Here is a 57,671-nt window from a genome sequence, read left to right on the forward strand (position 1 = left end):
GCGAAGGACCCGACGGTGTGCACCAGGGCGGGGATCAGCGCGGCGGAGGAGGAGGTGGATCATGGTGAGGTTCTTGCTGATTCTGGTGCTGCTCATCGCGGTGGCGGTGCTGGTCGGATTCGTGGCCGGCTACAACAGGCTGCGCGGCGCCGAGGTGCGGGTGTCGGAGGCGCTGTCCGGGATCGACGTCGAGCTGACCCGGCGCGCCGCGCTGATCCCCGCCCTGGTGCACACCGTCGGGTCCTTCGCCGCCCATGAGAAGGCCGTCCTGGATCGGGTCACCGATGCGCGGGCCGAGTTGACCGCCGCGACCGGCGGGGCATCGGTGACCCAGCGCAGCGCCGCCGAACGCAACCTCGACGATGCCGTCGGCCAGGTACTGGCCCTCGGGCAGAGTTATCCGCAGCTGAACTCGTCGGACAATTTCCTGGACCTGCAGCGCAACCTCGCCGATACCGAGAACAAGCTGGCCTTTGCCCGGCAGTACTACAACGACGCGGTGGCCACCCTGAACCGGCTGGTGGCGACCATGCCCTGGATGTTCGTCGCACCGCTGGCCGGGGTGACCGAACGGGAGTTCTACCAGGCGCCGCACTAGCGGGCCCTAGACTGTCTCGGTGCGTCTCGTCTTTGCCGGTACCCCCGAACCCGCGCTGCCCTCGCTGCGCAAGCTCATCGATTCACCCCGTCATGAGGTGGTCGCGGTGCTGACCCGCCCCGACGCGGCGGTCGGCCGGCGCGGCACCCCGGTGCCCTCGCCGGTGGCCCGGCTGGCCGCCGACCACGGTATCCCGGTGCTCCGGTCGGCAAAGCCCAACAGTGCCGAATTCGTCTCGGAGCTGACCGAATTCGCGCCGGAGGCGTGCGCCGTGGTGGCCTACGGTGCCCTGCTGCGCGACGAGTTGCTCGCGGTACCCACACACGGCTGGATCAACCTGCACTTCTCCCTGCTGCCGGCCTGGCGCGGTGCTGCACCGGTGCAGGCGGCGATCGCGGCGGGGGACACCGTGACCGGCGCCACCACGTTCCGCATCGAACCGGCCTTGGATTCGGGACCCGTCTACGGGGTGGTGACCGAGACCATCCGCCCCACCGACACGGCAGGGGATCTGCTTGACCGCCTTGCGGTCTCGGGTGCGGGCCTGCTGGAAGCCACCATGGACGGCATCGCCGACGCGACCCTGGTTCCGGTGCCGCAGCCCGCCGAGGGGGTCACCATCGCACCCAAGATCACCGTCGAGGACGCCCGGGTGCGCTGGAGCTCGCCCGCCCACGCGGTCGAGCGCCGGATCCGGGCCGTCACCCCCAACCCCGGGGCCTGGACCACCATCGGCGACACCCGGCTCAAGGTCGGCCCGGTGACCGTGGACGAGGACAAACGGCTGGAGCCCGGCTGCGTCGAGGTGGGGCGACGTGACGTGTGGGTCGGCAGCGCATCACATGCCTTGCGGCTCGGGTGGATTCAGCCGCCGGGTAAGAAGCCGATGGCCGCTTCCGACTGGGCACGCGGCGCGCGGCTGGATCAGGGGGTGCGGGCACAGTGAGTCGCCACCACAATCCACGCCAGCAGAAAGTACCCCGGCGCAAGCCGTTGGACCCGGCCCGGCGGGCCGCCTTCGACGTGTTGCGCGCGGTCAGTGAGCGCGACGCGTACGCCAACCTGGCGTTGCCCGCCCTGTTGCGCGAGCGTGGCATCACCGGACGGGATGCGGCCTTCGCCACCGAGCTCACCTATGGCACCTGCCGGACCCGCGGGCTGCTGGATGCCGTGATCGTCGCCGCGGCCGGCCGGCCGCTGGACCGGATCGACCCGGTGCTGCTGGACCTGCTGCGGCTGGGTACGTATCAACTGCTGCGCACCAGGGTCGACCCGCATGCTGCCCTGGACACCACCGTCGACCAGGCCGGTATCGAATTCGACACGGCGCGAGCGGGTTTCGTCAATGGGGTGCTGCGCACCATCTCCGAACGCGACGAAGCCTCCTGGGTGGCCGAGCTGGCGCCCGGCGACGCCGTCGGCAAGGCCGCGTTCGTGCACGCCCATCCACGGTGGGTGGCCCAGGCATTCGTCGATGCGCTGGGCGCCGATGCCGGCGAGCTGGACGAGCTGCTGGCCAGCGACGACGCCCGCCCTGTCGTGCACCTGGCGGCCCGGCCCGGCGTGCTGACCGCCGCGGAACTGGCCGAGCAGGTGGACGGCACCGTGGGCCGGTATTCGCCCTACGCGGTGTACCTGACCGGTGGCGACCCCGGCGAGCTGGCGGCGCTGCGCAAGGGGGCGGCCCAGGTCCAGGACGAGGGCTCGCAGCTGGTGGCTCGGGCACTGACGCTGGCCCCGGTCGCCGGCGCCGACGGCGGCAACTGGCTGGACCTGTGTTCGGGCCCGGGCGGGAAGACGGCGCTGATCGCCGCGCTGGCGGGCGACACGGGCGCCCGGGTCACCGCGGTCGAGCCGGCCCCGCACCGCGCCGAGCTGGTGGAGCAGAACACGGCCGGGCTGGGCGTACCGGTGTTGCGGGTGGACGGCCGCGAACCCGGCCTGGACCCGGGCAGTTTCGACCGGGTGCTGGTCGACGCGCCGTGCACCGGCCTGGGTGCCCTGCGGCGCCGCCCCGAAGCCCGGTGGCGGCGCCAGCCCGGCGACGTGCCGGCGCTGGGCAAGCTGCAGCGCGAGCTGTTGGCGTCGGCGATCCGGCTGACCCGGCCGGGGGGAGTGGTGCTGTACGCGACGTGCTCGCCGCATCTGGCCGAGACGGTGGGTGTGGTGGCCGATGCGCTGCGCCGTCAGCCCGTGCAGGCGCTGGACACGCGGCCGCTGTTCGAGGGCGTCGACCGCCTGGGCGATGGGCCGTACGTGCAGTTGTGGCCGCACCGGCACGGTACCGATGCGATGTTCGCCGCGGCACTGCAAGTACGCTGACCACCCATGGCAGGTCAGTCTCCCGTCGATTCGCTCGTCCCGGCCCCACTCATCGCCCCGTCCATTCTTTCCGCCGATTTCGCCAGGCTCGCCGACGAGGTCGCCGCGGTGCAGGGCGCGGACTGGCTGCACGTCGACGTGATGGACAACCATTTCGTGCCGAACCTGACACTGGGCCTGCCGGTGGTGGAAAGTCTGCTCAAGGTCACCGATATCCCGATGGACTGCCATCTGATGATCGAGGACCCGGCGCGCTGGGCCCCGCCGTATGCCGAGGCGGGGGCCTACAACGTCACCATCCACGCCGAGGCCACCGACGACCCGGTCGCGGTGGCCCGTGATATCCGGGCCGCGGGCGCCAAGGCCGGGCTGAGTGTGAAGCCGGGCACCCCGATCGACCCGTACCTGGAGATCCTGCGGGATTTCGACACCCTGCTGGTGATGTCGGTGGAGCCGGGGTTCGGTGGGCAGAGCTTCATCCCCGAGGTGCTGGCCAAGGTCGGCATCGTCCGCCGGCTGGTGGACGCCGGAGAGCTGCGGGTCGTGGTGGAGATCGACGGCGGCATCAACGCCGACACCATCGAGGCCGCGGCGGAAGCCGGTGTGGACTGTTTCGTGGCCGGCTCGGCCGTCTACAACGCCGACGATCCCGCCGAGGCGGTGCGGCGGTTGCGTGCCCAGGCGGCGGCGGCATCGGCGCACCTGGCGCGATGACGTTCACGGCCGCCATGCGCCAGGCCATCGACGCCTCCGAGCGGGTGAAGGGCACCACGTACCCGAATCCGCCTGTGGGTGCGGTCATCCTGGACGCCGGCGGCCAGGTCGTCGGGGTGGGCGGCACCGAGCCGCCGGGCGGCGCGCACGCCGAAGTGGTGGCGCTGCGGCAAGCGGGGCAGCGGGCCCGCGGCGGCACCGCGGTGGTCACCCTGGAACCGTGCAACCACTACGGGCGCACCCCGCCCTGCGTGGACGGGCTGCTGGCCGCCGGTGTGACGCGGGTGGTGTACGCGGTCGGCGATCCCAATCCCGCCGCCGCCGGCGGCGCACGGCGGCTCGCCGATGCTGGCGTCGAGGTGGTGGCCGGCATCGCTGCGACAGAGGTCACAACCGGTCCGCTGCGTGAGTGGTTGTACAAGCAGCGCACCGGCTTGCCTTATGTCACATGGAAGTTCGCCACCAGCGTGGACGGCCGCAGTGCCGCGGCCGACGGCAGCAGCCAGTGGATCACCAGCGAAGCGGCCCGCCGTGACGTGCACCGGTTCCGGGCGGCCGTCGATGCCATCGTGGTGGGGACCGGCACCGTGTACATCGACGATCCGACGCTCACCGCGCGGCTGCCAGACGGCACGCTGGCCGCGAACCAGCCGCTGCGCGTGGTGGTCGGTGAACGGGAGATCCCGTCGGAAGCCAATGTGCTCAACGATGATTCGAACACCATGGTGATCCGCACCCATGATCCGCGCGAGGTGATGCGGGCGCTCTCGGACCGGACGGCGGTGCTGGTGGAGGGCGGTCCGACGCTGGCCGGGGCGTTCCTGCGGGCCGGGGTGATCAACCGGATCCTGGCCTATGTGGCGCCGATTCTGCTGGGTGGTCCGATCACGGCCGTCGACGATGTCGGCGTGCTCAGCATCGCCGGCGCGCAGCGCTGGCGGTTCGACGGCATCGACACCATCGGGCCGGATGTGCGGCTGAGCCTGGTGCCCAACGGTTCCTGACGCGGGGCCCCGGCAGGCCGCTGCTCCCCACGTTTTTCCGGCACGCCGGTACAATTCAAGCAAAGCGCTTTCGCAGACGAGTTGCGCAGTCAACGACGGTACCGACGAATGGATAAGCGCATGACTCTGTTACACGACTGGCTCGGGATCTCCCCGCTGACCTCGCAGACCGTGAAGTCCTTGGTGTGGGGTGTGCTGCGCGGTGGCGAACCCGCAGAGCCGCCGCGCCGCAAGCCCAAGGCCATGCGGCGCGGCGTCGAACGCTGTTAGCTACTTCGCGTGCCGCGGCACGTTCGCCACGGGTTCGGCTGCGGCCGCGTCGGTTTCATCGGCGTGCTCACCGCGCCCGCTGACGAACAACGCGCAGACGGCGCCCACCACGCACACGATCGCGGTGATCAGGAAGATGCTCGCGTACTGCATGGTGTAGGCCTGCCTGGTGGCCTCGGCCAGCCGGGCGCCCTGGGCGATGAGGATCCCGCCCGGTGTGTCTGATGTCGGTGCCGGCAGGGCGGCCAACCGTTCCTGGAGATACTGGTTGAATTTGTACAGGCCCCACGCGCTCAGTGCGGCGATCCCGATCAGCATGCCGATCATCCGGGCGACGACCACCGCGGCCGACGCGATGCCATGCTCGGCTGCGGGCACCACCCGCAGGGTGGCCGAGGTGAGGGGGCCGATCACCAGGCCCAGTCCGATACCGGCCAGTGCCAGGTCGGTGCCGAAGGTCGGCAGCGCGACCACACCCAGATCGTGGTGCGCCGTAAGCACATTGGTGTCCCAGTGCGATACCAGCCAGTACGCGAAGGCCGCGATCAGCAGACCCACCAGACCCACGATCCGGTCCCCGATGCGGGTGGCCACCCAGCCACCGACGAGCGCACCGATGGGCAGCGCGCCCAGGAACCACAGCAGCAGGAACACCGCTTCGTTCTGGCTCTTGCCCAGCACACCCTGGCCGAACAGTTCGACGTTGACCAGCGTGACCATCAGGGCGGCGCCGGCGCACAACGAGGCGGCCAGCGCGGCCAGGAACGGGCGGAAGTGCACCCCGGCGGGCTCGATCAACCGCGTCTTGGCGAACTTCTCCCACACGAAGAACCCGATGGCCACCACCAGTGCCGCGATCAGCACGGGCGGGCCGTAGCTGGGCAACACCTGCTTGCCGTCGGGTGACTGGTTGTACATGCCCACCACGGCGAGTCCGAGCGCGACGGCCAGCAGCACCCCGCCGACCACGTCGACCTTCTGCGGCTCCTTGTTGCGATCCCGCGCCGGCAGGCTGACCTGGATCAGCACCATCGCCACGAGCACCAGCGGCACGTTGATCCAGAACACGTCGCGCCAGGTGCTCAGCGCCCACACCACGGCCAGGCCATAGAGCGGTCCGAGCACGCTGCCCAGCTCCTGGGCGGCGCCGATCCCGCCCAGCACCGTGGCGCGGTTGCGGGCCGACCAGAGATCGGCGGCCAGCGCGAGGGTCACGGGCAGCAGGGCGCCGCTGGCGGTGCCCTGGATGACGCGGCCGATGACCAGCATGGTCAGGTCGGTGGACAGGGCGGTGACCACCGAACCGACGGCGAAGCCCAGCAGGCTGGCCTGCAGCAGCAGTTTGCGGCCGAATCGGTCCGAGGCCCGGCCCAGCAGCGGCATGGCCGCGATATAGCCGAGCAGATACCCGGTGATGATCGGGGTGACCTGCTGGATCTGGTTGAGCGGGATGCCGATACCGGCCGGCGGGGCCGCCATGATGTCGCGGATCACCGCGATGACGACGTAGGTGTCCAGCGCGCCGAGCAGCACGGCAAGCCCACCCGCGCCGATGGCGAGACCGCGATTGGTGCGGGCCGGCATCAGGCGGCGGGTTTGTCGACGGTGACGGTCTTACCCCAGTCCGACAGCGTCATCTGAATGTTCTTGCCCTGCTCGACGTCGAATTTCACCTGCTGCAGCTGGTGGTCGCCGCCCTCGCTGATCCAGGCGGTGCCGGGGATCGGGCCGGTGACCTTGAGCGCCGGGGCGATCTTGTTCATGGCCTCGGCGGGCACGGTCCCGGTGATCTTGACGGCGTCGACGCCGTTGACCGACTCGCGGCCCTCGGCCTTGGGATCGGTGAAGCTGGTGAGGATGTTGGCCAGCCCGTTCTCCGGGCTCAGGATGGTGGAGATGTCGTAGATGTCGGCGGCGGGCCCGAAGTTCTCCATCGCACCACCGGCGGTGATGGCTCCGTAGAGGTTGCCGTCGGAGACCACGAACTTCACGTCGGAGAGCTTCTGGCCGAGGAACATGATGTCGGCCTTACCCTGCGCGGCGACCGCGGGCGTCAACGTCATGTCGCCGGTCAGGACGGTGATCGGGAGAGCCTTGATATCGCCGGTCGTCGTGAGCACCACATGCGCGCTGGTCTGCTTGCGGGTGGTGTCCGCGGACTGCTTGAGCAGCGTGGCGGCGTCGGGGAGGGGCGCGTCATCGGTCTTCGACGACGACGAGCACCCGACAAGTCCCAGCGCGGCCAGGAACACGGCCAGGAAGGGAATCAGGAAACGGAAAGAGCTTCGGACTGCACGGCGTTGGCGCGTCTGCATATCCAGCATCGTAATGGGTGAGGCTGGGCGGCCCGGTTCTACGCCGGTCGGGGTGCTCACTAGCCTGATATCCATGTTCACCGGAATCGTTGAGGAACTGGGCGAGATCGTCGGAATTGACAAGCTCGATGATTCGGCCCGTCTGGTCATCAAAGGCCCGGTCGTGACGTCCGATGCGGGCCACGGTGACTCCATCGCGGTCAACGGTGTGTGCCTGACGGTGGTCGACGTGCTGGCCGATGGTGCCTTCACCGCGGATGTGATGGCCGAGACACTGAACCGGTCGAGCCTGAGCGTCGTCGAGGTGGGCAGCCCGGTCAATCTGGAGCGTGCGGCCGCGGTGAACAGCAGGCTCGGCGGCCATATCGTGCAGGGCCACGTCGACGGCACCGGTCGGGTGATCTCGCGGACGCCGTCGGAGCACTGGGAGGTGGTGCGCATCGCGCTGCCCGCCGAGCTGTCCCGGTACGTGGTGGAGAAGGGCTCGATCACCGTGGACGGCATCTCGCTGACGGTGTCGGGACTGGGGGGTGTTACCGGGGCGAGCGAAGCGACGGGGAGTGACACCGGGGACTGGTTCGAGGTGTCACTCATCCCGACCACGCTGGCGCTGACCACGCTCGGCCGCGCCGCCGTCGGCACCCCGGTCAACCTCGAGGTCGATGTCATCGCCAAATATGTGGAACGGCTGATGTCGGCTCGGTAGCGGCGTTCCATTGCTACTTGTCGGGTTGGTGTCACTTCAGCAACAGGAACCTGTTCTAGACCCAGCCGTCCAGCCTCCGGAAAGACTCGACCCAGCTTTTTCCTAGGAAAAGCTGGCTCAGTATTGACGCACGTGTTAACTTTCGCGGCAGTCAATTAGAAACCCGCTGGATGGCCGCTGCGCTGCGGCCCGCCCGGACGGGGAGTCGGGAAGGAACACCGTGGCGGCTCATCGCAAGAGTTCAGCGAAAACCCGGAAGCGTGCTAGCGAGTTCGCAGTCGCCGCATTCCTGGGGTTGTCGGTCGCGGCAGCGCCCGCCATCGCGGCGGCGGACACCGGCGACAACAACACGCCGAACGGCGACGCCTCACCCGGGTCGGCCGGCAGCACCGGCGGGACCACGGGCACCGCTACCGGCACCACGGGGAGCGCCACCGGCACCACCGGCTCGACCAGCGGCGCCACCACCGGGACCTCGGGTTCGACCGGTGGCGGCACCACCGGGACCGGATCGGGCCAGACCGGTTCCGCCGCGCACGAGACGAGCACGTCCGGTTCCACCGGGACGACCACCACCACGAGTGTGAACGGCGGCCCCACCACGACGGTGAGCAGCTCGGGCGGCGCGCACACCGGGACCGCGGGCACATCCGGCACCGGCACGGGCACCGGGACTGCGGGGACGACGGGCACCACCGGCACGAGCACGGGCCCCGGCACGAGCACCGAAACGCCGGTTGTCCAGCAGCCCGGTGCCGGATCGACGAACCCGACCACCGGCTCGACCCCCACCACCGAACCCACGCCGACCCCCACGACCGAGCCGACCCCGACCACCGAGCCGACCCCGAGCACCGGCGCCGAGCAGCCGGTGGTGACCGGCACCTCGTCCACGAGCACGCCCACCGTGTCCGGGGCCAAGACCGCGACAGCCGCGACGGCGCCGGCACTGTTCAGCGCGTCGGCCACCACCCCGACGCCCAATGCCCTGGCCGCGGTCACCGACCTGGTGCCCAAGCCGCCGACCATCCCGGCGTTCAACCCCTTCATGGGCATCATCAACGCCCTCGCCACCGGCCTGGAGAAACTGCTGCCTGCCTACGACGCCGACCCGATCCTGGCGCCCTCCCAGGTCGCCGCCGGCTGGGTGGTCGCGATCAACCAGATTCTGGCGGGCACCTACTGGAACGGCGCCCCGACGCCGTTCACGGTGCCGGTCTACATCCTGATGGTCGCCGCCTACCAGCGCTACGAGAACCTGGCCACCAACCATCTGCCGGGTGCCCCGTCCGTCGTCGCCACCGGGCCGCTGCCGGGCACCTACAAGCTCACCAGCACCGATCCCGACGGCGACCCGCTGACCTACTGGGTGGACAGCCAGCCCAGCCAGGGCGCGATCGTGATGATTCCCGACGGTTCGTTCAGCTATGTGCCCACCCTGGCCGGGCTGCGCGACGGCGCCGACGTCACCTTCACCGTCCGCATCAACGACAGCCTCGGTTACCTCGCGCATCCGCTCACCCCCGACGGCAACGACGCCTACTACACCGTGAGCTTCCACTACGCCGGCAGCGGCCTGAACAACCTGCCCGAATTCGACTCCGACGGTGCCCCGACCGTCGTCGCGGTCAACCAGGTCACCGGCATCGTCACCGGCACCTCGCATGCCACCGATCCGGACGGCGACACCCTCACGTACTCCGGAATCGCGTTGTACGGCAACGTCGTCGTCAACTCCGACGGCTCGTTCACCTACACGCCGACCGACACGGCCAGGCACACCGCCGCCGGTGACCTGGCTGCCTCGCTCGGTTTGGACAAGGACCTGGTGACCATCACCGTCAATGACGGCCGCGGTGGTATCGCCTTCAAATCCGTTGCGGTCGACGTGGTTCCGTCGAACGCGGGACCGACCGTCGACAAGGTCACCGTCGGCGACCCGAATGCCCTGCTGGGCACCGTGATCGGCAAGGTCACCGCCCACGACGACGACGGCGACGTCATCTCCTACGGCCCGGTGCTGATCACCACGAGCAAGGGCGGCGTGGTCGCGGTCAGCCTGCTCACCGGCGACTTCACCTACACCCCGTCGCTGGCGGCGCGGCACGCCGCGGCCGCCGACGACGCCACCGACGACGACAAGTCGGACACCTTCACCGTCACCCTGACCGACGGGCACGGCGGCAGCACCGAGGTGGAGGTCACCGTGGGTGTCGCTCCCGGCCTCGACCTCAACTCTGCCCCGGTCTTCACATCCAACCCGACGGTGACCAACACCAACCCGAGCACCGGCGTGGTGACGGGAACCTTCACCGTCAAGGACGACGACGGCGACACCCTGCACTACCTCGTGACGAACCTGCTGGGCCCGCTCACCGGCTCGGTGACCCTCGACGGTGGCACCTTCACCTACACGCCCACCGCCTCGGCCCGTCACCTGGCCGCGAGCATCCCGCTCACCGACACGGTGACCATCACCGTCACCGACGGGCACGGCGGGATCACCATCAAGTCGGTGGCCGTTTCCATCCTGTCCGACAACTCGGCGCCCCAGGTCACCAATGTCCAAGTGGGCAGCCCGAATTCGCTCGGCATCGTGACCGGCAAGGTCACCGCGGGCGACCCCGACGACGGCGACATCATCAGCTACGGGCCGATCACCTTCACCACCGGCAAGGGCGGCCTGGTCACCGTCGGAGCCCTCACCGGCACCTTCAGCTACGCGCCCTCGCTGACGGCCCGGCACCTGGCCGCGTCCACCACCGCGACCGCCGACGACAAGGTGGACACGTTCACCATCACGGTGAGCGACGGCCACGGCGGCACCGTCGACGTGCCGATCTCGGTGGACATCCTGGGCGCCAACACCGATCCGGCCGGTCTGCCCAGCATCAGCCTGCCCGACTCCAACGGCGTGGTGCGCGGCAGCATCATCGGCACCGACCTCGACGGTGACTCGCTGAGCTACAGCCTGGTCAACGGCTCCAACCCGACGGGCGCCACCACCGGCTCGTCCTACTCGGTGGGTGGTGGCATCGTGCAGTTGGCGGCCGACGGCACCTACACCTTCATCCCCAAGCCGTCCACGTCGATCATCCCGGGCCTGGATACCGACTCGTTCTACGTGACCATCACCGACGGCCACGGCGGGACCTCGACGGTGAAGGTGACCCCCCTGGCCAACCTCACCATCGGCACCTCCACCACCTCGACCGCACCCAACGTGGAGAGCGGCAAGCTCAACGTCTCCAACGGCAACACCGGGCTGCTCACCTACAGCCTGGGCACCGACGCGGCCAAGGGCACGGTGGTGGTCAACGCCGACGGCACCTACACCTACACCCGCAACCCGGCGCTGGGCCACAACATCACGGCCGCCGACACCTTCACCGTGCTCGGCACCGATGCGAACGGCCGCACCATCACGGTGGCGACCGTCAGCGTGTCCCCGCCGCTGGTCAACACCGCCCCGTCGGCCGGCGGTGCCGGCACCACGATCTCGGACAGCAGCCTGATCGATCGCGGCATGATCGGCGGTGTCGCCGTCACCCCGGCCACCCAGACCACCACCGGCACGTTCACCACGACCGACCCGGACGGCGATCCGGTGACGTTCGCCGGCGGCATCTACAACACCACCAAGGGCGGCACCGTCACGGTCACCTCCGGTGGCGGGTTCCTGTACAGCTGGATCACCTACTCCGACGCGCACCACAAGGCCGCCGCCGACAACGCCCCCGCCTCCGACAAATTCGACACCGTCACCATCAACGTGTCCGACGGTCAGGGCGGCACGACGGCGGTCACCTTCTCGGTGCCGATCATCGCCAGCAACGCCGGACCGTCGTCGAACGTGTCGGTGGGCTCGGCCGACACCCTGGGTGTGGTGCGCGGGTCGGTCTCGGGTTCGGACAGCGACGGGGACTCCGTCACCTACAGCCTGGTCAACGGCGGTAACCCGGCCGGGGCCACCACCAACTCCGCCTACACCACCAATGGCGGTGTGGTGCAACTGAAGTCGGACGGCACATTCGTCTACATCCCGACCACCTCGGCGGCCGGCACCGACTCGTTCAAGGTCACCGTCTACGACGGGCACGGCGGTAGCAGCACCGCCACCGTCAGCGTCCCGATCGTGGCGCCGAGCACCACGACGCTGGGCACCGCCACCAACGTGCAGAGCGGCAAGCTGAGCATCCCGACCGCCGACCTCGGTCTGCTGACCTACGGCAAGGGCTCCGACGGTGCCAAGGGCACCGTGGTGGTCAACGCCGACGGCAGCTACACCTACACCCGCAACGCGGCGCTGGGCCACTCCACCACGCCCAACGACACCTTCACCATCACCGGCACCGACGCCAACGGCAAGACCGTGACATTCACGGTGAGTGTGGCACCGCCGGTGGCCAACGCGGCGCCGACGGGTGGCAGCGTCACCATCACCAGTTCGTCGCTGAACCTGGTGAACCTCGGTGTCACCAAACGGCAGTCGACCACCGGCACCATCGCGGCCTCCGACGCCGACAACGACGCGGTCACGTTCGGCGCCGGAACACTGTCGACCACCAACGGCGGGACCGTCACCGTCAACGCGGACGGCACGTTCTCCTACACCATCGACAAGGCGTTCACCACGTCGTATTACCACGACGCGGCCAAGATCGGGGCCACCGGCAACACCGTCGCCGACTCCTTCACCGTGACGATCAACGACGCCTTCGGCGGCAGCACCAGCTACGTGGTGAAGGTGCCGATCTATGCGGAGAACAGCGCGCCATCGGCGCTCCCGGCCGGACTGAAGATTCCCGAAACGTTCCTCGCCGGCGCCTCCTGGTCGGGGCTGCTGTCGTCCGACGGCGACCTTGACGGGCTGACGTACACCGTCACCCAGCAACCGCAGCATGGCAACGCGTCCTATGCGGCGGGCATCCTGAGCGTCACCAAGGATGCCAACAGCGGTGACACCATCACCCTCACTGTGACCGACGGCTACTACGTCGTGGACAACGGCGTGGTCACCTCGACGCCCGCCAGTGCGTCCAGGACCTATACCGTCTGATCGATCCCCGCGGCCCGTCCCGATGCCCGCCGGTCCCCAGGGACCGGCGGGCATTAAACGTCGCGGTGCGGTGGTTCATACTGAGGTGGAAATGCGAACGCTAAAAGGTGGCACAAGATGACGAGGCTCGATTCCATCGAGCGGGCCGTGGCCGACATCGCGGCGGGCAAGGCCGTCGTGGTCATCGACGACGAAGACCGCGAAAACGAGGGCGATCTGATTTTCGCCGCCGAGAAGGCCACCCCCGAATTGGTGGCGTTCATGGTGCGTTACACCTCGGGTTATCTGTGTGTGCCGCTGGATGGCGCCATCTGTGACCGCCTGGGCCTGCTGCCCATGTACGCGGTGAACCAGGACAAACACGGCACCGCCTACACCGTCACGGTGGACGCCAAACAGGGCGTCGGCACCGGCATCTCTGCATCGGACCGCGCCACCACCATGCGCGCGCTGGCCGATCCGGGCGCCGTCGTCGAGGACTTCACCAAGCCCGGCCACGTGGTGCCGCTACGGGCCAAGGACGGCGGGGTGCTGCGCCGGCCCGGCCACACCGAGGCCGCCGTCGACCTGGCCCGGCTGGCCGGCCTACAGCCGGCCGGCGCGATCTGCGAGATCGTCAGCCAGAAGGACGAGGGCGCCATGGCCCAGACCGACGAGCTGCGCATCTTCGCCGACGAACACGACTTGGCCCTGATCTCGATCGCCGACCTGATCGAATGGCGCCGCAAGCACGAGAAGCACATCGAGCGGGTCGCCGAGGCCCGTATCCCGACCCGGCACGGCGAGTTCCGTGCCGTCGGATACACCAGCATCTACGAGGATGTCGAGCATGTCGCCCTGGTGCGCGGCGACATCGCCGGCCCGGAATCCGACGGCCACGACGTGCTGGTGCGGGTGCACTCGGAATGCCTGACCGGCGACGTGTTCGGTTCGCGCCGGTGCGACTGCGGGCCGCAGCTGGACGCGGCCATGGCCATGGTGGCGCGCGAGGGCCGCGGCATCGTGCTCTACATGCGCGGGCACGAGGGCCGCGGCATCGGCCTGCTGCACAAGCTGCAGGCCTACCAGTTGCAGGACGCCGGCGCCGACACCGTGGACGCCAACCTGGAACTGGGCCTGCCCGCCGACTCTCGCGACTACGGCATCGGCGCCCAGATCCTGGTGGACCTGGGTGTGCGGTCCATGCGGCTGCTCACCAACAACCCGGCCAAGCGGGTGGGCCTGGACGGCTACGGGCTGCACATCATCGAGCGGGTTCCGCTGCCGGTGCGGGCCAACTCGGAGAACATCCGCTACCTGATGACCAAACGTGACCGGATGGGGCACGACCTGGTGGGCCTGGAGGACTACGACGAAGTTTCCCCGCCGGGGGAGTTCGGTGGCGCCCTGTGAGCGGTCACGGTGTACCCGACCTGCCCGATATCGACGCCTCGGACGTGTCGCTGGCCATCGTGGCCAGCACCTGGCACACCACCATCTGTGATGCCCTGCTCGACGGTGCGGTGCGGGCCGCCAAGCAGCTCGGGGTGACCGAACCGAGCATCGTCCGGGTGCTCGGTGCGATCGAAATCCCGGTGGTGGCACAGGCATTGGCCGCCAAGCACGACGCGGTGGTCGCGCTCGGTGTGGTGATCCGTGGAGAGACACCGCATTTCGACTACGTGTGTGACGCCGTCACCCAGGGCCTGACCCGGGTGTCGCTGGACGAGTCCACCCCGGTGGCCAACGGCGTGCTGACCACCAACACCGAAGCGCAGGCGCTGGACCGGGCCGGGCTGCCGAATTCCGGTGAGGACAAGGGCGCTCAGGCGGTGGCCGCAGCCCTGTCGACGGCGGTGGTACTCCGCGACATCCGGTCATGACGGCCGGCGAGGAGCCGGAGGCGGATGGCACGCCTGCACAGGCGTCCTGGGAGCTGGACATCAAGCCGCATCTGACCCCGTACTTCGTCTATCTGGCGGCCTTCCTGATCGCCGCGGCCCACATCACCGTCGGCTTCCTGCTCAAGGTGGGGTCCACCGGCGTGGTGTTCCGCACCTCCGATCAGATCGCCATGGGTGTGCTCGGCGTGCTGCTGGGCGGCCTGGTGCTGCTGTTCGCCCGGCCCCGGCTGAAGGCCGGACCCACCGGAATAGCCGTCCGGAACCTGCTCGGTTACAAGCTGATTCCATGGTCGGACGTGGTCGACGTGTCGTTCCCCGGCGGTGCCCGGTGGGCCAGGGTGGACCTGGCCGACGACGAGTACACGCCGGCCATGGCGATCCAGGCGGTGGACAAGGAGCGGGCCGTCGACGCGATGGACCGGCTGCGCGCGCTGCTGGACCGCTACCGGCCCGACCTCAACTCACGGTCAGCGACATCGTGACCTCGTCCGCGGTGGCCCCCTCGGCCGAGCAGACGACGAACCCCAGACTGTCGTACACGGCCCGCGCACGGGCGTTGTCGATGTTGACCCGCAACGTCACCCGGCGCACCCGCTGAGTGCGTGCCCAGCGCACCGCCTCGGCCACCAGCGTCCGACCCAGACCCAGCCCACGAATGGACGGGTCGAGCCACAGCGAGTACAGGTAGACGGCCTCCGAACCCTGGCGCTGCGCGGCGATCAGCCCGATCGGCCGGTTGTCCACCACGATGGCGAACTGGGCGTGCGCGCGCAGCCGTCGGCGCCACTGGGCGGCGGTGAAGGTGGACTCCCGCTGGAACTGGGGATCGTCGGTGCCCAGCGCGTCGGTGAGCGCACGCAACCGCACCCCGGCGAAGGCTCGCCAATCGGTCTCGGTCAACCGGGCGACCCGCGCGCCACTCATCTCCGTGCCCGTCCCGTGCGCCATGGCGTCCAGTATCGCTGCTGCTGGTTACGGTAGTATCGGCATGTCGATGACTACTCCCGCGTTCGTATCCACCTCGGCTGACGGCCCCTCCGGAAGCGACACACCGCTCGTCTCGGCCACCGCACTCATCGGGGGTCTCGGTACCCAGCCCGCCGTCACACTCCCGGTCGTGACCGGACGCGAACCCGATTACGACGCCCTCTGGCACTGGCTGGCCGAGCCCGCGGAATTCTTCGGGGTCGCCATGCCCGCCGCCGACGGGTTGCGGCGAGCGATGACCGACGCCACCACCGAACTGCACCGCAGGTACGGCACCGCCACCGCGGCAGTTACCGTGCTGGTCGTGGACGTGGCCGGGGCGCCGCAGTTCGTGGTCACCGGCACACCGATCGAACCGGTGCGCCCCCGGCCGGTCAGCCTGGCCACCCGTGCCGGCGTGGCGGCGCCGCCGTACTGGCAGCAGATGGCCGCCCGCACCACCAGCCGGGCCGACGCGCTGCTGACCGCACGCGAGCTGGCCGGCGCCGGACACGCCGACGCGGTACCGGCCGACGGTCGCCGCATCGGGGCGCCGCTGTTGGGTGCGCTGCTGTGCGACACGCGTGACGGTCGGATCGGCCTGGGCGCCGACCGGCTGGCCCGGCTGCGCGCGGCCGGGTTGCTGGGCGCCGACGTCACCACCACTGCCGACGACCCGGTCGACCTGGACGCCGTGCGGCGGGCGTGGTGGGTGTCACCGGTATTCGAGACCCATCCGGTGAGCGCGATCGGGGATCGCCGGTTATGAGCGAATTCCGTCCCGAGACCTTCGATGCGCTGGTGATCGACGGGTACCAGGCGGTCGATGGCACGCTGAAGCTGCATTACACCCTGCGTGGCGCCGATCCGGTCGGCTTCACGGAGGTGATCGATTTCGGCGCGAGTCTTGCCGGCGCACAACCACATCCGCTGTTGTCCCGGTTGCTCGCGCTCACCTGTTCGCTGAGCTATTACAAGGCCGCCGCTCCGCCACGCATCGAAATCGCCTTTCCCACTCACGAATTCGAAAAGGTTTACCTGCGCCGCCTGGTCGAGGGTGGGCTCGGGGAGTTCGCGTACCGTAACGACCTGCCCGCCGCGCTGAGCCCGGAGGTCACCGGACCGCAGGCCGAAACGACCGAGATCGCCACCGACACCTGGGATCCGGGAGCCACTCCGCTGGTGCCCGTGGGCGGCGGCAAGGACTCGGTGGTGAGCATCGAGGCGTTCCGCCGGCACGGGGTCAAGCCGGTGCTGTTCAGCGTCAACCGGTATGACCCTATCGACCGCTGTATCGAGGTCAGCGGACTGGACAGCGTGCACGTACGGCGCAGCATCGACCGCCGGTTGATCGAGGCCAACGCGAACGGCGCCCACAACGGCCACGTCCCGGTGACCGCGATCAACAGTGTGATCGGCCTGATCGTGGCCGACGCCAACGGTTTCGGACCCGTGGTGCTGTCCAACGAACGCTCGTCGAATGTGGGCAACGTCGAGTGGCTGGGCCGCGATATCAACCACCAGTGGTCCAAGAGCATCGCCTACGAGACCTTGTTGCGGGATACGCTGGGGCAGTACGGATGCAATCCCGACCGGTACTTCTCGCTGCTGCGACGGCTGTCCGAATCGCAGATCGCCGACCGGTTCGCCACCTGCCCCGACTACTTCGGCGTCTTCACCAGCTGCAACCGGCTGTTCGCGCTGGACCCCGCCCGCCGTGCCACCTCGTGGTGCGGGCACTGCCCGAAATGCCAGTTCGTGTTCGTGCTGCTGGCCCCCCGGCTCGGCCGCGCCCGCCTCGAAGAGATCTTCGGCACCAACCTGTTCGGCGACCCCGGCCAGCGGGACGGTATCGCCGATATTCTCGGCCTCGGTGTGCACAAACCGTTCGAGTGTGTGGGGGAGTACTACGAGGCCGCCGAGGCGATGCTGACGGTGCTGGACGACGACAGTTGGCAAGGGCTGCCCCTGATCGACGAATTCGCCTCCCATCGCAGCGCATTGGAAGCCGTCGCGGCCGCTCAGGACAGCACGCCGGCCGACCATCACATCCCGCCGCGCTACGCGAAGCTGCTCGATGACTGACCTGGCGGGTCGGGTCGTCGGCATCTGGGGGCTGGGCAAAGAGGGGCTGTCGATGGCCCGTACCGCGGCCGCGCACGGCGCCCAGCGCATCGTCGCCGTCGACGACCGGGCCGCCGAGCTGGCAGAAACCGAAATACCGCGGATGACAGCACATTTCGGCCCGGATGCGGTGTACCTGTTGCGTGATGTCGACATCGTCTTCGTCAGTCCCGGCGTGCCGTGGCGGCATCCGTTGTTCGAGGAGCTGCGCCGCGGCGGGCCGCAGGTGTCCAGCGCCGCCGACTGGTACCTGAGCGGGCACGGGGATCGCACCATCGGCGTCACCGGCACCAAGGGCAAGAGCACCACCGCGGCGTTCCTGGCGCACCTGCTGACCAGCCTGGGCGCATCCGCCGTGGTGGCGGGCAACATCGGTACGCCGCTGTCGGATCTGTCGGCGTCCGGCCTCGAGCCGTGCGACGACCGATGGGTGGTCGCCGAATTGTCGAGTCAGCAGTGCGCGCTGCTGCGCAGTTCACCGGCGGTGGCCGTGATCACCAACCTGTACCAGGACCATCTGGACTTCCACGGCGACGTCCAGAACTACTACGCGGCCAAGGCGCACATCTTCGACCACGGGGCCCGGGCGCTGATCACCACGCCGGACGTGGTCACCGCGCTGGACGGCATCGGGATCACCGCACTGCCACCGGTGGTGCGGCTGGTGGAGCCGGCGACCGCGCGGGCACCGGGCGCAACGGGTGTGATGTCCTATCCGCACAACGTGGCCAATGCCGCGCTGGCCGTACACGCCGCGGCCGAGGTGCTCGGCAGGCCGGTCACCGACGCGGAACTGGACGCGGCCGCCGCCACCTTCACCGGACTGCCGCACCGGCTGCAGACGGTACGCACCACCGGGCCGACCCGCTGGGTCGACGACACGCTGGCCACCACGGGGGAAAGCGTGGTCGCCGCGCTGCGCGCCATGCCGGCCGGTGCGCACGTGGCGCTCATCGTCGGCGGCATGGACCGCCAGCTCGACTACCGCCAACTCGACGACTACCTGTGCAGCGGGCAGCGCCGGGTGACGCTGATCCAAGGACCGTCCAACGGCGCGCTGATCGGGACCCGGTTCGCGCGCTCGCATGCCGACCGTGCCCACCGGGTGCCGAGCCTGGAGCAGGCCGTACGGCTGGCCGCGGGGCTGCCCGGCATCGATGTGGTGCTGTTGTCGCCCGGCGCGGCCAGTTACGACATCTACCGCAATTACGAAGCCAAGGCCGCAGCGTTCTGCGGTTACATCGACACGCTCTAACCTGGACCCGTGCCCGATCCAGCGACGTACCGGCCTGCGCCGGGTTCCATCCCGGTGGAACCCGGGGTCTACCGTTTCCGGGATCCGCACGGCCGGGTGATCTACGTCGGCAAGGCCAAGAGCCTGCGCAGCAGGCTGAACTCCTACTTCGCGGATATCGCCGGGCTCGCGCCGCGGACCCGGCAGATGGTGATGACGGCGGGCAGCGTCGAGTGGACCGTGGTGTCCACGGAGGTCGAAGCGCTGCAGTTGGAATACAACTGGATCAAGGAGTTCGACCCGCGGTTCAACATCCGCTACCGCGACGACAAGTCGTATCCGGTGCTGGCGGTGACCCTCAACGAGGAGTACCCGCGGTTGTTCGTCTACCGCGGCCCCCGCCGCAAGGGGGTGCGCTACTTCGGGCCCTATTCGCACGCCTGGGCCATCCGCGAGACCGTCGACCTGCTCACCCGGGTGTTCCCGGCGCGCACCTGCTCCGCGGGAGTGTTCAAGCGGCACAGCCAGATCGACAGGCCGTGCCTGCTGGGCTACATCGACAAGTGCTCGGCGCCGTGCATCGGCCGGGTCAGCGCCGAACAGCATCGCCAGATCGTGCTGGACTTCTGCGATTTCCTCGCGGGCAAGACCGACCGGCTGGTGCGCGATATGGAGCGGCAGATGAACGCGGCGGCCGAGGAACTCGATTTCGAGCGGGCCGCGCGGCTGCGCGACGACATCGGGGCGCTCAAACGTGCACTGGAGAAGCAGACCGTGGTGTTCGGCGACGGCACCGACGCCGACGTGGTGGCCTTCGCAGCCGACGAACTGGAAGCCGCGGTGCAGGTGTTCCACGTCCGCGGTGGCCGGGTCCGCGGTCAGCGGGGCTGGGTGGTCGAGAAGACGGCCGAGCCCGAGGCCGAAAATGGCTCGGACGCCGGGCAATCCGCCGAGGCGCAGCTGGTCGAGCAATTCCTCACCCAGTTCTACGGCGATCAGGCCGAACTCGGCGACGGCGCCGCCGATCAGGACGAGGCCACCAATCCGGTGCCCAAACAGGTCCTGGTGCCGGTCCTTCCGGACAATGCCGACGAACTCGCCGAGTGGCTGTCCGGATTGCGCGGGTCGCGGGTGTCGCTGCGGGTTCCGGTCCGCGGTGCCAAGTTGGCGCTCGCCGAGACCGTCGCCCGCAATGCGAAAGAGGCACTGGCCCAGCACAAACTCAAGCGCGCCGGTGATTTCAACGCGAGATCCGAAGCGCTGCAAAGCATCCAGGATGCTTTGGGGCTCAACGATGCCCCGCTGCGCATCGAATGCGTGGACATCAGCCACGTGCAGGGCACCGACGTGGTGGCCTCGATGGTGGTGTTCGAGGACGGGTTGCCGCGCAAGTCCGATTACCGGCATTACGCCATCCGTGAGGCCGCCGGCGGCGGCCGCTCCGACGACGTCGCCTCCATCGCCGAGGTGACCCGGCGCCGGTTCGCGCGGCACATCGCCGACGCCGAGCGGCCGATGGTGGCCGAGGGCCGATCGCGGCGCTTCGCCTATCCGCCCAACCTGTACGTCGTCGACGGCGGCGCACCGCAGGTGAACGCCGCGGCGACCGTGCTCGACGAACTGGGCATCACCGATGTCGCGGTGATCGGTCTGGCAAAACGGCTGGAAGAGGTGTGGGTTCCCAACCTGGACGGCTCGTCGCCGGATCCGGTGATCTTCCCGCGCAACAGCGAGGGCCTGTACCTGCTGCAGCGGATCCGTGACGAAGCCCACCGGTTCGCCATCACCTATCACCGCAGCAAGCGTTCCAAGCGGATGACGGCCTCGGCGCTGGATTCGGTGCCCGGGCTGGGGGAGCACCGGCGCAAGGCGCTGGTCACCCATTTCGGATCGGTGTCGCGGCTGTCGGCGGCCAGTATCGACGAGATCACCGCCGTGCGCGGCATCGGGGTGGCCACCGCGCGGGCGGTCCTGGAGGCACTCGGCGCCACCGCCGACGACCCGGTCGCCCCCGATTCCGGCGCGGCAGCCGCAGTTATCGACAATGATCGAGACCACCAAGATCAACCCAGTAACCAACAGGCATCGGGGTGACAGACCAGCATATGAGTGACGAATCTGGTATCGAGGTCGTCCTCGTGACCGGGCTCTCCGGCGCGGGACGCGGTACCACCGCCAAGGTGCTCGAAGACCTTGGTTGGTATGTGGCCGACAACCTGCCGCCGGAGCTGATCGCCAGAATGGTCGACCTGGGATTGGACGCCGGGTCCCGGATCACCCGGCTGGCCGTGGTGATGGACGTGCGGTCCAAGGGATTCACCGGCGACCTGGACTCGGTGCGTACCGAACTCGGGACCAGGGGCATCGAACCGCGGGTGCTGTTCATGGACGCCTCCGACGAGACGCTGGTCCGTCGCTACGAACAGAACCGGCGCAGTCATCCCCTGCAGGGCAATCAGACGTTGGCCGAAGGCATCACCGCCGAACGGGCCATGCTCGCGCCGGTGCGCGCGGCCGCCGACCTGGTGATCGACACCTCCACGCTGGCGGTGCCGGCGTTGCGGGAGAGTATCGAACGCGCCTTCGGCGGCGAGACGGTCGCACACACCAACATCACCGTCGAATCGTTCGGTTACAAGTACGGTCTGCCGATGGACGCCGACACCGTGATGGACGTCCGGTTCATCCCGAACCCGCACTGGGTCGACGAACTGCGTCCGCACACCGGCCAGCATCCGGCCGTGCGGGACTACGTGCTGGGCCAGCAGGGCGCCGCGGAGTTCCTCGACACCTACCATCGGCTGCTGGGCGTGGTCATCGACGGCTATCGCCGGGAGGGGAAGCGATACATGACGGTGGCCATCGGCTGCACGGGTGGTAAGCACCGCAGCGTGGCGATCGCCGAGGCGCTGGCCGGCCGGCTGCAGGGCGGCGAACAGTTGACGGTGCGGGTGCTGCACCGCGATCTGGGGCGCGAATGACGGACCCGCACGCGGCCGGCGACTTCCCGCAGGCGAGGCGGCCGGCCGACCCCCGGGTGGTGGCCCTCGGCGGCGGGCACGGCCTGTACGCCACCCTGTCGGCGGCCCGCCGGCTCACCCCGCACGTCACCGCCGTGGTCACCGTCGCCGACGACGGCGGCTCGTCGGGGCGGCTGCGCAGCGAGCTGGATATCGTGCCACCCGGTGATCTGCGAATGGCGTTGGCCGCGTTGGCCTCTGACACCCCGCACGGCAGACTGTGGGCGACGATCATCCAGCACCGGTTCGGCGGAAGCGGGGCACTGGCCGGGCATCCCATCGGCAATCTGATCCTGGCCGGGCTCAACGAGGTGCTGACCGACCCGGTGGCCGCCCTCGACGAACTCGGCAAGATCCTGGGCCTCAAGGGCCGGGTGCTGCCGATGTGCCCGATCGCGCTGCAGATCGAGGCCGACGTGGCCGGCCTGGAGACCGACCCGCGGATGTTCCGGGTCATCCGCGGCCAGGTGGCGGTGGCCACCACCGTCGGCAAGGTGCGCCGGGTCCGGCTGCTGCCGGGCGATCCGCCGGCCACCCGGCAGGCGGTGGACGCGATCATGGCCGCCGACCTGGTGGTGCTCGGTCCCGGCTCCTGGTTCACCAGCGTGATCCCGCATGTCCTGGTGCCGCAGCTGGCCGCCGCCCTGCAGGCCACCACCGCCCGGCGGGCACTGGTGCTCAACCTGGCCGCCGAGCCGGGCGAGACGGCCGGCTTCTCGGCCGAGCGGCACATCCACGTGCTGGCTCAGCATGCGCCCGGATTCACCGTCGACGACATCATCGTGGACTCGGCGCGGGTGCCCAGCGACCGGGAGCGCGAGCAGCTGATCCGCACGGCGACCAACCTCGGCGCGAACGTGGAGTTTGCTGCGGTGTCCCGGCCTGGTACACAGTTACATGATCCATCGATGCTGGCCGCCGCACTGGAGCGGGTCCGGCTGCGGGGCAGGGCATCACGTCCAGATGACAGCGATTCCTCTGCTCCCACCCCGGCCCGGCCGGTCGAGGGAGTACACGGGCAATCGACGGTGAACGTATCGAGGGGTGACGAGTCGTGGCGATGACAGCTGAGGTGAAGGACGAACTGAGCCGGCTGGTCGTGAACTCGGTCAGTGCCCGCCGGGCCGAGGTGTCCTCGCTGTTGCGCTTCGCCGGTGGGCTGCACATCGTCGGCGGCCGGGTGGTGGTGGAAGCCGAGGTGGACCTGGGCATCATCGCGCGGCGGTTACGCAAGGACATCTTCGACCTGTACGGCTACAACGCGGTGGTGCATGTGTTGTCGGCCAGCGGCATCCGCAAGAGCACCCGCTACGTGGTGCGGGTGGCCAAGGACGGTGAGGCGCTGGCCCGCCAGACCGGCCTGCTCGACCTTCGGGGCCGTCCCGTGCGCGGGCTGCCCGCCCAGGTCGTCGGCGGCAGCATCAACGATGCCGAAGCCGCTTGGCGGGGTGCGTTTCTGGCGCACGGTTCGCTGACCGAGCCGGGCCGCTCCTCGGCCCTCGAGGTGAGTTGCCCCGGCCCGGAGGCCGCCCTGGCCCTCGTCGGTGCCGCGCGGCGGCTCGGGGTCAGCGCCAAAGCCCGTGAGGTGCGCGGCAGCGACCGGGTGGTGGTCCGTGACGGTGAGGCGATCGGCGCCCTGCTCACCCGGATGGGTGCCCAGGACACCCGGCTGACGTGGGAGGAACGCCGGATGCGGCGCGAGGTGCGCGCGACGGCGAACCGGCTGGCCAATTTCGACGATGCCAACCTGCGCCGCTCGGCGCGGGCGGCGGTCGCCGCGGCCGCACGGGTGGAGCGGGCCCTGGACATTCTCGGTGAGTCGGTGCCCGATCATCTGGCCCAGGCCGGCCGGCTGCGGGTGGAACACCGGCAGGCGTCGCTGGAAGAACTGGGCCGGCTGGCCGAGCCGCCGATGACCAAGGACGCGGTGGCCGGCCGGATCCGGCGGTTGTTGTCGATGGCCGATCGCAAGGCCAAGCAAGAGGGCATCCCCGATACCGAGTCGGCCGTCACGCCGGATCTGCTCGACGACGCCTGACCCCCTGCTGCTCAGGCGGCCTCGCGGTGCCGTCCGGGGCCGGTGTACCGGTGCGTGGTGTGCCGCGCCGCCTTGTCCGGTTCGCGGTCGGTGCCGGAGCCGGCGGTGGCGCCGGTCGGGGGTGCCGACGGCTCCGACGAGTCGGCCTGCGCGTCAACAGCTTTCGGGGTGGCCACGCCCGGTGTTGGGTGCCTCTTCTTTGGGGGTGACGCCCACGCCGGTGGTCCTGTCGGTCTTGTCGGTGACCTTCTTGGTGACCTTCTTGGTGACCTTCTCGGTGGCCGGGACCGCCGCAGACGACACCGATGTAGCGGCGGTCTTGACGGCGAGAGCGTCGGTGCTGGTCTTCGCCGTGGTGGTTTTGAGCGCGGTGGGCAGCGATTTGAGTAGATTGCTCACCGCGGTGACCACACCGGTGGCGAGCTGGCGCACGGCCGCGACGGCTCCGCTGACCAGTTTGGTGACACCGACGACGACGGAGTGCACCACACGGGCGACCGCGGTGACCAGTTGGCTCAGGACCTGTGCGGGGCCGGACGCCCCGGTGGTGATCGGATGCGCCGCGATCCAGGCCTTGATGACGGCCACGGCCTGTTTGGCGGTCCAGGTGTCGGTGAAGACGCCCAGGTTGTCCTCGGCGGTGCTCGAGCCGGTAGCGGTGTCGATGAGCGAGTAGATGAACGACGGCCCGACCCCCGACAGCGTCGCCCACGTCGTGAGGAAGTCCTGGATATAGGCGGCCTGGTTGGCCTCGCCCGCTTGCGTCGACGGCTCACCGTACTCGGTGGCCCAGATCAGTTTGGCCGCATCGCCGTTGGCCTGCATCACCGCACGCATCTGCTCGAGCTGCTGCAGGGCAGAGTTGACGAATGTCGAACCCGCGGAGAACAGGCTGGTGTAGTTGTACGGGTGGAAGGCCAGCGCGTCGAAATAGCCGGCGGCGCCGTCGGCGTACATCTGGGTGAGGAAGGTGACCGGGTCGATGGTCGCGGTGCCGATGCTGATTCCCGCCCCGAGTACGCCGCCGACGACCGTCGCCTTCGGGTCGACCGCCTTGATCGCGGTATAGGCGGCCTTGAGCAGCGCGGTGTAGGCCGCCGCGTCCGGTGTCGGGTACCACCCGGTGAAGCCGTTGGGTTCGTTCCAGATCTCGTACGCGGCGATCTTGGCCTCGCCGTTGTTGGCGGCCGTCCCGTAACGGGAGGCGACCGCCGAGACGAAGGAGGCGTAATCCGATGCGGCACGCGGGGCGCCGTCGGCCACCAGACCACCGTAGGGCGAGGCCCAGGTCGGGGTGCTGGTGATCGCCGCGTCCACCGCGATGCCGTACGAGGCCGCGGTGTCGAGCAGCTGGTCGGCCTGCGTCCAGTTGTAGGTCCCGTCGGCGGGTTCCATTGCACGCCAAGGCAGGAACACCCGGATCTGGGTGACGCCCATCGACTGCAGTTGTTGCATCGCCGTGTCGAGGTCGGCCTGGTCCATGAAGTACAGGCTGGAGTCGGCCATGCCCACCGTCGTCGAGGAGGTATCGATGGAGGCGGTCAGTTCGACCGCCTGGGTGACCGCCGTGGGACGGACAGGTACGGGAACGGCGAACCCCGCCGAGGTGGCGACCACGGACGCGACCAGCAGCGGAATGGTCATGGTGTGCAGCAACGACGTGACGTGGTGGCGGTTCAGCGGCATGTCCCACTCCTGGCGCTCAATTGCCTCCCAGCTGGAGTCAGAGGACTTTAACGCACCGATTCGGCGCTCAACCGACGACGATTTTCAGGTAGCCCTGGCGAATTGCCGCCGACAATAATTACCGGACGCCATATTCGACGGTTCGCGCATCGACCGCAAATGTCGTCGTCGCGCCCGCAGGCATCGGGATAATTCCTCCGGGCGTCGTAATAGAGTGTCGGGCAACTGGTTACGCATATCACGTAAATGGTTTCCGGTCCGCGTAACGCATTTTCAGCCAACCGCCGAACCGGCCAAAACTCGCCGCCGGCAACGTGTTTGCCGCGACGGCGAGCGATTTCGCCGCACGGCCGCGCACGCGCCGTATCGGTAAATCCTCTCGCGCGTTCCGTGCCACGGCGGAACTGCGCTTTCGGATCCATACGACCCGTGTCGGCAATACGGTGAATCGGGTTGGGCGGCCTTTCCGGCCGGCCTCGCGCTACCAGCACATTGTGGGAAAATGCACAGGTGTTGCGCAGCGCGCCGAGACGTCCGTGCGATGTTCGGACGCGTGCTCGCGTCTCACTCCCGCGTCAACCCGACGTTGTACTGTGTGGCGACAAACTTCGACGTCAACCCAACCCGGTTCATCCCACACAGAGGCGGCGGTCGCGATGAGGCTGATCCTTGAGTTGATCCGCCCCTACCGGTGGTTGGTGGCCGGCATCTTCGGGGTGCTGCTGATCCAGATCGCGATGGGCCTGGCCGCGCCGTGGCCGTTGAAGGTGGTGCTCGACAGCGTCGTCGGCGACCACCCGCTGCCGGGCTGGTTGCACGGGCTGTTGCAGCCGATGCTCGGCGGCGAGGGCCGGATGCACATCGCCGGGTTGGCGGCGATCATGGTCATCGTCATCGCGGTGATCGCCGCCCTGGCCACCTACGCCGCGAACTACCTGACCGAGACCGTCGGCCAGCGCATCGGCAACGACCTGCGTACCCGGGCCTATCACCATCTGCAACAACTGTCGCTGAACTACTTCGACACTCATCGCGTCGGGCCGATCCTGAGCACCCTCACCGATGACGTCGACACCATCCAGGATTTCGCGTCGGCCTCCACCCTCGGTATCGCGACCGATCTGCTGACCATCTTCGGCATGCTCGTCGTGATGCTGTGGCTGCAGTGGGATTTCACCCTCGTCGCGCTCGCGGTGGCGCCACTGCTGCTGCTGTTCGTCTCCCGCATCCGCAAGGCCGTGAAGGCGGCCACCCACGAGGTGCGCCGACGGGAATCCGACATCGTCGCGGTCGCCGAGGAAGGACTGCAGTCCATCCGGGTGGTCAAGGCGTTCGACCGGGAGGATCTTCAGGAGCGCCAACTCGCCCTGGCCGGCCAACAGGCGGTGGACGCGGCACTGAACGCGCGACGGGTGAAATCGGTGGTATCACCGATCGTCGCCGTCGTCGTGGCCGCCTGCACCGCGCTGGTCTTGTGGCGCGGTTCGGCGCTCATCCTCGCCGGGGCGATGACGGCGGGCACCCTGACCGTCTTCATCTCCTATCTGGTGTCGTTCTTCAAACCGGTTCAGGACCTGGCGAAGCTCACCAACACCATCGCCATGGCCTCGGTCGGGGTGGACCGGGTCAACGAGCTGCTGACCGCCGAGACCACGGTCGAGGAGAAGCCGGACGCCGTCGAGCCGGCCCGCATCAAGGGCGCCATCAGCTTCGAGCGGGTGGCGTTCAGCTACAACGCCGAAACACCGGTGCTGCGCGATGTCACCTTCGAGGTGGCGCCGGGCCAACTGGTGGGCGTCGTCGGGCACACCGGCAGCGGTAAATCCAGTCTGGTCAGCCTGATTCCGCGGTTCTACGACCCGAGTGTGGGCACCGTCCGGATCGACGGTGTGGATCTGCGCGACTACAAACTGCACGAGTTGCGCCGCCAGATCGCCTACGTGCTGCAGGACACCGTGCTGTTCCGCGGCACCATCCGCGACAACATCGCCTTCGGCAGGCCCGACGCCGACCACGACGAGATCGTCGAGGTGGCCAAACTGGCCAACGCCCACGAGTTCATCTCCGAGATGCCGCAGGGCTACGACAGTGCGGTCGGCGACCGCGGGCTCACGCTGTCCGGCGGGCAGCGCCAGCGCATCGGCATCGCCCGCGCCCTCATCCGGGACAGCCCCATCCTGATCCTCGACGAACCCACCGCAGCGTTGGACGCGGAATCCGAGCACCTGGTGATGTCGGCCCTGCAACGGCTGATGGCCGACCGGACGGTGATCACGATCGCCCACCGGTTGTCCACCATCCGCGACGCGGACAAGATCGTGGTGCTCGAGGAGGGCCGCGTCGTCGAGGAGGGCACCCACAACGAGCTGCTGACGGCGGGCGGCAGATACGCCGACTTGCACCGCATCCAATACGAGGACGAGACACCGTGACGCGATCGTTGATCATCCTGCCCGACGACTCCGCGCAGCCGGTGCTCGACGCCATTCACGGGTCCACCCGTTCGGTGCGCATCAAGATGTTCGCCTTCAGCCATCGGCCGCTGCTCGACGCGGTGGTGGCCGCCCACCGGCGCGGAGTCGATGTCAAGGTGATGCTCAATCCCGAGCGGCGCGACGGCGAGACCGACAACGACGCCGCCCGGGAGATGTTGCAGCGGTTCGGTATCGAGGTGCGGGAGAGCAATCCCGCCTTCGACCTGACGCACGAGAAGTCGATGGTGGTCGACGACGAGCACGCCTTCGTCGAATCGCTGAACTGGACCGAGGAGAACTTCACCCTCACCCGTGACTACGCCGTCGTCACGCCCAGCGCCTATGAGGTCGCCGAGATCATCGACTGCTTCGAGGCGGACTGGGCACGCGAAGACTTCGATCCCGGCACCGGCGCCCACCTGATCTGGTGCCCGTCCAACGGCCGGCACCGGATCGCCGACTTCATCGACAGCGCCAAGCACACCTTGTTCCTGCAGAACGAGCGCTACCAGGACCCGGTGATCATCGAACGCCTCGTGCGGGCGGCCCGCCGCGGCGTGAAGGTGCACGTGATGGCGCGCGCCGCGCATCACCTCAAGGACGGCAAGCTCGTCGAAGGCGTCAGCGGGATGCGCATCCTCGACGATGTGGGCATCAAGATCCACCGGCTCAAGCACATGAAACTGCACGCCAAGATGATTCTGGCCGATCACGAAAGGGCCGTCGTCGGCTCGATCAACTTCTCCCCGGGCAGCTTCGACCACCGTCGGGAACTGGCCATCGAGGTGACCGATCACGAGATCACCAAGAGGCTCAACGAGGTGGCCCACCACGATTGGAAACACTCCGCGCCGATGGATCTGTCCGACGCCGGTCTGATCGCCGACCTGACCGGCCGGGGCCGTGACGCACACGACATCGACCAGCTCGCCCTGCACGACCCGGACGCCTGACCAGCTCGCACGCGACGAAAGCCGGACCACTAGGCTGACGTGCGAGCAGTGCACCGCCGACTAGTCAAGGAGACATCACGTGACCATCCGGGTAGGCGTCAACGGTTTCGGCCGGATCGGGCGTAACTTCTTCCGCGCGCTGGATGCGCAGAAGGCCGCCGGTAAGAACACCGATATCGAGATCGTGGCCGTCAATGACTTGACCTCGACCGCCACGCTGGCGCATCTGCTGAAATTCGACTCGATCCTGGGCCGGCTGCCCTATGAGGTCAGCGTCGACGGCGACAGCATCGTGGTCGGCGACCAGAAGATCAAGGCGCTGGCCGTCAAGGAGGGCCCGGCGGCCCTGCCGTGGGGTGACCTCGGTGTCGACGTGGTGGTCGAGTCGACCGGCATCTTCACCAAGCGCGACAAGGCGCAGGGACACCTGGACGCGGGCGCCAAGAAGGTCATCATCTCCGCGCCGGCCACCGATGAGGACATCACCATCGTGCTGGGCGTCAACGACGACAAGTACGACGGCAGCCAGAACATCATCTCCAATGCCTCGTGCACCACGAACTGCCTGGGCCCGCTGGCCAAGGTGCTCAACGACGAGTTCGGCATCGTCAAGGGCCTGATGACCACGATCCACGCCTACACGCAGGACCAGAACCTGCAGGACGGCCCGCACAGCGACCTGCGCCGGGCCCGCGCGGCCGCGATCAACATCGTGCCGACCTCCACCGGTGCGGCCAAGGCGATCGGGCTGGTGCTCCCGGAGCTCAAGGGCAAGCTGGACGGGTATGCGTTGCGGGTGCCGATCCCCACCGGTTCGGTGACCGATCTGACCGCCGAGGTGTCCAAGACCGGCACCGTCGAGGAGATCAATGCCGCGTTCGCCGCGGCCGCCGACGGCCCGCTCAAGGGCATCCTGAAGTACTACGACGCACCGATCGTGTCCAGCGACATCGTCACCGACCCGCACAGCTCGCTGTTCGATTCGGGCCTGACCAAGGTGATCGACAACCAGGTCAAGGTCGTGTCCTGGTACGACAACGAATGGGGCTACTCCAACCGTCTCGCCGATCTGGTGGCGCTGGTCGGTAAGTCGCTGTAATCGGGGCGAGCGAAGCGACGGGATAGAGACACAGTGGTTGCCACGCTTTCTGATCTGCTCAAAGAGGGTGTCGAAGGTCGGGGCGTGCTGGTGCGCTCCGACCTGAACGTCCCCCTCGACGACTCGGGCACCATCACCGATCCGGGCCGCATCATCGCCTCGGTGCCGACGCTGAAGGCGCTGGCCGAGGCCGGTGCCAAGGTCGTGGTGACCGCCCACCTGGGCCGCCCCAAGGGCGAGCCGGACCCCAAGTTCTCGCTCGCCCCGGTCGCCGCGGCGCTGGGGGAGAAGCTGGGCCGCCACGTCCAGCTGGCCGGCGATGTGGTCGGCACCGACGCCTTGGCCCGGGCCGAGGGCCTGACCGACGGGGATGTGCTGCTGCTGGAGAACATCCGCTTCGACCCGCGGGAGACCAGCAAGGACGATGCCGAGCGGCTCGGGTTGGCCAAGGCGCTGGCCGGGCTGGTCGAGGGCGCCGACGGGTCGCCGGGTGCGTTCGTCTCCGACGGGTTCGGGGTGGTGCACCGCAAGCAGGCCTCGGTGTACGACGTCGCCACCCTGCTGCCGCACTATGCCGGCACGCTGGTGGCCACCGAGGTCACGGTGCTGCAGCAGCTGACCAGCTCGACCGAGCGGCCCTACGCCGTGGTGCTCGGCGGGTCCAAGGTGTCGGACAAGCTGGCCGTCATCGAAAACCTGGCCACCAAGGCCGACAGCATCGTCATCGGTGGTGGTATGTGCTTCACCTTCCTTGCCGCACAGGGCCTTTCGGTGGGTTCCTCGCTGTGCCAGGAGGAGATGATCGACACCTGTAAGAAACTGCTGGAGACCTACGGCGACGTGATCCACCTGCCGGTGGACATCGTGGCCGCCGAGAAGTTCGCCGCCGACGCGGCCGCCGAGACGGTGGCGGCCGACCGGATCCCGGACGACAAGATGGGCCTGGACATCGGGCCCGAGTCGGTGAAGCGGTTCACCGCGCTGCTGTCGAACGCCAAGACGATCTTCTGGAACGGCCCGATGGGCGTGTTCGAGTTCCCGGCGTTTGCCGCGGGCACCAAGGGGGTCGCCGAGGCGATCATCGGGGCCACCGAAAAGGGCGCGTTCAGCGTGGTCGGCGGCGGCGATTCGGCGGCCGCGGTGCGACTGCTCGGACTGCCCGAGGACGGCTTCTCGCACATCTCCACCGGCGGCGGCGCGTCGCTGGAATACCTCGAGGGCAAAACCCTGCCCGGCATCGACGTTCTGGACTAAGGACATACATGGCCCGTAAGCCGCTCATCGCCGGCAACTGGAAGATGAACCTCAACCATTTCGAGGCCATCGCGCTGGTGCAGAAGATCGCCTTCGCCTTGCCGGACAAGTACTTCGACAAGGTCGACGTCACCGTCATCCCGCCCTTCACCGATCTGCGCAGCGTGCAGACCCTGGTGGACGGGGACAAGCTGCGCCTGACCTACGGCGCCCAGGACGTCTCCCAGCACGATTCCGGTGCCTACACCGGTGAGATCAGCGGTGCCTTCCTGGCCAAACTGGGCTGCACCTTCGCCGTCGTCGGCCATTCGGAGCGCCGCACCTACCACGCCGAGAGCGACGAACTGGTGGCCGCCAAGGCCAAGGCCGCGCTCAAGCACGGGCTCACCCCGATCGTGTGCATCGGCGAGGGACTGGACATCCGCGAGACCGGTGAGCACGTCGCCTACAACGTGAACCAGCTCAAGGGTTCGCTGGCCGGGCTGTCCGCCGAGCAGATCAGCCAGGTGGTGATCGCCTACGAGCCGGTATGGGCGATCGGCACCGGCCGGGTGGCCAGCGCGGCCGACGCACAGGAAGTGTGCAAGGCGATCCGCGACGAGCTGGTGACGCTGGCATCACCGGAGATCGCCGCCGGGGTGCGGGTGCTCTACGGCGGTTCGGTCAACGCCAAGAATGTCGGCGAGATCGTGGCACAGCCCGACGTGGACGGTGCCCTGGTGGGCGGCGCCTCGCTGGACGGTGAGCAGTTCGCCACGCTGTCGGCGATTGCGGCGGGCGGACCCCTGCCGTGATTTCGGGCCCGGTAGGCTGACCGCCATGGAACTCGCTCTGCAGATCACCCTCGTCGTCACCAGTGTCCTGGTGGTGCTGTTGGTGCTGCTGCATCGCGCCAAGGGTGGCGGCCTGTCCACCCTATTCGGTGGTGGCGTCCAGTCCAGCCTGTCCGGCTCGACGGTGGTGGAGAAGAACCTGGACCGGCTGACCTACTTCGTGGTCGGCATCTGGGTGGTGTCCATCGTCGGGATGGCGCTGCGGATCAAGTACAACGTCTGATCACCGGCCGCGTCGGGCCGCTACACCGCGGCACAGGTTGACATAGCCGGGTATCAGCCCGCACTCAGCACCCGCTCCTAGGCTCGCGGCGTGCCCAGAATTCTCCCGCCCGCCGCCGCGGCGGCCGTGCTGCTGTGCGTGGCGGCCGGGACGGCGCGGGCCGATCCGTTGCCCGTCGCCGACGTGACACAGTCCGCCGATACCGACGACGGCTGGCACCTGAGTGTCGGGCTGACCCGGATGACCATCAACTCGGTGCCCAATATGGCGGCCACCGCATTCACCCGCGAGGGTTTCGTCACCGGTAAGGCCGAGGCCGACATCGCCGGCAGCGGGGCGGAAGCGGTGAACTCCGGCACTCTGGTGTTCGGGCTGCAACTGGGCTGCCAGATCGACCTCAGCGAGGGCGGCAGCGTCGGCGGCGACGCCGATATCGGCGTCAGTCCCGGCTTCAACGGCAGCAACGTGCTCAACGACATCGGCCCGTACGCCGATCTGGGCGGCAATGTCTCGATCAACCTGCTGCCCGGCACCATCACCAATATCGGGCTCGGCAAGAAGGCGCTCAAGGGCCGCACCGGCGAGATCGTGGTGCACGACGCACATGTGAAGGTCGACGCGTGTGGTGGTCCGGTGTCCATCCGATTCTTCTCCACCGCGATGATCGACACCGACAAATCCGACGACAGCGTCAACGCCTACGGGGACATCCTGACGCTGTGAACCGTCGCTGGATGATGGCCGCCGTGCTGCCGGTCGCGGTGCTGTTGGCGCCGCCGGCGGCGGCCGACTGCACCGGGGCGGGGGACTTCGGCGCGGCGGCCGGTTGTGCGCCGCCGGGCACCGGTTCCGGCTCGTCGGCGCAGAGCTGGCCGCCCACCGCGGTGGACTGGCCGCCGCAGCTCGACTCCATCGCAGGCGATGACGCGACGGACAAAACACCAAGCCCGCCAATCGTTTTGCCGACCGGCCGGCCCGCGCCGCGGGCGCCGTCGGAGACCCCGCCGACCGGCACGTCCGCGCCGCCGACACCCATCGTGCCCGCCGGTGGCTGACCGATACCGGCAGTCTCGTCATGCGTGGCCGCAGCAGCCCGTCGATAATCGTGTGCATGGCTGAGAACGGACGGGTGGACACGGTGCTCGAACCGATCGGATCGGTGCGGCGTACGAGCGTCGGCCGGGAAGCCACCGAACCGATGCGCGAGGACATCCGGTTGCTGGGGGCCATCCTCGGGGATACCGTCCGCGAGCAGAACGGCGAGGTGGTCTTCGATCTGGTGGAACGGGCCCGGGTCGGCTCGTTCCAGGTGCGCCGCTCCGAGCTCGACCGCACCGACCTGGCGCGGCTGTTCACCGGTATCGACATCCACCTGGCCATCCCGGTGATCCGGGCGTTCACCCATTTCGCCCTGCTGGCCAACGTCGCCGAGGACATCCACCGCGAACGGCGCCGGGCCGTGCACGTCGCCTCCGGCGAACCACCGCAGGACAGCAGCCTGGCCGCCACCTACGGCAAACTGGCCGATGCCGCCCTGGACGTGGACGCCGTCGGTCAGGCATTGCGCGGTGCGCTGGTCTCCCCGGTGATCACCGCCCACCCCACCGAGACCCGCCGCCGGACCGTCTTCGACACCCAGCATCGGATCACCGAGCTGATGCGGCTGCGGCTGCACGGCCAGACCAGCACCGCCGACGGCCGCGATATCGAGACCGAACTGCGCAGGCACATCCTGACGCTGTGGCAGACAGCGCTGGTGCGGTTGTCGCGGCTGAAGATCTCCGACGAGATCGAGACGGGCCTGCGCTACTACCAGGCGGCCTTCCTGGAGGTGATCCCCAAGGTCAACGCCGAGGTACGGACCGCGCTGGAGACGCTGTTCCCCGGCGCCGGACTGCTGGCCGAGCCGATCCTGCGGCCCGGGTCGTGGATCGGCGGCGACCGCGACGGTAACCCCAACGTCAACGCCGATATCGTCCGGCTCGCCACCGGGCGGGCCGCCCACACCGCGATCGCGCACTATTTCGGCGAGCTCACGGCGCTGGAACAGGAACTGTCCATGTCGGCGCGGCTGGTGCACGTGTCCGAGGAGCTGCTCGGCCTCACCGCGCTGTGTACCGAGCCGGCCCGTGCCGACGAACCCTATCGCCGCGCGCTGCGCGTCATCCACGCCCGGCTGACCGCCACCGCCGCGGCCATCCTCGACGAGCAGCCAGGGGAGGTGCTCGATCTCGGCCTGCCGCCGTACGTCACGCCCGCCGAGCTGCTGGCCGATCTCGACGTCGTGGATGCGTCGCTGCGGGCCAACGGCAGCGCCGTGCTGGCCGACGATCGGCTGAGCCGACTGCGAGAAGCGGTGCGGGTCTTCGGTTTCCACCTGTCCGGGTTGGACATGCGGCAGAACTCCGAGGTGCACGAGCAGGTGATCGCCGAGCTGCTGGCCTGGGCCGGTGTGCACCCGGACTACGCCTCGCTGCCCGAGGACGAGCGGGTGGCGCTGCTGTCCGCCGAGATCGCCACCCGGCGGCCGCTGATCGGCGAGGGCGCCGAACTGTCCGAGCTGGCCCGCAAGGAGCTGGGCATCGTCGCCGCCGCGGCGCGCGCGGTGAAGATCCTGGGACCGCAGGCGGTGCCGAACTACATCATCTCGATGTGCCAGTCGGTCTCCGACATGCTGGAGGCGGCCGTCCTGCTCAAAGAGGCTGGGCTGCTGGATGTTTCGGGTGAGTACCCGTACGCCCCGGTGGGTATCGTGCCGCTGTTCGAGACGATCGACGACCTGCAGCGCGGGTCCGGGATCCTGGAGGCGGTACTCGACCTGCCGGTGTACCGGGCCATGGTGTCCGCGCGCGACGACCACCAGGAGATCATGCTCGGCTACTCGGATTCGAACAAGGACGGCGGGTACCTGGCGGCCAACTGGGCGCTGTACCGGGCCGAACTCGATCTCGTCGAATCCGCCCGCAAGACCGGCATCAGGCTGCGGCTGTTCCACGGTCGCGGCGGCACCGTCGGCCGCGGCGGCGGCCCCAGCTACGACGCGATCCTGGCCCAGCCGCCGGGTGCGGTGAACGGTTCACTGCGTATCACCGAACAGGGCGAGGTGATCGCCGCGAAGTACGCCGAGCCGCGGATCGCCCACCGCAACCTGGAGACGCTGCTGGCGGCAACCCTGGAATCCACCCTGCTCGATGTCGAGGGGCTGGGGGAGGCGGCCGAGCCGGCCTACCAGGTGCTCGACGACCTGGCCGCCCGCGCCCAGCGGGCATACGCCGAATTGGTGCACGAGACACCGGGTTTCGTCGAATACTTCAAGGCCTCCACTCCGGTCAGCGAGATCGGCGCGCTCAACATCGGCAGCAGGCCCACCTCACGCAAACCGACCACGGCCATCTCGGACCTGCGGGCCATCCCGTGGGTGCTGGCCTGGAGCCAATCCCGGGTGATGCTGCCCGGTTGGTACGGCACCGGCACGGCGTTCGAGGAGTTCATTACGGCGAAGGGTCCGCAGGACGAGAAGCAGCGCCTGGAGGTGCTGCAGGACCTCTACGAGCGGTGGCCGTTCTTCCGGACCGTGCTGTCGAACATGGCGCAGGTGCTGGCGAAATCCGATATGGGGCTGGCCGCACGGTATTCCGAACTGGTGCAGGACGAGGCGCTGCGGGCGCGTGTCTTCGACAAGATCCTGGCCGAGCACGACCGGACCATCCGGATGCACCGGCTGATCACCGGTCAGGACGACCTGCTGGCCGACAACCCCGCCCTGGCCCGGTCGGTCTTCAACCGTTTCCCGTACCTGGAACCGCTGAATCACCTGCAGGTGGAGTTGCTGCGGCGGCATCGGGCCGGGGACACCGACGAGCTGGTGCAGCGCGGCATCCTGCTCACCATGAGTGGGCTGGCCACCGCGCTGCGCAACTCCGGTTAGAGCGTCCCGAGGCACGTTCCGGGGAACCTCGGCGGGGGATGCTGCGTCTGAACGGAGATGAGCCATTCATGCACATTCCGCTGGCGGGACGAGTTACCGACGGGCGAAGCGGCAGCCGAGTACCTGGCCGGTTACCGCGATGCGCACTCCGACGCCGCGCCGCGCGCCGAGTGAGCCGTCACAGCTTGGCGGCGGCCGCCTCGTCGAGCAGCCACACCGTCTTCTCCTTGCCCGCGGCTCCGGCCGCCGGAACGTCGACCGGGGCGGCGCCGCCGAGCGCCGCGGCGACGGCTTCGGCCTTCTCCGAACCGGCGACCACCAGCCACACCTCGCGGGCACGCGCCACGGCGGGCAAGGTCAAGGTGATCCGCCGGGGCGGCGGCTTGGGCGAGTCGGTCACCGCGACGACGAGCCGGCTGGTTTCCCGAACCGCAGGCGTGTCGGGGAACAACGAGTTGATGTGCCCCTCACCGCCCATGCCCAGCAGGTGCACGTCGAATTCGGCGGGCAGCAGTTCCTCGTATGCCGCGGCGGCGGCGTCGATATCGTCGCCGAACTCGCCGTCGCTGGCCGCCATGGCGTGCACATTTGCCGCCGGGATGTCGATGCTCTCCAGCAGCGCCTCACGGGCCTGCTTGACATTGCGGTCGTCGTCGGCGGCGGGCACGAAACGCTCGTCACCCCAGAACAACTGGACGTTCGACCAGTCGATCTCGGTGCTGAATCCGGCGACGTGGCGCAGCAGCGCGATCCCGACCGTCCCGCCGGTCAACACGATCGCTGCCTCGCCGCGGTTCGCGATCGCCGAGGTGATGGCGCCCACCAGCCGGGCGCCGGCGGCCGCGGCCAATTCGGCTGCGTCGAGGTAGGTTTCGGTCACCCGCTCGGGCTGGTTGTGATCAGACATAGGCCACCTTGTCGATTCCCTGCAGTGCTTCCAGATAGATCTCGTCGGCATCCAGCCGGCGCATGTCCTCGGCCAGACAGTCCCGGGTTTCCCTGCGCGCCAACGGAATCTGCGCGTCGGGGCGCCCGGTGCGGGTCAGGGTCGCGGTCACGCCGGTCTGCGGGCGGCTCAGCACGATGGTCTCGCTCGCCCGGGTCAGTTCGACCTTGAGGTCACCGACCGCACGGGACACCGGGCAGTCCAGCCGGCCGGCCAACCAGCCGGCCAGGATGTCCAGGGCCGGTTCTTCTTTCAGCCCCGACACCAGCACCGAGGTGATCGGCTCGTAAGGCGCCTGATCCAGCGTGGCGGCCAGCAGCGCCCGCCAATAGGTGATGCGGCTCCAGGCCAGGTCGGTGTCACCGGGGGTGTATCCGGCCAGCCGGCTCTTGATACACGCCAACGGGTCCTCGCCGTTGGTGGCATCGGTGATGCGCCGGATCGCCAGCTTGCCCAGCGGGTCCTGCGCGGGCACCCGCGGCGCCAGATCCGGCCACCACGTCACCACCGGGGTGTCGGGCAGCAGGAACGGGATCACCACGCTGCCGGCATGGTTGGCCAGCGGTCCGGACAGCCGCAGCACCACCACCTCGTTGGCACCCGCGTCGCGACCCACCCGCAGCTGGGCGTCCAACCGTGCTTCGGTGGTCAGCCGGTCACCCGGGATGACGACGATGACGCGACAAGGATGCTCGCGGCTGGCCGCGTTGGCCGCCTCGATCGACTCCTCCAGCAGCGACTCGCTGTCGGGAGCGACCACCAGCGTCAGCACCCGGCCGAGCGTGATGGCACCACCCTCTTCGCGCAGCGCGACGATCTTCTTGTTGATGGCACCGGTATTGGTATCGGGCAGATCGACGATCACGACTGGGCTCCTTCTCGCATCATCACGGCCGCCGCCATTCCCGGCCGGTCCGCCGCAACATCTCGAACGCCGAATCGGGGCCCCACGTCCCGGACTCGTACGGGTCCGGCTTTCCGTGCGTCGCCCAGTACTCCAGCGCGGGATCGAGGATCTTCCAGGACAATTCGACCTCGGCGTTGACCGGGAACAGTGACGGCTCACCCAGCAACACGTCGAGGATCAGCCGTTCGTAGGCCTCCGGCGACTCCTCGGCGAACGCCGAACCGTAGGAGAAGTCCATGCTGACATCGCGGACCTCCATGATGTGCCCGGGCACCTTGGACCCGAACCGCAGCGTGATGCCCTCGTCCGGCTGCACCCGGATCACCAGGGCGTTCTGGCCCAGCTCGTCGGTCATGGTGGCGTCGAACGGCAGGTGCGGTGCCCGCTTGAACAACAGCGCGATCTCGGTCACCCTGCGGCCCAATCGTTTTCCGGTACGCAGATAGAACGGCACCCCGGCCCACCGGCGGGTGTCCACCTCCAGCGTGATGGCCGCGAACGTCTCGGTGGTCGAGGTCTGCGAGAAGCCCTCCTCGTCCAACAAGCCGACGACCTTCTCGCCACCCTGCCAGCCTGCGACGTACTGCCCACGTGAGGTGGTCTCCTCCAGCGGCTCAACCAGTTTCGTCGCCGACAGCACCTTGATCTTCTCGGCCTGCAGCTCGGCGGGGGAGAAGCTCACCGGCTCCTCCAGCGCCGTCAGCGCCAGCAGCTGCAGCAGGTGGTTCTGGATGACGTCCCGGGCCGCCCCGACCCCGTCGTAGTAGCCGCCGCGACCACCCAGGCCGATGTCCTCGGCCATGGTGATCTGCACACTGTCGACGTAGTGCGAGTTCCACACCGGCTCGAACAATTCGTTGGCGAACCGCAACGCGAGGATGTTCTGGACCGTCTCCTTGCCCAGGTAGTGATCGATGCGGAACACCGAGGACTCCGGGAACACGCTGTTGACGACGGCGTTGAGTTCCTCGGCGCTCTTGAGGTCATGCCCGAACGGCTTCTCGATCACCACCCGACTCCAGCTACCTTCGGGCTTCTCGGCCAGCCCGGACTTCGACAGCTGTTCGCACACCTGGGGGAACGCCTTCGGCGGGATGGACAGGTAGAACGCGTGGTTGCCGCTGGTGCCGCGCTCGGCGTCCAGCTTGTGCAAGGTGTCCTTCAGCCGCTCGAACGACGCCTCGTCGTCGAATGTGCCCTGGACGAACCGGAATCCCTCGGCCAGCCGGTCCCACACCTCCTGGCGGAACGGGGTGCGGGCATGCTGCTGGACCGCTTCGTAGACGATCTTGCCGAAATCCTCGTCCGCCCAATCACGCCGGGCGAACCCGACCAGCGCGAAACTGGGCGGCAGCAGGCCGCGGTTGGCCAGGTCGTAGATCGCCGGCATCAGCTTCTTGCGGGCCAGGTCGCCGGTGACGCCGAAGATCACCACCGCACATGGTCCCGCAATTCGGGGCATCCGCTTGTCGCGCTTGTCCCGCAACGGGTTGTGCCAGACGGGACCTGTGGCGGTGGTGGGGCTCATCGCTTCGCGGCGTCCAGCTGTCCCTGGGTGGCCTCGAGCAGTTCGCCCCAGGATTTCTCGAACTTGTCGACGCCTTCGTTCTCCAGCACCAGGAACACGTCGGTGAGGTCGATGCCGATGTCCGACAGCTTGTCGAAGACCTGCTGCGCGGCCTCGGCGGTACCGGTGACGGTGTCCCCGGTGATCACGCCGTGATCGGCGACGGCTTCCAGTGTCTTCTCCGGCATGGTGTTCACCGTGTTGGCGGCGACCAGTTCGGTGACGTACAGGGTGTCGGAGTAGTCCGGGTTCTTGACGCCGGTGGAGGCCCACAGCGGCCGCTGGACGCGGGCACCGGATTCCTTGAGCGTGGCGAACCGCTCACCGCCGAACACCTCTTCGTAGGCGGCGTAGGCCAACCGGGCGTTGGCCACACCGGCCTGCCCGCGCAGGGCCAGGGCCTCCGCGGAGCCGAGCTTGTCCAGCCGGGCGTCGATCTCGGTGTCCACCCGGGAGACGAAGAACGAAGCGACGGAGTGGATCTTGGACAGGTCGTGGCCCGCCTCCTTGGCCTTCGCCAGACCCTCCAGGTAGGCGTCCATCACCGCGCGATGCCGCTCCACCGAGAAGATCAGGGTGACGTTGACCGAGATGCCCTCGGCGATCACCGCGGTGATGGCGGGCAGACCGGCGAGCGTGGCCGGGATCTTGATGAGCAGGTTGGGCCGGTCGACGATCTTCCAGAGCTCGATGGCCTGCAGGATCGTCTTGTCGGTGTCGTGCGCCAGCCGCGGGTCGACCTCGATCGAGACCCGGCCGTCCACCCCGCCGGAGGCCTCGTAGGTCTTCGCGAACAGGTCGCACGCGTTGCGCACGTCGTCGGTGGTCACCGTGCGGATGGTGGCGTCGACGTCGGCGCCGCGCTCGGCAAGCTCCTTGATCTGACCGTCGTAGGCGTCGCCCTTGGACAGCGCCGCCTGGAAGATCGACGGGTTGGTGGTGACGCCCACGACGCTGCGGGTGTCGATCAGGTTCTGCAGGTTGCCGGTCTGCAACCGGTCCCGGGACAGGTCGTCGAGCCATACGGATACGCCCGCGGCGCTCAGCGCTGCGAGGTTCGGGTTCTGAGTCATGTTCGCTTGCCTTTACCTAGTTTTCGAGTGAGCGTTCTGCGGCGGCGACGACGGCCTCAGCGGTGAAGCCGAACTCGCGGAACAGCGTCTTGTCATCTGCCGACTCGCCGTAATGCTCGATCGAGATGATCTCGCCGGTGTCGCCGACCAGCTTGTGCCACGGCTGCGCGATCCCGGCCTCGACCGCGACACGTGCCGAGACGTCCGGCGGGAGCACCGAGTCGCGGTACTCCTTGGGCTGGGATTCGAACCACTCCACACACGGCATCGACACCACGTAGGCGACGATGTCCTTCTCGGCCAACAGCTTCCGTGCCTCGACCGCCAACTGCAGCTCGGAGCCGGTCGCGATGATGATCACGTCGGCGTCGTCGGCGGGATTGCCGCCGCCGAGCACGTAGCCACCCCGGGCCACCCCGTCGGAGTCGGTGCCCTCCAGCACTGGGATGCCCTGTCGGGTCAGGATGAAACCGACCGGGCCGCTCCCGTTGCCGCGGGCGATGATGCTGCGCCAGGCGTAGGCGGTCTCGTTCGGGTCACCGGGACGCACCACCGAGAGATTCGGGATGGCGCGCAGCGCGGCCAGGTGCTCGATCGGCTGATGGGTGGGGCCGTCCTCACCGAGGCCGATCGAGTCGTGGGTCCAGATGTAGATGGTGTCGATGTCCATCAGGGACGCCAACCGGACCGCCGGGCGCATGTAATCGGAGAACTGCAGGAACGTTCCGCCGAACGCGCGCGTCGGGCCGTGCAACACGATGCCGGACAGGATCGAGCCCATCGCATGCTCGCGGATACCGAAGTGCAGCACGCGGCCATACCAGTCGGCGGTGTAGTCCGATGTCGAGATCGACGGCGGGCCGAACGACTTCACGCCGTTGATCGTGGTGTTGTTGCTGCCGGCGAGATCGGCTGAGCCACCCCACAATTCGGGCAACTTCGGCGCGACGTCGTTGAGCACCTTGCCGAACGCGGCGCGGGTGGCCAGCGGCTTGGAGCCCGGCTCCCAGTAGGTCAGGTCGGCATCCCAGCCCTCGGGCAGTTCCTGGGCCAGCAGCCGGTCCAGCAGCTTCTTGCGCTCGGGCTCACGCTCGGCCCAGGCGTCGAAACCGGTCTGCCATTTCTGGTGGGCTTCCCGGCCGCGGTCGACCAGCTTGCGGGTGTGCTCGATGACCTCGGGGCGCACCTCGAACTTCTTGTCCGGGTCGAAGCCCAGCACCTTCTTGGTGGCGGCTACCTCGTCGTCGCCCAGGGCCGACCCGTGCACGCCGCCGGTGTTCATCTTGGTGGGCGCCGGGTAGCCGATGATGGTCCGCAGCGCGATGAAGGACGGCTTGTCGGTGACCTTCTTGGCCTCCTCGATGGCCGCTTCGATTCCGGCGACGTTCTCGCCGCCCTCGACCTCCTGGACATGCCAGCCGTAGGCACGGTAGCGGGCCGCTACGTCCTCGCTGAGCGCGATATCGGTGTCGTGCTCGATGGAGATGTGGTTCTTGTCGTAGAAGACGATGAGGTTGCCGAGCTGCTGGGTGCCCGCCAGTGAGGAGGCCTCGCTGGTGACGCCTTCCTCGATGTCACCGTCGGAGGCGATCACGTAGATGAAGTGGTCGAACGGGCTGGTGCCGGGCGCGGCGTCGGGGTCGAACAGGCCACGCTCGTACCGGGCGGCCATCGCCATGCCGACGGCCGATGCCAGACCCTGGCCCAGCGGTCCGGTGGTGATCTCCACACCCTTGGTGTGCCGGAACTCCGGATGCCCGGGGGTCTTGGACTTCCACGTCCGCAGCGACTCGATGTCGTCGAGCTCCAGGCCGAAACCGCCCAGGTACAGCTGCAGGTACAGCGTCAGGCTGGAGTGCCCGCAGGACAGCACGAACCGGTCCCGGCCCAGCCAGTGCACGTCGCTGGGGTCATGGCGCAGTTGGCGCTGGAACAGCGTGTAGGCCAGCGGGGCCAAGCTCATTGCGGTGCCCGGATGGCCGTTACCGACCTTCTGCACCGCGTCGGCCGCCAGAACGCGCACGGTGTCGACGGCGAGTGAGTCGAGGTCCGTCCAGTCGTCCGGGTGGTTGGGGCGGGTGAGGGCGGAAATCTCCTCGGTGGTGGTCACTACGCGTGCTCCTAGCGTCTGCGAGATCAGCTGCTTGTTCCTCTAAAACACCCTAGTAGGAGCGACTCATCCGCGGCAGACCGGTTGGTGCACGTTTACTTCTCCGTTCACCGGAATTGACCCTGCGGTGTCGGGCTCACAGACCCGCGGTCTACCATCGTCTGTAGTAGAAGCCCGCGTGACGCTGCCCGAGGAGTTATTTGCGTGAGCATTCGCGAGCGCCGGTCAGCTAGCGCAGCACCCAGTCGGATCCGTTCGACGTTTTTGGCTTATCTGGCACTGACCAAGCCGCGCGTGATCGAGCTGTTGCTGGTGACGGCGATCCCGGCCATGTTGCTGGCCGACCGCGGCACCGTCGATCCGCTGCTGATCGTCAACACGTTGATCGGCGGCATGATGGCTGCCGCCGGCGCCAACACCCTCAACTGTGTCGCCGACGCCGATATCGACAAGGTGATGAAGCGGACCGCGCTGCGGCCGCTGGCCCGTGCCTCGGTCCCGACCCGGCACGCGCTGATCTTCGGTCTGGTGCTCTCGGCCGGCTCCTTCGCCTGGTTGTGGTGGACCACCAACCTGCTCTCCGGCGTGCTGGGCCTGGTCACCATCGCGTTCTACGTCTTCGTGTACACGCTGCTGCTCAAGCGGCGCACATCGCAGAACGTGGTGTGGGGCGGAGCCGCCGGCTGCATGCCGGTGATGATCGGCTGGTCGGCGGTGACCGGCACCATCGGATGGCCGGCGCTGGTGATGTTCGCGATCATCTTCTTCTGGACGCCGCCGCACACCTGGGCGCTGGCCATGCGCTACAAGGACGACTACAAGGCGGCCGGGGTGCCGATGCTGCCGGCGGTGGCCACCGAACGGCAGGTGACCCGCCAGATCCTGATCTACACCTGGCTGACGGTGCTCACGACGCTGGCGCTGACCCTGGCCACCGGCTGGCTGTACGCGTCGGTGGCGCTGCTGGCCGGGGTGTGGTTCCTGGTGATGGCACACCAGCTGTACGCCGGCGTGAAGCGCGGCGAGCCGGTGAAGCCGCTGCGGTTGTTCCTGCAGTCCAACAACTATTTGGCCGTGGTGTTCTGCGCGCTGGCCATCGACTCCGCGCTGGCCCTGCCGACCTTGCTGGGGCGCTAGATTCCTCGGCATGAGCCGACTGGTCAGCCCCGACAACTTCGCCCGTGCCGAATCGGACGGCTACTTCTCACGCATCGCGGCCGGCGGCGGTTTCGGGCAGTTCCTGCATTTTCGCGAGCTCTCCCCGGTGGACGACCAGGTGGTGATCCGGCAGAACCGCGACACCCTGTACTCGGCGGCCGTCTTCGACCTGGACGCCGGCGACGTGACGATCACCCTGCCGGACAGCGCCGGCCGGTTCATGTCGGTGCAGATCATCAACGAGGACCACTACACCGTGGAGGTGGCCTACGCGCCGGCCGTGGTCATCCTGTCGCGCGATGTGGTGGGCACCCGGTACGTGCTGGCCGCCGCGCGCACCCTCGTCGACCCGAACGAGGCCGCGGATCTGCCCGCCGTGCACGCCCTGCAGGACGCCATCGAGGTGACCCAGCCGGAGCCGGGCCGCTTCGAGATCCCGGACTGGGATCCGGTGACGCAGAAGACCGTGCGCGACGCGTTGATCACGCTGTCGACGACGCTGACCGACTCGACGCGGACCTTCGGCGCCCGGGACGAGGTGGACCCGGTGCATCACCTGATCGGCACGGCCTTCGCGTGGGGCGGTAACCCCGAACGCGATGCGCTGTACCTCACGGTGATCCCGCCGGCCAACGACGGTGCCACAGTGCACCGGCTGACCGTGAAAGACGTTCCGGTGGACGGCTTCTGGTCGGTCACCGTGTACAACGAAGAGGGCTATCTGGAGCCGAACCCGCAAAACACGTATTCGGTGAACAATGTCACAGCCGTCGCGGACGCCGACGGTGCCGTCACCGTCCAGTTCGGCGGCGACGGTGCGCCCAACGTGCTGCCGATCACCGCGGGCTGGAACTACCTGGTGCGGCTGTACCGGCCCCGGCCGGAGATCCTGGACGGGTCCTGGACGTTCCCGGCGGCGGCGCCCGTTCGCTGACACCGAGACTGAAACCAGGGACGGATTCCGGGCCGGATCGATCCCTGGCTTCAGTCTCGGTGGGCGTGTCGGTGCGCCGTGCCACCATCCGCGGGTGGGGGTTTTCATCGGCAGTGAGGAGCTGGCCGCAGGCCGGGTGACCCGCTATGACCTGCGGCGTCGTTACCGACGACTGTTCCCCGACGTGTACGGGCCGGACAGCCCGACATTGCTCGACCGCGCCAGGGCCGCCTGGTTGTGGTCGGGGCGGCGCGGTGTCGTCTCCGGCGTCGCGGCGTCCGGATTGCTCGGTGCGCGGTGGGTGCCGACCGACACCGCGATCGAAATGCTCTGGCGCAACACACATCCGCCGACGGGGTTGATCCTGCGCAACGAAGCGTACTCGCGCGACGAGGTGACGACCTTCGGTGGCGTGCCCGTCACCACCCGGGCACGGACCCTGTTCGATCTGGGCAGGCACCTCCCGCGTGACGAGGCGGTGGCGCGGATGGACGCGTTGTCGTAGACGTGGCGGGTCACCGTCGACGACGTCGCGCCGTTGATCGCCCGGTATCCCGCCTGCCGCGGGGCCCGCTCGCTGCGGACCGCGTTGGCGCTGGCCGACGGCGGTGCGGAATCGCCCCGTGAGACCTGGCTGCGATTGTTGCTCACCGATGCCGGGCTGGCGCCGGAGGACACCCAGATCGAGGTGTTCGCGGGCACCCGGATGATCGCGAAGGTCGACATGGGTTGGCGGTCGCTGAAGGTCGCGGTGCAGTACGACGGCAGGCATCATCAGACCGAACGCGGTCAGTATGTGCGTGACCGGCGCATCGAGCGCGAATTGCAGGCACTCGACTGGATCGTCATCCGGGTGATCGCCGAGGACAGCGCGGACGACATCGTCGCCAGGGTGGCCGCCGCGCTGGCTCAGCGCCGACGCCGCGCTGCCTGACCGGCACCGAGACTGAAACCAGGGACGAGATTCCGGGCCGAATCGATCCCTGGCTTCAGTCTCGAAGACGCTCAGGGCACCAGCACGATCGAGCCGACCGTCTTGCGGCCCTGCAGGTCGATGTGCGCGCGGGCCGCCTCGGCCAGCGGGTAGCGCTCGCTGACCGTCACCGAGATCGAACCGTCGGCGATCGCGCTGAGCAGTTCACCTGCCCGCCAAGCGAATTCGTCGGCGGTACGGGTGAAGTCGCCCAGCTTCGGGCGGGTCAGGAACACCGAGCCGGCCGCGTTGAGCCGCTGCGGGTCCACCGGTGGCACCGGGCCGCTGGCCGCGCCGAACAACGCCAGGGTGCCGCGCACCGCGAGGCTGGCCAGGCTGGCGTCGAAGGTGGAGGCGCCGACGCCGTCGTACACCGCGGCAACCCCGGCCCCGGCGGTCAGGTCACGGATCGCGGCACCGAACTCGGCCGGATCGTCCGGGTAGTCGAGCACCTCGATCGCGCCGGCCATCCGCGACAGTGCCGCCTTCTCCGGCGTCGACGCCGTGGTGATCACCCGGGTGCCCGTGCTGGTGGCCCACTGGGTGAGAATCAGCCCGACCCCGCCCGCACCGGCATGCACCAGGATGGTGTCCGAGGGCTGCACCGCGTAGACCGACTTGATCAGATAGTGCGCCGTCATGCCTTTCAGCAGGGCCGAGGCCACCGACTCGGGCGCCACTCCGTCGGGCACGTAGGCCACCCGATCGCTCTGGGCCACGCAGTAGTCGGCGTAGGCGCCGTCGGCATCGGCGGTGACCACCCGGTCGCCGATGGCCAGCGCCGCGACATCTTCGCCGACGGCCGCGACGGTGCCGCACACCTCGGTGCCCAGCACGAACGGCAACTCGCGTGGGTAGAGCCCCGACCGGAAATAGGTGTCGATGAAGTTCACCCCGATGGCCTCGGCCTTGATCACCACCTGACCCGGACCCGCGACCGGATCGGGCCTCTCGACGTAGGTGAGGACCTCCGGTCCTCCGGTCTCGGCAACTTCGATGGCATGCATGCCACCTATCATCCACTGGTGAAGTTGGCTCGCCCCGACGTGTTCCACCCGCGCATCGTTTTCGCCGGTTGCGCGGCCCTGCCCCAGGGTGACGGCGACGACGACGGACTCGTCACCGCCCTGCGCCACCGCGGCCTGCACGTGCAGTGGAAATCCTGGGACGACCCGGCGACACTGCAGGCCGATGTCGTGATTCTGCGCGCGGCATGGGATTACGCCGACCGCCTGGACGAGTTCCTGGCCTGGAGCCGGCGGGTGCGGCATCTGCTCAACCCGCCCGAGCTGGTGGCCTGGAGCGCCGACAAGCACTACCTGCTGGACCTGCGGGCCGACGGCGTGCCCGTCGTCCCGACCGCCTACGTCGGCGTCGACGAGGCCGTCGAGATTCCCGCCGGTGAGGTGGTGGTGAAACCGGCGGTCGGAGCCGGCTCGGCCGGGGCGCAGCGGTTCGCCGACGCCACCGCGGCCCGCGCGCACGCCCAGTCATTGCAGGCCCAAGGCCGGCCGGTGCTGGTACAGCCGTTCGACCGGCGGGTCGCGGCGGGGGAGACGGCGCTGGTGTTCCTGAACGGGGAGCCGTCGCACGCGTTCACCAAGGGCCCGCTGCTGCCGCCGCCGGGCAGCGCGCCGGTATTCGAGGAAACCGGCACGTTCGCGGCCGAGACGCTGTCGGCCGCGGATCCCGACGACGCGTTGTGGGACCTGGGGCACGAGGCGGTGGTGTCGGTGGTGCGGCGATTCGGGATGCGCCGCGAGGACCTGCTGTACGCCCGCGTCGACGTGCTCGGCACCGGCGCCGACGATCCCCGGCTGCTGGAACTCGAACTGATCGAGCCGTCACTGGGGTTCCGGCAGCTCGGCGCCGCGGAGAAGGCGCGTGCCGAACGGGATTTCGCGGTGGGCGTCGAGTCAGCCCTGGAGCGGCTGGGGCTGGGACCCCTGTCCCGTCGTGATGGGTCGCATCGAGGCCCATAGCGCGGCGGTGGCGGCGGTGCAGGCCGCGGCGAATGCCACGTGTACCGCGACCAGTGCCGCGGGAACACCGGTGTAGAACTGCACGGCGCCGATCATGCCCTGGGTGGCCACCAGCACCACCAGCACCACCCAGCGGATGCGCACCGCCCGCGGCGCGCTCACGGCCAGCAGGCCGAAACCCAGGCCGATCAGCAGCGCCAGGTAGGCCACCAGCAATGACGAATGGACGTGCACCAGGGTGGTGATCTGCACCTCCAACCGGGGCACCACCCGGTCCAGGCTCTTGTCACCGGCGTGCGGGCCGGCGCCGGTCACCAGCGTGCCGGTGACGAGGATGCCGGACAGCACCACCGCGGACACGAAGGTCAACTGGCGCAAGGGTTTCGCCACCAGTTCGGTGACCACCCCGGTATCGGGTTCACCGATCTTGACGTAGAGCAGCACCGCCAGCCACACCATGACCATCGACGCCAGCAGGTGGATGGCCACCGTCCACCACAGCAGGCCGGTGAGCACGGTGATACCGCCCATCACCGCCTGGGCGACGGTCGAGGCCGGCATCAGCCAGGCGTACACCAGCACCTCGCGGCGGCGCCGGGCCCGGGTCACCGCGAGCACGGCCAGCGCGGCGGTCGCCACCACGCCGAAGGTGAACAGCCGATTGGTGAACTCGACGGCCTGATGCACGATGGCCACCTCGGCATGCGGCACCGGCACGAAACTGCCGGGGAAGCACTGCGGCCAGGTCGGGCAGCCCAGCCCGGAGGCGGTCACCCGGACGATCGCCCCGGTGACCGAGATACCGCCCTGGGTGAGGATGACCAGGAACGCGATGAGCCGCTGGACGCGCAGGCTTGGCATGGGCAGCAGGTCGACGACCTTGAGAAACCACCGACGCAGTGCCACGGCCCGATCGTAGAGCAATGCTAACTACACGCCGTAGTAGGGGCCGCTCAACACCAGATGGCGACGCGTTGCCCGCGCTCGTTGACCCGCGGCGGGTCGGGCACGCTGTAGGCCCGACCGGCCGCGATCCGGGTGGCGCTCCACGCCACCGCCGCCGCGTCCAGGACGTCGTCGGCCGGGACATACGCCGCCGTGCCGAGATCCTCGGGCAGGTCGATACCGTGCGCGGCCAGCACCCGCAGCCGGGCCCGCTGCCCCCGCCAGGTCTTCTTCGTGCCGTCGGCGAACTGCAGGCCCATCTGCTGGAACGACAGTTCCGGGTGCACCTCCCACAGCGGTGCACCGGACCCGTCGTACAGCGCGTTCGCGTCCAGCAGCTTGGCCTTCAGTCCCCACGACTGGATGCTCATGCCCTTGCCCATCAGGCGCCGGCTCAGTGCGCTGGCCGCGGCGTGATGGGGTTGTTCCCAGCACGGCCGCGGCGCGATCTCGAAGATGGTGGACCGTCGCCGGCCGAGCAGCGCGCGGGCGGCCGTATCGGTGCCGCGCGGCCCGGATTCCATCAACCCCAGCGGGATGTCCACCCCGATCGCCGTGGCGGTGCCGATCCGCGCCACCAACTCGGCCAGCCGCTCGGCGATATGGATACCGGCGTAGGCGCCGTCGTTCAGGACCACGCCCACCCAGCCGCCGCGGTAGGCGTCCACGCCGGCGACCGTCGTCAACGACCGGGCCATGACGGTCTAGGTGAAGCGGAACCAGCGCAGCGCGCACAGTGCGGCGACACCGCCCCACACCGCCAGCACGATGATGCCGAACCAGTCCACCGACAGCGTCATCGCCTGGGTGAGCGCCTCGGTGAGCGCGCCCGACGGGGTGAGCCGGGCGATCCAGGCGACGGTGTGCGGCACCAGGCCACCCTCGAGGGTCAGGGCGCCCAGGCCGGCGAAGACGAACCACAGCAGGTTGCCCACCGCCAGCACGATCTCGGCTTTCAGGGTGCCGCCGAGCAGCAGGCCCAGCGCGGCGAACGACGCGGTGCCCAGCGCGATGACCACCGCGCCGAGCAGCAGGCCCAGCACCGCGGGCCGCCAGCCCAACGCAATACCGATGGCGCCCAACAGGATCGACTGCAGGAACACCACGGTGACCACGGCCAGCGATTTGCCGGCGATGATGCCCCACACCGGGAGGGCCGTGGCCCCGAGGCGTTTGAGGGCGCCGTAGCGACGGTCGAAGGCCACCGCGATGGCCTGGCCGGTGAACGCCGTGGAGATGACGGCCAGCGCCATGATCGCGGGTGCGAAGGTGGCCGCCCGGTCGGTGCCGAACGAGCCCAGCGGCATCAGCGTCAGCCCGACGAGCAGGGTGATCGGGATGAACATGGTCAGCAGCAGCTGCTCACCGTTGCGCAACAACAGCTTGAGTTCCAGGCCGTACTGGGCGGTGAGCATCTGGCGCACGCCCGCCGGGCGCGGGTCGGGGGAGAAGGTGCCTGCGGCGAAACGGTTGGTCACGAACGGAGCTCCCGGCCGGTCAGGTCGAGGAAGACGTCCTCGAGGCTGCGCTGTTCGACGCGCATATCGGTGGCCAGCACGTTGAGCCGGGCGCACCACGCGGTGACCGTCGCCAGCACCTGCGGATCGATGTGACCCTCCACCAGGTACTCCCCGGGCGCCCCCTCGCAGGCGCGGTAGGTCTCGGGCAGGGCCGACACCAGCAGCGTGAGGTCCAGTTTGGGCGGTGCGCTGAACCGCAGCTGATTCTCCGCGCCACTGCGCATCAGCTCGGCCGGGGTGCCGGCGGCGACGGTCTTGCCGTGGTCGATGATCACCAGCCGGTCGGCCAGTTCCTCGGCCTCGGTCAGCTGATGGGTGGTCAGCACGACCGTGACACCGTCGCGGCGCAGCGCGTCGATCAGCTCCCACACCACGATGCGGGCGTGCGCGTCCATTCCGGCGGTCGGCTCGTCGAGGAACACCAGTTCCGGGCGGCCCACCACGGCGCAGGCCAACGCCAGGCGTTGCTGCTGCCCGCCGGAGAGCCGGCGGTAGGTGGTGCGGGCGGCGTCGGTCAGTCCGAGGGTGTCCATCAGCCAGCGCGGATCCAGCGGGTTGGCGGCGTAGGAGGCGACCAGGTCGAGCATCTCGCCGGCCCGGGCCGCGGGATAACCGCCGCCACCTTGGAGCATCACCCCGATGCGCTCGCGCACCCGGCTGTTCTCGGCGGCCGGATCCAGGCCCAGGATCTCGATGCTGCCGGCATCGGGCCGCAGGAATCCCTCGCACATCTCCACCGTCGTGGTCTTGCCCGCGCCGTTGGGACCCAGCAGGGCCAGCACCTCGGCGCGGTGGACGTCGAGGTCCAGCTCGGACACCGCGGTGGTGGACCCGTAACGCTTGGTCACGCCGCGCAGGCGCACCGGGGTGGCGGCAGAAGCGGTGGTCACGGGGATTCAGCGTAAGCGGCGGACCTGACCGCGGGTGCGCCGGGCAGGGCACGCCACGGCAGTTGGCGCCAGGTCAGTGCGATCAGCAGCAGCACGATCACGGTGCTGGCGAGGGTGGCGTCCAGAATCTGGAAGAGCGCAAACCGGTCGCCGTTGGCGGTCGGGCCGAAGATGCCCACCACCAGCGTGATCGCGATGGTCGCGCCGCGGAATCCGGGCCGGGTGGCCCAGGTCGCCAGCGGGATGATGGCCCACAGCAGGTACCACGGCTGCACCACCGGGAAGAGCAGCACCGTGGCGCCGAGGGCCACCCCGAGACCGCCGACGGGATGCAGCCGGCCCCGGAACACGGCCAACAACAGCCAGGTCACCAGGATTGCGATGATGATCACACCGATGCCGCGGGTCAGGCCGAGCACGGCGGTGGTGTGGTCGCCCAGCCCCAGCAGGATGCCCACCTGCCCGGTGCCCAGCGCGATCAGCGTCGGCGGGGACATCCAGGACCGCACCACGTTGGCGGTGCCCAGGGTGAACAGCCAGCCGAATCCCAGCCCGCTGGCCCAGCCGATCACCGCCATGACGATCAACGAGATGGCGCCCAGCGAGCAACTGGCCGCCAGGAACGCCTTGACGGTGCCGCCCCAGCGCCACGCCAGTGCCATCGCGACGAACCCGATGGCCAGCAACGACGGCAGCTTGATCTGTGAGGACAGGGCGATCAGTACGGTGCCGAAGACCAACATGCCCAGGGGTTTGGGGGCGATGCGCCAGACACCGGCCCGCACCCCGTCGATCCCGCGCAGCGCGAATTCGGTTCCGGCGAGCATCAATCCGAGCATCGGTGCCTCGTTGTGGATGCCGGCCACCAGATGCATGAACAGCAGCGGGTTGCACGGGCCCAGCCACAGCGCGCTCACCTCGGCCACACCGCAGCGCTGCGCCAGCCGGGGGGTGGCCCAGACGATCAGCCCGACCCCGAGCAGCACCACCAGCCGGTGGCAGAGCACCGCGGCGACGATGTTCTCGCCGGTGAGCGCGGAGATGCCGCGCCCGATCCACAGGAACAGCGGACCGTAGGGCGCCGGGGTTTCGCGCCACAGGCTGGGCACCGACAACGTGAACACGTGGTCCAGCCCGAGCCCCGGCGCGGGACCGATCTTGTACGGGTCCAGCCCGATGCGGGCGATCTGGCTCTGCGCCAGATACGAGTACACGTCCTTGCTGTACATCGGCGGGGCGATGAGCAACGGCAGCGCCCACAACAGCAGGGTGCGGTCCAGCTGGCTGCGCGACATCCGGCGCGGCCCCAGCGCGAAGCGGCCGAGCATGAGCCACGCCAGCGTCATCATCACCGCGCCGGTGGTGGTCATGGTCAGCGACACCGTCTGGATGCGCGACGGCAGGTTCAGCAGGCGCACCCCGAACGTCGGATCCTGCACCACCGGCCGGGCGCCGGCCCCGAGGGCGCCGATGGCCATGAGGACGGTGCCGGTCGCCCCGAAGACCCTGGTCCGACGCAGCGCGAGGACTTCCGCGTCGTTGAGCGGGGAGCCGACGGTTCGCTCGTCGGCATGCCATCGGGCGACCGCCGAACTGAAGGACCCGAGCGCGGTCATCCCAGCAGCGTAGACGGTGGCGCGGTGAGCCCTTACAGAGTTAGGGTGCCCTTGCTGGAACAGCGGGTCGAATTCCGACACAATAGTGTTGTGAAATTAAATCCGGAGGTCTCTGGCGTGGCTACGGCCGTGCCCGCGGCGCTGTCGGATGGTCACACCCCCGAAGGCGATACGCGCAGCGCCATCGTGCAGTTGCTGCTCGAAGGTCCCGTCACCGCCGGCGACATCGGCGAGCGGCTGGGCATCTCGGCCACCGGCGTGCGTCGTCACCTCGACGCCTTGATCGAAGCCGGCGACGCCCAGGCCAGTGCGGCCGCGGCGTGGCAGCACAACGGCCGCGGGCGGCCCGCCAAGCGGTACCGGATCACCGCCGCCGGGCGTGCCAAACTCGACCACGCCTATGACGACCTGGCCGCCGCCGCCATGCGGCAGTTGCGCGAGATCGGCGGTGACGAGGCGGTGCACACGTTCGCCCGGCGCCGCATCGACGGCATCCTCGCCGAGGTGGTGAACGCCCCGCACACCGACGTGGCCGAGACCGCCGACCGGGTGGCCGCCGCGCTCACCAAGGCCGGGTACCGGACCACCACCACACCGGTGGCCGGGCCGCTGCACGGCGTGCAGATCTGTCAGCATCACTGCCCGGTCTCGCATGTCGCCGAGGAGTTCCCGGAGTTGTGCGATGCCGAGCGGCAGGCCTTCGCCGAGATCCTGGGTACCCACGTGCAACGGCTGGCCACCATCGTCAACGGCGACTGCGCCTGCACCACCCACGTTCCATTGGGGCCCGAAGGGCCCACGTCCGTTCGGCCCGCAGCCCGAGCCGAATCCACCACCACACAAGGAGTGTCGCGATGACCCTCACCCCGGAGACCCCGCTGACCCAGGAAGAGACCATTGCGTCCCTGGGTAAGTACGGCTATGGCTGGTCGGACTCCGACGTCGCCGGCGCCAGTGCCCAGCGTGGCCTGAACGAGGCCGTCGTGCGCGACATCTCGGCGAAGAAGAGCGAGCCCGAATGGATGCTGGACATCCGGCTGCGGGCGTTGCGCACCTTCGACAAGAAGCCGATGCCCAACTGGGGTTCCGACCTGGACGGCATCTACTTCGACAACATCAAGTACTTCGTGCGCTCCAGCGAGAAGCAGGCTGCCACCTGGGACGACCTGCCCGCCGACATCAAGAACACCTACGACAAGCTCGGCATCCCGGAGGCGGAGAAGCAGCGCCTGGTCTCCGGTGTCGCCGCCCAGTACGAGTCCGAGGTCGTCTACCACTCGATCCGGGAGGATCTCGAGGCCCAGGGCGTCATCTTCCTGGACACCGACTCCGGTCTGCGCGAGCATCCCGAGCTGTTCAAGAAGTACTTCGGCACCGTGATCCCGGCCGGGGACAACAAGTTCTCCGCGCTGAACACCGCGGTGTGGTCGGGCGGTTCGTTCATCTATGTGCCGCCGGGCGTGCACGTCGACATCCCGCTGCAGGCCTACTTCCGGATCAACACCGAGAACATGGGCCAGTTCGAGCGCACCCTGATCATCGCCGACGAGGGTTCCTACGTGCACTACGTCGAGGGCTGCACGGCGCCGATCTACAAGTCCGACTCGCTGCACTCGGCCGTCGTCGAGATCGTGGTCAAGCCCGGCGCCCGGGTGCGGTACACGACCATCCAGAACTGGTCGAACAATGTCTACAACCTGGTCACCAAGCGGGCCCGCGCCGAGGCCGGCGCCACCATGGAGTGGGTCGACGGCAATATCGGCTCCAAGGTGACGATGAAGTACCCGGCCGTGTGGATGACCGGCGAATACGCCAAGGGCGAGGTGCTCTCGGTGGCGTTCGCCGGCGAGGGGCAGCACCAGGACACCGGCGCCAAGATGCTGCACCTGGCCCCGCACACCTCGAGCAACATCGTGTCCAAGTCGGTGGCGCGCGGTGGTGGCCGCGCCTCCTACCGCGGGCTGGTTCAGGTCAACAAGGGCGCATACGGATCCAAGTCGAGTGTGAAATGCGATGCGCTGCTGGTCGATACGATCAGCCGCAGCGACACCTACCCGTATGTCGACATCCGCGAGGATGACGTCACGATGGGCCACGAGGCCACCGTGTCGAAGGTCTCCGAGGATCAGCTGTTCTACCTGATGAGTCGCGGGATGACCGAGGACGAGGCGATGGCCATGGTGGTGCGTGGGTTCGTCGAGCCGATCGCCAAGGAACTCCCGATGGAGTACGCGCTCGAACTCAACCGGCTGATCGAACTCCAGATGGAAGGCGCGGTCGGCTAGTGAGTGATCTGACAACCGCGGTCGAAGGTGGCCGCAAGTCCGGCTCGGCGCTGAACGCCAACAAGGGCGAGCAGTTCGCCTCGTTCGACGTCGACGCGTTCGAGGTGCCCGCCGGTCGCGACGAGTTGTGGCGGTTCACCCCGCTGAAGCGCCTTCGCGGCCTGCACGACGGCTCGGCGCCCGCGACGGGCTCCGCGCTGATCGAGGTCACCGAGCGTCCCGGCGTGACCGTCGAGAGCGTCCAGCGCGGCGACGAACGGCTCGGCCAGGGCGGGGTGCCCGCGGATCGGGTTGCCGCCCAAGCGTTCTCGTCGTTCTCGCGGGCGACCGTCGTGACCGTCGGGCGCAACACCGTGGTGGACGAGCCCATCGAGATCACCGTCAGCGGGCCCGGCGCGGGCGCGACCGCCTACGGACACCTGCAGATCCGCGTCGAGGAGCTGGGTGAGGCGGTGGTGGTCATCGACCACCGCGGCAGCGGAACCTATGCCGACAACGTCGAATTCGTGCTCGGCGACGCCGCGCAGCTCAAGGTGGTGTCCATCGCCGACTGGGCCGACGACGCCGTGCACGTCACCATGCATCACGCCGCGCTCGGCAAGGACGCGGTGTTCCGGCACTTCAACGTGACCCTCGGTGCCGAGATCACGCGGCTGACCGGGCGGGTACGGTTCGACGCACCCGGTGGCGACGCCGAACTGCTCGGCGTGTACTTCGCCGACGACGGCCAGCACCTGGAGTCGCGGCTGCTGGTCGACCACGCCCAACCCAACTGTCGGTCGCACGTCACGTACAAGGGTGCGCTACAAGGCGATCCGTCCACCGACAAACCCGACACCCACACCGTCTGGGTCGGCGACGTGCTGATCCGCGCCGAGGCCACCGGGACCGACACCTACGAGGTGAACCGCAACCTGGTGCTGACCGACGGCGCCCGCGCGGATTCGGTACCCAATCTGGAGATCGAGACCGGCGAGATCGTCGGCGCCGGGCACGCCAGCGCCACCGGGCGCTTCGACGACGAGCAGCTGTTCTACCTGCGGGCCCGCGGTATCCCGGAGGACCAGGCCCGGCGTCTGGTGGTGCGCGGCTTCTTCGGCGAACTGATCGGCAAGATCTCCGTGCCCGCGGTCCGGGACCGCCTCACCGCAGCCATCGAACACGAACTTGAACTGACCGAAGGAAAGATCCGCTCATGACCACCCTCACCATCACCGACCTGCACGTCAGCGTCAACGCACCGGACGGGGAGGAGATCCCGATCCTCAAGGGCGTCAACCTCACCGTGAAATCCGGGGAGACGCACGCGGTGATGGGCCCCAACGGTTCTGGCAAGTCGACGCTGTCCTACGCCATCGCCGGGCATCCCAAATACACCGTCACGTCGGGGTCGATCACCCTCGACGGTGCGGACGTCCTGGAGATGAGCATCGACGAACGCGCCCGCGCGGGGCTGTTCCTGGCCATGCAGTACCCGGTCGAGGTGCCCGGTGTGTCGATGTCGAACTTCCTGCGCACCGCCGCGACCGCCGTACGCGGCGAGGCGCCCAAGCTGCGGCACTGGGTCAAAGAGGTCAAGGCCGCCATGTCGGATCTGGACATCGACCCGGCGTTCGGCGAGCGCAGCGTCAACGAGGGTTTCTCCGGTGGCGAGAAGAAGCGCCACGAGATCCTGCAGCTGGGCCTGCTCAAGCCGAAGATCGCCATCCTGGACGAGACCGACTCCGGTCTGGACGTCGACGCGCTGCGCATCGTGAGTGAGGGTGTGAACCGCTACAAGGAGACCGAGAACGGCGGTGTCCTGCTGATCACGCACTACACCCGCATCCTGCGTTACATCAAGCCGCAGTTCGTGCACGTCTTCTTCGACGGACGCATCGTCACCTCCGGCGGCCCGGAGCTGGCCGACGAGCTCGAAGAGAACGGATACGAGCGCTTCACCCAGGCCGCCGATCAGGCACACGCCGGGGCTTAGCCATGACCGCTTCGGTGGAACTCGACATCACGGGGATCCGGGCGGACTTCCCGATCCTGAGCCGGGTGATGCGCGGCGGGAAACGGT

The 57,671-nt window shown here is 68.7% G+C and carries 52 protein-coding genes and 1 pseudogene (1 of these 53 running past the window's edge); 36 read left to right on the forward strand and 17 right to left on the reverse strand.

All coding sequences use genetic code 11. From position 1 onward, the window contains the following. The first annotated feature begins 61 nt into the window (after positions 1 to 61). The 6 genes from AWB94_RS27145 (at position 62) to AWB94_RS35275 (ending at position 4,908) form a co-directional block, all read left to right on the forward strand. Positions 62 to 598 (forward strand): LemA family protein, encoded by a 537-nt coding sequence (locus AWB94_RS27145; protein WP_062655556.1) that lies wholly within the window; start codon positions 62 to 64, stop codon positions 596 to 598. Positions 599 to 617: 19 nt separating this feature from the next. Beyond that, on the forward strand, positions 618 to 1,544 hold the full coding sequence (gene fmt, locus AWB94_RS27150) for a methionyl-tRNA formyltransferase (protein WP_062655555.1): 927 nt from the start codon (positions 618 to 620) through the stop codon (positions 1,542 to 1,544). Next, on the forward strand, positions 1,541 to 2,920 hold the full coding sequence (locus AWB94_RS27155) for an RsmB/NOP family class I SAM-dependent RNA methyltransferase (protein WP_062655554.1): 1,380 nt from the start codon (positions 1,541 to 1,543) through the stop codon (positions 2,918 to 2,920). The genes fmt and AWB94_RS27155 overlap by 4 nt, the downstream gene beginning before the upstream one ends. Positions 2,921 to 2,926: 6 nt before the next feature. Further along, positions 2,927 to 3,634 carry a ribulose-phosphate 3-epimerase gene (rpe, locus tag AWB94_RS27160; RefSeq protein ID WP_062655553.1) on the forward strand — a complete coding sequence of 236 codons (708 nt, stop codon included), beginning with the start codon at positions 2,927 to 2,929 and terminating at the stop codon, positions 3,632 to 3,634. Further along, entirely contained in the window at positions 3,631 to 4,638 is a 1,008-nt protein-coding gene (gene ribD / locus AWB94_RS27165; RefSeq protein WP_062655552.1) for a bifunctional diaminohydroxyphosphoribosylaminopyrimidine deaminase/5-amino-6-(5-phosphoribosylamino)uracil reductase RibD, read from the forward strand. Before rpe ends, ribD begins: the two co-directional genes overlap by 4 nt. Before the next feature lie 120 nt (positions 4,639 to 4,758). Then, complete coding sequence (locus AWB94_RS35275) at positions 4,759 to 4,908, forward strand: hypothetical protein (protein WP_165576385.1); 150 nt, start codon at positions 4,759 to 4,761, stop codon at positions 4,906 to 4,908. Here AWB94_RS35275 and AWB94_RS27170 read toward each other — a convergent pair whose 3' ends face one another. Both AWB94_RS27170 and AWB94_RS27175 read right to left on the reverse strand, forming a co-directional pair. Then, a complete protein-coding gene (locus tag AWB94_RS27170) occupies positions 4,909 to 6,492 on the reverse strand; it encodes an MFS transporter (RefSeq protein WP_062655551.1) in 1,584 nt (527 codons plus the stop codon). Continuing rightward, positions 6,492 to 7,223, reverse strand: coding sequence for an LppX_LprAFG lipoprotein (locus AWB94_RS27175; RefSeq protein ID WP_062655593.1), 732 nt, complete (start codon positions 7,221 to 7,223; stop codon positions 6,492 to 6,494). The genes AWB94_RS27170 and AWB94_RS27175 overlap by 1 nt, the downstream gene beginning before the upstream one ends. Positions 7,224 to 7,296: 73 nt before the next feature. Between AWB94_RS27175 and AWB94_RS27180 the strand changes: the two genes are divergently transcribed. After that, the gene (locus tag AWB94_RS27180) at positions 7,297 to 7,929 is read left to right on the forward strand and encodes a riboflavin synthase (protein ID WP_062655550.1); all 633 of its coding nucleotides are present in this window, start codon (positions 7,297 to 7,299) and stop codon (positions 7,927 to 7,929) included. Between the two features lie 228 nt (positions 7,930 to 8,157). Here AWB94_RS27180 and AWB94_RS34775 read toward each other — a convergent pair whose 3' ends face one another. Continuing rightward, complete coding sequence (locus tag AWB94_RS34775) at positions 8,158 to 8,823, reverse strand: hypothetical protein (RefSeq protein WP_131805222.1); 666 nt, start codon at positions 8,821 to 8,823, stop codon at positions 8,158 to 8,160. Here AWB94_RS34775 and AWB94_RS27190 point away from each other — a divergent pair. From AWB94_RS27190 to AWB94_RS27205, 4 genes are all read left to right on the forward strand, one after another. Next, positions 8,804 to 12,988: a cadherin-like domain-containing protein gene (locus AWB94_RS27190; RefSeq protein WP_131805221.1), complete on the forward strand. Its 4,185-nt coding sequence runs from the start codon at positions 8,804 to 8,806 to the stop codon at positions 12,986 to 12,988. The genes AWB94_RS34775 and AWB94_RS27190 overlap by 20 nt on opposite strands. Positions 12,989 to 13,105: 117 nt before the next feature. Next, a complete protein-coding gene (locus tag AWB94_RS27195; RefSeq protein ID WP_062655547.1) occupies positions 13,106 to 14,380 on the forward strand; it encodes a bifunctional 3,4-dihydroxy-2-butanone-4-phosphate synthase/GTP cyclohydrolase II in 1,275 nt (424 codons plus the stop codon). Next, positions 14,377 to 14,850: a 6,7-dimethyl-8-ribityllumazine synthase gene (ribH, locus tag AWB94_RS27200; RefSeq protein ID WP_062655546.1), complete on the forward strand. Its 474-nt coding sequence runs from the start codon at positions 14,377 to 14,379 to the stop codon at positions 14,848 to 14,850. Before AWB94_RS27195 ends, ribH begins: the two co-directional genes overlap by 4 nt. Then, positions 14,847 to 15,353, forward strand: coding sequence for a PH domain-containing protein (locus tag AWB94_RS27205; RefSeq protein ID WP_062655545.1), 507 nt, complete (start codon positions 14,847 to 14,849; stop codon positions 15,351 to 15,353). The genes ribH and AWB94_RS27205 overlap by 4 nt, the downstream gene beginning before the upstream one ends. Here AWB94_RS27205 and AWB94_RS27210 read toward each other — a convergent pair. Continuing rightward, positions 15,328 to 15,819 carry a GNAT family N-acetyltransferase gene (locus tag AWB94_RS27210; protein WP_234811899.1) on the reverse strand — a complete coding sequence of 164 codons (492 nt, stop codon included), beginning with the start codon at positions 15,817 to 15,819 and terminating at the stop codon, positions 15,328 to 15,330. The two genes, AWB94_RS27205 and AWB94_RS27210, sit on opposite strands and share 26 nt — an antisense overlap. Before the next feature lie 169 nt (positions 15,820 to 15,988). On the opposite strand from AWB94_RS27210, the gene AWB94_RS27215 reads away from it, so the two are divergent. The 7 genes from AWB94_RS27215 to whiA are packed head-to-tail and all read left to right on the forward strand — an operon-like array spanning position 15,989 to position 24,253. Continuing rightward, a complete protein-coding gene (locus AWB94_RS27215) occupies positions 15,989 to 16,606 on the forward strand; it encodes a hypothetical protein (RefSeq protein ID WP_131805220.1) in 618 nt (205 codons plus the stop codon). Continuing rightward, complete coding sequence (locus AWB94_RS27220) at positions 16,603 to 17,922, forward strand: MurL-like N-terminal domain-containing (RefSeq protein ID WP_062655543.1); 1,320 nt, start codon at positions 16,603 to 16,605, stop codon at positions 17,920 to 17,922. Before AWB94_RS27215 ends, AWB94_RS27220 begins: the two co-directional genes overlap by 4 nt. Then, entirely contained in the window at positions 17,915 to 19,216 is a 1,302-nt protein-coding gene (locus AWB94_RS27225) for a Mur ligase family protein (protein WP_062655542.1), read from the forward strand. Before AWB94_RS27220 ends, AWB94_RS27225 begins: the two co-directional genes overlap by 8 nt. A 9-nt stretch (positions 19,217 to 19,225) precedes the next feature. Continuing rightward, positions 19,226 to 21,289 (forward strand): excinuclease ABC subunit UvrC, encoded by a 2,064-nt coding sequence (gene uvrC / locus AWB94_RS27230; protein WP_062655541.1) that lies wholly within the window; start codon positions 19,226 to 19,228, stop codon positions 21,287 to 21,289. 11 nt (positions 21,290 to 21,300) lie between these two features. Next, positions 21,301 to 22,176 (forward strand): RNase adapter RapZ, encoded by an 876-nt coding sequence (gene rapZ, locus AWB94_RS27235; RefSeq protein WP_062655540.1) that lies wholly within the window; start codon positions 21,301 to 21,303, stop codon positions 22,174 to 22,176. Further along, complete coding sequence (yvcK, locus tag AWB94_RS27240) at positions 22,173 to 23,279, forward strand: uridine diphosphate-N-acetylglucosamine-binding protein YvcK (protein WP_062655539.1); 1,107 nt, start codon at positions 22,173 to 22,175, stop codon at positions 23,277 to 23,279. The genes rapZ and yvcK overlap by 4 nt, the downstream gene beginning before the upstream one ends. Further along, the gene (whiA, locus tag AWB94_RS27245) at positions 23,276 to 24,253 is read left to right on the forward strand and encodes a DNA-binding protein WhiA (protein WP_109762056.1); all 978 of its coding nucleotides are present in this window, start codon (positions 23,276 to 23,278) and stop codon (positions 24,251 to 24,253) included. Before yvcK ends, whiA begins: the two co-directional genes overlap by 4 nt. An 11-nt stretch (positions 24,254 to 24,264) precedes the next feature. On the opposite strand, the gene AWB94_RS35280 is transcribed toward whiA, so the two are convergent. Further along, positions 24,265 to 24,429 (reverse strand): hypothetical protein, encoded by a 165-nt coding sequence (locus tag AWB94_RS35280; protein WP_165605285.1) that lies wholly within the window; start codon positions 24,427 to 24,429, stop codon positions 24,265 to 24,267. Beyond that, the gene (locus tag AWB94_RS27250) at positions 24,407 to 25,939 is read right to left on the reverse strand and encodes a cellulase family glycosylhydrolase (protein ID WP_062655538.1); all 1,533 of its coding nucleotides are present in this window, start codon (positions 25,937 to 25,939) and stop codon (positions 24,407 to 24,409) included. Before AWB94_RS27250 ends, AWB94_RS35280 begins: the two co-directional genes overlap by 23 nt. A gap of 656 nt (positions 25,940 to 26,595) precedes the next feature. Between AWB94_RS27250 and AWB94_RS27255 the strand changes: the two genes are divergently transcribed. The 9 genes from AWB94_RS27255 to ppc all read left to right on the forward strand — a co-directional run bounded on the left by AWB94_RS27255 (position 26,596) and on the right by ppc (position 36,703). Then, complete coding sequence (locus AWB94_RS27255; RefSeq protein WP_062655537.1) at positions 26,596 to 28,371, forward strand: ABC transporter ATP-binding protein; 1,776 nt, start codon at positions 26,596 to 26,598, stop codon at positions 28,369 to 28,371. Beyond that, entirely contained in the window at positions 28,368 to 29,366 is a 999-nt protein-coding gene (locus AWB94_RS27260) for a phospholipase D-like domain-containing protein (RefSeq protein ID WP_062655536.1), read from the forward strand. Before AWB94_RS27255 ends, AWB94_RS27260 begins: the two co-directional genes overlap by 4 nt. Before the next feature lie 79 nt (positions 29,367 to 29,445). Continuing rightward, positions 29,446 to 30,465, forward strand: coding sequence for a type I glyceraldehyde-3-phosphate dehydrogenase (gene gap, locus AWB94_RS27265; protein ID WP_062655535.1), 1,020 nt, complete (start codon positions 29,446 to 29,448; stop codon positions 30,463 to 30,465). 33 nt (positions 30,466 to 30,498) lie between these two features. Beyond that, complete coding sequence (locus AWB94_RS27270) at positions 30,499 to 31,719, forward strand: phosphoglycerate kinase (protein ID WP_062655534.1); 1,221 nt, start codon at positions 30,499 to 30,501, stop codon at positions 31,717 to 31,719. An 8-nt stretch (positions 31,720 to 31,727) separates the two neighbouring features. Next, positions 31,728 to 32,513 carry a triose-phosphate isomerase gene (gene tpiA / locus AWB94_RS27275; RefSeq protein WP_062655533.1) on the forward strand — a complete coding sequence of 262 codons (786 nt, stop codon included), beginning with the start codon at positions 31,728 to 31,730 and terminating at the stop codon, positions 32,511 to 32,513. A gap of 25 nt (positions 32,514 to 32,538) precedes the next feature. Beyond that, positions 32,539 to 32,775, forward strand: a complete 237-nt coding sequence (gene secG / locus AWB94_RS27280) for a preprotein translocase subunit SecG (protein WP_062655532.1) — start codon at positions 32,539 to 32,541, stop codon at positions 32,773 to 32,775. A gap of 138 nt (positions 32,776 to 32,913) precedes the next feature. After that, a complete protein-coding gene (locus tag AWB94_RS27285; protein WP_062655591.1) occupies positions 32,914 to 33,498 on the forward strand; it encodes an MspA family porin in 585 nt (194 codons plus the stop codon). After that, positions 33,495 to 33,830 carry a hypothetical protein gene (locus AWB94_RS27290; RefSeq protein ID WP_062655531.1) on the forward strand — a complete coding sequence of 112 codons (336 nt, stop codon included), beginning with the start codon at positions 33,495 to 33,497 and terminating at the stop codon, positions 33,828 to 33,830. Before AWB94_RS27285 ends, AWB94_RS27290 begins: the two co-directional genes overlap by 4 nt. A gap of 56 nt (positions 33,831 to 33,886) precedes the next feature. Continuing rightward, positions 33,887 to 36,703, forward strand: a complete 2,817-nt coding sequence (gene ppc / locus AWB94_RS27295) for a phosphoenolpyruvate carboxylase (protein ID WP_062655530.1) — start codon at positions 33,887 to 33,889, stop codon at positions 36,701 to 36,703. A gap of 178 nt (positions 36,704 to 36,881) precedes the next feature. Here the strand turns inward: ppc and pgl are convergent, their stop codons facing one another. Genes pgl through tkt form a run of 5 tightly spaced genes read right to left on the reverse strand, consistent with a single transcriptional unit; the run spans position 36,882 to position 43,306 of the window. Further along, positions 36,882 to 37,610, reverse strand: a complete 729-nt coding sequence (pgl, locus tag AWB94_RS27300; protein ID WP_062655529.1) for a 6-phosphogluconolactonase — start codon at positions 37,608 to 37,610, stop codon at positions 36,882 to 36,884. After that, the gene (gene opcA, locus AWB94_RS27305; RefSeq protein ID WP_062655528.1) at positions 37,603 to 38,514 is read right to left on the reverse strand and encodes a glucose-6-phosphate dehydrogenase assembly protein OpcA; all 912 of its coding nucleotides are present in this window, start codon (positions 38,512 to 38,514) and stop codon (positions 37,603 to 37,605) included. The genes pgl and opcA overlap by 8 nt, the downstream gene beginning before the upstream one ends. Positions 38,515 to 38,536: 22 nt before the next feature. After that, positions 38,537 to 40,084 (reverse strand): glucose-6-phosphate dehydrogenase, encoded by a 1,548-nt coding sequence (gene zwf / locus AWB94_RS27310; RefSeq protein WP_062655527.1) that lies wholly within the window; start codon positions 40,082 to 40,084, stop codon positions 38,537 to 38,539. After that, complete coding sequence (tal, locus tag AWB94_RS27315; protein ID WP_062655526.1) at positions 40,081 to 41,196, reverse strand: transaldolase; 1,116 nt, start codon at positions 41,194 to 41,196, stop codon at positions 40,081 to 40,083. The genes zwf and tal overlap by 4 nt, the downstream gene beginning before the upstream one ends. Positions 41,197 to 41,212: 16 nt before the next feature. Continuing rightward, the gene (gene tkt / locus AWB94_RS27320) at positions 41,213 to 43,306 is read right to left on the reverse strand and encodes a transketolase (protein ID WP_062655525.1); all 2,094 of its coding nucleotides are present in this window, start codon (positions 43,304 to 43,306) and stop codon (positions 41,213 to 41,215) included. A 204-nt stretch (positions 43,307 to 43,510) separates the two neighbouring features. On the opposite strand from tkt, the gene AWB94_RS27325 reads away from it, so the two are divergent. The 3 genes and pseudogenes from AWB94_RS27325 (at position 43,511) to AWB94_RS27335 (ending at position 46,332) form a co-directional block, all read left to right on the forward strand. Then, complete coding sequence (locus tag AWB94_RS27325; protein WP_062655524.1) at positions 43,511 to 44,443, forward strand: heme o synthase; 933 nt, start codon at positions 43,511 to 43,513, stop codon at positions 44,441 to 44,443. 10 nt (positions 44,444 to 44,453) lie between these two features. Further along, on the forward strand, positions 44,454 to 45,398 hold the full coding sequence (locus AWB94_RS27330; protein WP_062655523.1) for a DUF1254 domain-containing protein: 945 nt from the start codon (positions 44,454 to 44,456) through the stop codon (positions 45,396 to 45,398). A gap of 94 nt (positions 45,399 to 45,492) precedes the next feature. Then, positions 45,493 to 46,332 (forward strand): annotated as a pseudogene (locus AWB94_RS27335) (hypothetical protein). A gap of 71 nt (positions 46,333 to 46,403) precedes the next feature. On the opposite strand, the gene AWB94_RS27340 reads toward AWB94_RS27335, so the two are convergent. Further along, positions 46,404 to 47,378, reverse strand: coding sequence for a quinone oxidoreductase family protein (locus AWB94_RS27340; protein ID WP_062655522.1), 975 nt, complete (start codon positions 47,376 to 47,378; stop codon positions 46,404 to 46,406). Between the two features lie 18 nt (positions 47,379 to 47,396). On the opposite strand from AWB94_RS27340, the gene AWB94_RS27345 reads away from it, so the two are divergent. Further along, positions 47,397 to 48,353 carry an ATP-grasp domain-containing protein gene (locus tag AWB94_RS27345; protein ID WP_062655590.1) on the forward strand — a complete coding sequence of 319 codons (957 nt, stop codon included), beginning with the start codon at positions 47,397 to 47,399 and terminating at the stop codon, positions 48,351 to 48,353. Here AWB94_RS27345 and AWB94_RS27350 read toward each other — a convergent pair. Genes AWB94_RS27350 through mptB form a run of 5 tightly spaced genes read right to left on the reverse strand, consistent with a single transcriptional unit; the run spans position 48,288 to position 53,324 of the window. Next, positions 48,288 to 49,259: a COX15/CtaA family protein gene (locus tag AWB94_RS27350; RefSeq protein WP_062655521.1), complete on the reverse strand. Its 972-nt coding sequence runs from the start codon at positions 49,257 to 49,259 to the stop codon at positions 48,288 to 48,290. The two genes, AWB94_RS27345 and AWB94_RS27350, sit on opposite strands and share 66 nt — an antisense overlap. A gap of 47 nt (positions 49,260 to 49,306) precedes the next feature. Continuing rightward, positions 49,307 to 49,996, reverse strand: a complete 690-nt coding sequence (locus tag AWB94_RS27355) for a DUF429 domain-containing protein (RefSeq protein WP_062655520.1) — start codon at positions 49,994 to 49,996, stop codon at positions 49,307 to 49,309. Between the two features lie 6 nt (positions 49,997 to 50,002). Continuing rightward, on the reverse strand, positions 50,003 to 50,776 hold the full coding sequence (locus tag AWB94_RS27360; protein ID WP_062655519.1) for an ABC transporter permease: 774 nt from the start codon (positions 50,774 to 50,776) through the stop codon (positions 50,003 to 50,005). After that, a complete protein-coding gene (locus AWB94_RS27365; RefSeq protein ID WP_062655518.1) occupies positions 50,773 to 51,708 on the reverse strand; it encodes an ABC transporter ATP-binding protein in 936 nt (311 codons plus the stop codon). Before AWB94_RS27365 ends, AWB94_RS27360 begins: the two co-directional genes overlap by 4 nt. Continuing rightward, positions 51,705 to 53,324, reverse strand: coding sequence for a polyprenol phosphomannose-dependent alpha 1,6 mannosyltransferase MptB (gene mptB / locus AWB94_RS27370; RefSeq protein WP_062655517.1), 1,620 nt, complete (start codon positions 53,322 to 53,324; stop codon positions 51,705 to 51,707). The genes AWB94_RS27365 and mptB overlap by 4 nt, the downstream gene beginning before the upstream one ends. Before the next feature lie 51 nt (positions 53,325 to 53,375). On the opposite strand from mptB, the gene AWB94_RS27375 reads away from it, so the two are divergent. The 5 genes in view from AWB94_RS27375 to AWB94_RS27395 are tightly spaced (at most 2 nt apart) and all read left to right on the forward strand, a layout consistent with a single transcriptional unit that may run on beyond the window. Further along, a complete protein-coding gene (locus AWB94_RS27375) occupies positions 53,376 to 54,182 on the forward strand; it encodes a helix-turn-helix transcriptional regulator (RefSeq protein ID WP_272937619.1) in 807 nt (268 codons plus the stop codon). After that, on the forward strand, positions 54,179 to 55,609 hold the full coding sequence (gene sufB, locus AWB94_RS27380) for a Fe-S cluster assembly protein SufB (RefSeq protein ID WP_062655516.1): 1,431 nt from the start codon (positions 54,179 to 54,181) through the stop codon (positions 55,607 to 55,609). The genes AWB94_RS27375 and sufB overlap by 4 nt, the downstream gene beginning before the upstream one ends. Further along, positions 55,609 to 56,808, forward strand: a complete 1,200-nt coding sequence (gene sufD, locus AWB94_RS27385) for a Fe-S cluster assembly protein SufD (protein ID WP_062655515.1) — start codon at positions 55,609 to 55,611, stop codon at positions 56,806 to 56,808. The genes sufB and sufD overlap by 1 nt, the downstream gene beginning before the upstream one ends. Next, the gene (gene sufC, locus AWB94_RS27390) at positions 56,805 to 57,584 is read left to right on the forward strand and encodes a Fe-S cluster assembly ATPase SufC (protein ID WP_062655514.1); all 780 of its coding nucleotides are present in this window, start codon (positions 56,805 to 56,807) and stop codon (positions 57,582 to 57,584) included. The genes sufD and sufC overlap by 4 nt, the downstream gene beginning before the upstream one ends. 2 nt (positions 57,585 to 57,586) lie before the next feature. After that, a protein-coding gene (locus AWB94_RS27395) for a cysteine desulfurase (RefSeq protein ID WP_062655513.1) crosses the window boundary here: on the forward strand, positions 57,587 to 57,671 show its 5' end (the start). The gene runs 1,160 nt beyond the window's last position; the window shows 85 of its 1,245 coding nt (coding positions 1-85); the start codon lies at positions 57,587 to 57,589; the stop codon falls past the right edge of the window.

The sequence above is a fragment of the Mycolicibacterium canariasense genome, assembly GCF_002101555.1.
GTDB lineage: Bacteria > Actinomycetota > Actinomycetes > Mycobacteriales > Mycobacteriaceae > Mycobacterium > Mycobacterium canariasense.

Coding starts and splice junctions, on each gene's coding strand:
- yvcK (WP_062655539.1), top strand. CDS start 22,173: ATGACGGACCCGCACGCGGCCGGCGACTTCCCGCAGGCGAGGCGGCCG.
- sufB (WP_062655516.1), top strand. CDS start 54,179: ATGACCCTCACCCCGGAGACCCCGCTGACCCAGGAAGAGACCATTGCG.
- AWB94_RS27250 (WP_062655538.1), bottom strand. CDS start 25,939: ATGCCGCTGAACCGCCACCACGTCACGTCGTTGCTGCACACCATGACC.
- AWB94_RS27255 (WP_062655537.1), top strand. CDS start 26,596: ATGAGGCTGATCCTTGAGTTGATCCGCCCCTACCGGTGGTTGGTGGCC.
- AWB94_RS27195 (WP_062655547.1), top strand. CDS start 13,106: ATGACGAGGCTCGATTCCATCGAGCGGGCCGTGGCCGACATCGCGGCG.
- rapZ (WP_062655540.1), top strand. CDS start 21,301: ATGAGTGACGAATCTGGTATCGAGGTCGTCCTCGTGACCGGGCTCTCC.
- AWB94_RS27205 (WP_062655545.1), top strand. CDS start 14,847: ATGACGGCCGGCGAGGAGCCGGAGGCGGATGGCACGCCTGCACAGGCG.
- tal (WP_062655526.1), bottom strand. CDS start 41,196: ATGACTCAGAACCCGAACCTCGCAGCGCTGAGCGCCGCGGGCGTATCC.
- pgl (WP_062655529.1), bottom strand. CDS start 37,610: ATGTCTGATCACAACCAGCCCGAGCGGGTGACCGAAACCTACCTCGAC.
- AWB94_RS27225 (WP_062655542.1), top strand. CDS start 17,915: ATGACTGACCTGGCGGGTCGGGTCGTCGGCATCTGGGGGCTGGGCAAA.
- ppc (WP_062655530.1), top strand. CDS start 33,887: ATGGCTGAGAACGGACGGGTGGACACGGTGCTCGAACCGATCGGATCG.
- secG (WP_062655532.1), top strand. CDS start 32,539: ATGGAACTCGCTCTGCAGATCACCCTCGTCGTCACCAGTGTCCTGGTG.
- AWB94_RS27340 (WP_062655522.1), bottom strand. CDS start 47,378: ATGCATGCCATCGAAGTTGCCGAGACCGGAGGACCGGAGGTCCTCACC.
- AWB94_RS27175 (WP_062655593.1), bottom strand. CDS start 7,223: ATGCAGACGCGCCAACGCCGTGCAGTCCGAAGCTCTTTCCGTTTCCTG.
- sufC (WP_062655514.1), top strand. CDS start 56,805: ATGACCACCCTCACCATCACCGACCTGCACGTCAGCGTCAACGCACCG.
- ribD (WP_062655552.1), top strand. CDS start 3,631: ATGACGTTCACGGCCGCCATGCGCCAGGCCATCGACGCCTCCGAGCGG.
- AWB94_RS27145 (WP_062655556.1), top strand. CDS start 62: ATGGTGAGGTTCTTGCTGATTCTGGTGCTGCTCATCGCGGTGGCGGTG.
- AWB94_RS27355 (WP_062655520.1), bottom strand. CDS start 49,996: ATGGCCCGGTCGTTGACGACGGTCGCCGGCGTGGACGCCTACCGCGGC.
- AWB94_RS27330 (WP_062655523.1), top strand. CDS start 44,454: ATGAGCCGACTGGTCAGCCCCGACAACTTCGCCCGTGCCGAATCGGAC.
- rpe (WP_062655553.1), top strand. CDS start 2,927: ATGGCAGGTCAGTCTCCCGTCGATTCGCTCGTCCCGGCCCCACTCATC.
- whiA (WP_109762056.1), top strand. CDS start 23,276: ATGACAGCTGAGGTGAAGGACGAACTGAGCCGGCTGGTCGTGAACTCG.
- AWB94_RS27220 (WP_062655543.1), top strand. CDS start 16,603: ATGAGCGAATTCCGTCCCGAGACCTTCGATGCGCTGGTGATCGACGGG.
- AWB94_RS27180 (WP_062655550.1), top strand. CDS start 7,297: ATGTTCACCGGAATCGTTGAGGAACTGGGCGAGATCGTCGGAATTGAC.
- AWB94_RS35275 (WP_165576385.1), top strand. CDS start 4,759: ATGACTCTGTTACACGACTGGCTCGGGATCTCCCCGCTGACCTCGCAG.
- zwf (WP_062655527.1), bottom strand. CDS start 40,084: ATGAGCCCCACCACCGCCACAGGTCCCGTCTGGCACAACCCGTTGCGG.
- AWB94_RS27170 (WP_062655551.1), bottom strand. CDS start 6,492: ATGCCGGCCCGCACCAATCGCGGTCTCGCCATCGGCGCGGGTGGGCTT.
- mptB (WP_062655517.1), bottom strand. CDS start 53,324: ATGACCGCGCTCGGGTCCTTCAGTTCGGCGGTCGCCCGATGGCATGCC.
- AWB94_RS27210 (WP_234811899.1), bottom strand. CDS start 15,819: ATGGCGCACGGGACGGGCACGGAGATGAGTGGCGCGCGGGTCGCCCGG.
- tpiA (WP_062655533.1), top strand. CDS start 31,728: ATGGCCCGTAAGCCGCTCATCGCCGGCAACTGGAAGATGAACCTCAAC.